At 40.7% G+C, this 57671-nt stretch carries 59 protein-coding genes, 1 other RNA gene and 2 other annotated features (1 of these 62 running past the window's edge); of the genes, 7 read left to right on the top strand and 53 right to left on the bottom strand.

The annotated features are described in order from the left end of the window. The coding region (locus AC1DSK_RS09875) for an integrase core domain-containing protein (protein WP_477598204.1) at nucleotides 1–228 on the top strand (228 nt) is incomplete at its 5' end. Nucleotides 229–682: 454 nt separating this feature from the next. Here the strand turns inward: AC1DSK_RS09875 and AC1DSK_RS09880 are convergent. From AC1DSK_RS09880 to gpr, 18 genes are all read right to left on the bottom strand, one after another. After that, entirely contained in the window at nucleotides 683–1645 is a 963-nt protein-coding gene (locus tag AC1DSK_RS09880; RefSeq protein ID WP_016426890.1) for a PhoH family protein, read from the bottom strand. A gap of 2 nt (nucleotides 1646–1647) precedes the next feature. After that, nucleotides 1648–2772: a sporulation protein YqfD gene (locus tag AC1DSK_RS09885; RefSeq protein ID WP_477546908.1), complete on the bottom strand. Its 1125-nt coding sequence runs from the start codon at nucleotides 2770–2772 to the stop codon at nucleotides 1648–1650. Further along, complete coding sequence (locus AC1DSK_RS09890) at nucleotides 2772–3014, bottom strand: hypothetical protein (RefSeq protein ID WP_477532471.1); 243 nt, start codon at nucleotides 3012–3014, stop codon at nucleotides 2772–2774. The genes AC1DSK_RS09885 and AC1DSK_RS09890 overlap by 1 nt, the downstream gene beginning before the upstream one ends. 50 nt (nucleotides 3015–3064) lie before the next feature. Next, entirely contained in the window at nucleotides 3065–3511 is a 447-nt protein-coding gene (locus AC1DSK_RS09895) for a hypothetical protein (protein ID WP_477546909.1), read from the bottom strand. A 35-nt stretch (nucleotides 3512–3546) separates the two neighbouring features. After that, nucleotides 3547–4557: a flotillin-like protein FloA gene (floA, locus tag AC1DSK_RS09900; protein ID WP_477546910.1), complete on the bottom strand. Its 1011-nt coding sequence runs from the start codon at nucleotides 4555–4557 to the stop codon at nucleotides 3547–3549. Then, nucleotides 4554–5882: an NfeD family protein gene (locus AC1DSK_RS09905; protein WP_477546911.1), complete on the bottom strand. Its 1329-nt coding sequence runs from the start codon at nucleotides 5880–5882 to the stop codon at nucleotides 4554–4556. Before AC1DSK_RS09905 ends, floA begins: the two co-directional genes overlap by 4 nt. Before the next feature lie 494 nt (nucleotides 5883–6376). After that, nucleotides 6377–6550: a 30S ribosomal protein S21 gene (rpsU, locus tag AC1DSK_RS09910; RefSeq protein WP_016426884.1), complete on the bottom strand. Its 174-nt coding sequence runs from the start codon at nucleotides 6548–6550 to the stop codon at nucleotides 6377–6379. A 102-nt stretch (nucleotides 6551–6652) separates the two neighbouring features. Next, the gene (gene deoC / locus AC1DSK_RS09915) at nucleotides 6653–7324 is read right to left on the bottom strand and encodes a deoxyribose-phosphate aldolase (RefSeq protein ID WP_196930489.1); all 672 of its coding nucleotides are present in this window, start codon (nucleotides 7322–7324) and stop codon (nucleotides 6653–6655) included. A 416-nt stretch (nucleotides 7325–7740) separates the two neighbouring features. Continuing rightward, the gene (locus AC1DSK_RS09920; protein ID WP_477546912.1) at nucleotides 7741–8478 is read right to left on the bottom strand and encodes a 16S rRNA (uracil(1498)-N(3))-methyltransferase; all 738 of its coding nucleotides are present in this window, start codon (nucleotides 8476–8478) and stop codon (nucleotides 7741–7743) included. A gap of 7 nt (nucleotides 8479–8485) precedes the next feature. Further along, a complete protein-coding gene (gene prmA / locus AC1DSK_RS09925; protein ID WP_477532030.1) occupies nucleotides 8486–9433 on the bottom strand; it encodes a 50S ribosomal protein L11 methyltransferase in 948 nt (315 codons plus the stop codon). Nucleotides 9434–9446: 13 nt separating this feature from the next. Then, entirely contained in the window at nucleotides 9447–10568 is a 1122-nt protein-coding gene (gene dnaJ, locus AC1DSK_RS09930) for a molecular chaperone DnaJ (protein WP_477546913.1), read from the bottom strand. Between the two features lie 128 nt (nucleotides 10569–10696). After that, nucleotides 10697–12526 (bottom strand): molecular chaperone DnaK, encoded by a 1830-nt coding sequence (gene dnaK, locus AC1DSK_RS09935; protein WP_477546914.1) that lies wholly within the window; start codon nucleotides 12524–12526, stop codon nucleotides 10697–10699. Nucleotides 12527–12559: 33 nt separating this feature from the next. Next, the gene (gene grpE, locus AC1DSK_RS09940; RefSeq protein WP_477546915.1) at nucleotides 12560–13132 is read right to left on the bottom strand and encodes a nucleotide exchange factor GrpE; all 573 of its coding nucleotides are present in this window, start codon (nucleotides 13130–13132) and stop codon (nucleotides 12560–12562) included. Nucleotides 13133–13149: 17 nt separating this feature from the next. Then, nucleotides 13150–14184: a heat-inducible transcriptional repressor HrcA gene (gene hrcA / locus AC1DSK_RS09945; protein ID WP_477546916.1), complete on the bottom strand. Its 1035-nt coding sequence runs from the start codon at nucleotides 14182–14184 to the stop codon at nucleotides 13150–13152. 94 nt (nucleotides 14185–14278) lie between these two features. Beyond that, nucleotides 14279–15418: a radical SAM family heme chaperone HemW gene (gene hemW, locus AC1DSK_RS09950; protein ID WP_477547087.1), complete on the bottom strand. Its 1140-nt coding sequence runs from the start codon at nucleotides 15416–15418 to the stop codon at nucleotides 14279–14281. Nucleotides 15419–15484: 66 nt separating this feature from the next. After that, complete coding sequence (lepA, locus tag AC1DSK_RS09955) at nucleotides 15485–17308, bottom strand: translation elongation factor 4 (RefSeq protein ID WP_016426875.1); 1824 nt, start codon at nucleotides 17306–17308, stop codon at nucleotides 15485–15487. Between the two features lie 62 nt (nucleotides 17309–17370). Further along, nucleotides 17371–18195: a stage II sporulation protein P gene (gene spoIIP, locus AC1DSK_RS09960; protein WP_477546917.1), complete on the bottom strand. Its 825-nt coding sequence runs from the start codon at nucleotides 18193–18195 to the stop codon at nucleotides 17371–17373. 32 nt (nucleotides 18196–18227) lie between these two features. Then, nucleotides 18228–19277, bottom strand: coding sequence for a GPR endopeptidase (gpr, locus tag AC1DSK_RS09965; protein ID WP_477546918.1), 1050 nt, complete (start codon nucleotides 19275–19277; stop codon nucleotides 18228–18230). 212 nt (nucleotides 19278–19489) lie between these two features. On the opposite strand from gpr, the gene rpsT reads away from it, so the two are divergent. Continuing rightward, nucleotides 19490–19738 carry a 30S ribosomal protein S20 gene (rpsT, locus tag AC1DSK_RS09970; RefSeq protein WP_477546919.1) on the top strand — a complete coding sequence of 83 codons (249 nt, stop codon included), beginning with the start codon at nucleotides 19490–19492 and terminating at the stop codon, nucleotides 19736–19738. A gap of 264 nt (nucleotides 19739–20002) precedes the next feature. On the opposite strand, the gene holA is transcribed toward rpsT, so the two are convergent. Next, nucleotides 20003–21013: a DNA polymerase III subunit delta gene (gene holA / locus AC1DSK_RS09975; protein WP_477546920.1), complete on the bottom strand. Its 1011-nt coding sequence runs from the start codon at nucleotides 21011–21013 to the stop codon at nucleotides 20003–20005. Between the two features lie 166 nt (nucleotides 21014–21179). Here holA and AC1DSK_RS09980 point away from each other — a divergent pair, with 166 nt between their 5' ends. Continuing rightward, the gene (locus tag AC1DSK_RS09980) at nucleotides 21180–21314 is read left to right on the top strand and encodes a YqzM family protein (protein ID WP_477546921.1); all 135 of its coding nucleotides are present in this window, start codon (nucleotides 21180–21182) and stop codon (nucleotides 21312–21314) included. Between the two features lie 17 nt (nucleotides 21315–21331). Here the strand turns inward: AC1DSK_RS09980 and AC1DSK_RS09985 are convergent, their stop codons facing one another. From AC1DSK_RS09985 to AC1DSK_RS10040, 12 genes are all read right to left on the bottom strand, one after another. After that, complete coding sequence (locus AC1DSK_RS09985) at nucleotides 21332–23605, bottom strand: DNA internalization-related competence protein ComEC/Rec2 (RefSeq protein ID WP_477546922.1); 2274 nt, start codon at nucleotides 23603–23605, stop codon at nucleotides 21332–21334. Between the two features lie 23 nt (nucleotides 23606–23628). Next, the gene (locus AC1DSK_RS09990) at nucleotides 23629–24210 is read right to left on the bottom strand and encodes a ComE operon protein 2 (protein WP_016426868.1); all 582 of its coding nucleotides are present in this window, start codon (nucleotides 24208–24210) and stop codon (nucleotides 23629–23631) included. A gap of 73 nt (nucleotides 24211–24283) precedes the next feature. After that, the gene (locus AC1DSK_RS09995; protein ID WP_477598206.1) at nucleotides 24284–24892 is read right to left on the bottom strand and encodes a helix-hairpin-helix domain-containing protein; all 609 of its coding nucleotides are present in this window, start codon (nucleotides 24890–24892) and stop codon (nucleotides 24284–24286) included. Nucleotides 24893–25021: 129 nt separating this feature from the next. Beyond that, the gene (locus AC1DSK_RS10000; RefSeq protein ID WP_477546924.1) at nucleotides 25022–25759 is read right to left on the bottom strand and encodes a class I SAM-dependent DNA methyltransferase; all 738 of its coding nucleotides are present in this window, start codon (nucleotides 25757–25759) and stop codon (nucleotides 25022–25024) included. After that, nucleotides 25759–26109: a ribosome silencing factor gene (gene rsfS / locus AC1DSK_RS10005; protein ID WP_477546925.1), complete on the bottom strand. Its 351-nt coding sequence runs from the start codon at nucleotides 26107–26109 to the stop codon at nucleotides 25759–25761. The genes AC1DSK_RS10000 and rsfS overlap by 1 nt, the downstream gene beginning before the upstream one ends. After that, on the bottom strand, nucleotides 26110–26679 hold the full coding sequence (gene yqeK / locus AC1DSK_RS10010; RefSeq protein WP_477546926.1) for a bis(5'-nucleosyl)-tetraphosphatase (symmetrical) YqeK: 570 nt from the start codon (nucleotides 26677–26679) through the stop codon (nucleotides 26110–26112). Beyond that, nucleotides 26672–27238 carry a nicotinate-nucleotide adenylyltransferase gene (locus AC1DSK_RS10015; RefSeq protein WP_477546927.1) on the bottom strand — a complete coding sequence of 189 codons (567 nt, stop codon included), beginning with the start codon at nucleotides 27236–27238 and terminating at the stop codon, nucleotides 26672–26674. The genes yqeK and AC1DSK_RS10015 overlap by 8 nt, the downstream gene beginning before the upstream one ends. 2 nt (nucleotides 27239–27240) lie before the next feature. After that, nucleotides 27241–27540 (bottom strand): ribosome assembly RNA-binding protein YhbY, encoded by a 300-nt coding sequence (gene yhbY / locus AC1DSK_RS10020; RefSeq protein ID WP_269925208.1) that lies wholly within the window; start codon nucleotides 27538–27540, stop codon nucleotides 27241–27243. Further along, nucleotides 27527–28369 (bottom strand): shikimate dehydrogenase, encoded by an 843-nt coding sequence (gene aroE, locus AC1DSK_RS10025; protein ID WP_477546928.1) that lies wholly within the window; start codon nucleotides 28367–28369, stop codon nucleotides 27527–27529. Before aroE ends, yhbY begins: the two co-directional genes overlap by 14 nt. Before the next feature lie 12 nt (nucleotides 28370–28381). After that, on the bottom strand, nucleotides 28382–29485 hold the full coding sequence (yqeH, locus tag AC1DSK_RS10030) for a ribosome biogenesis GTPase YqeH (RefSeq protein ID WP_477546929.1): 1104 nt from the start codon (nucleotides 29483–29485) through the stop codon (nucleotides 28382–28384). After that, entirely contained in the window at nucleotides 29482–30003 is a 522-nt protein-coding gene (locus AC1DSK_RS10035) for a YqeG family HAD IIIA-type phosphatase (RefSeq protein WP_477546930.1), read from the bottom strand. The genes yqeH and AC1DSK_RS10035 overlap by 4 nt, the downstream gene beginning before the upstream one ends. Nucleotides 30004–30040: 37 nt before the next feature. Next, nucleotides 30041–30823, bottom strand: a complete 783-nt coding sequence (locus tag AC1DSK_RS10040; RefSeq protein WP_477546931.1) for a phosphatidylserine decarboxylase — start codon at nucleotides 30821–30823, stop codon at nucleotides 30041–30043. A gap of 91 nt (nucleotides 30824–30914) precedes the next feature. Between AC1DSK_RS10040 and pssA the strand changes: the two genes are divergently transcribed. Beyond that, the gene (gene pssA, locus AC1DSK_RS10045) at nucleotides 30915–31454 is read left to right on the top strand and encodes a CDP-diacylglycerol--serine O-phosphatidyltransferase (RefSeq protein WP_016426857.1); all 540 of its coding nucleotides are present in this window, start codon (nucleotides 30915–30917) and stop codon (nucleotides 31452–31454) included. Nucleotides 31455–31539: 85 nt separating this feature from the next. After that, nucleotides 31540–32289 (top strand): RNA polymerase sporulation sigma factor SigK, encoded by a 750-nt coding sequence (sigK, locus tag AC1DSK_RS10050; RefSeq protein WP_016426856.1) that lies wholly within the window; start codon nucleotides 31540–31542, stop codon nucleotides 32287–32289. Between the two features lie 13 nt (nucleotides 32290–32302). Here sigK and mtnN read toward each other — a convergent pair whose 3' ends face one another. From mtnN to cymR, 18 genes are all read right to left on the bottom strand, one after another. Continuing rightward, nucleotides 32303–32995 carry a 5'-methylthioadenosine/S-adenosylhomocysteine nucleosidase gene (gene mtnN / locus AC1DSK_RS10055; protein WP_477546932.1) on the bottom strand — a complete coding sequence of 231 codons (693 nt, stop codon included), beginning with the start codon at nucleotides 32993–32995 and terminating at the stop codon, nucleotides 32303–32305. A gap of 118 nt (nucleotides 32996–33113) precedes the next feature. After that, entirely contained in the window at nucleotides 33114–33809 is a 696-nt protein-coding gene (locus AC1DSK_RS10060) for a YrrS family protein (RefSeq protein ID WP_477546933.1), read from the bottom strand. Between the two features lie 272 nt (nucleotides 33810–34081). After that, nucleotides 34082–34558: a transcription elongation factor GreA gene (gene greA / locus AC1DSK_RS10065; protein ID WP_016426853.1), complete on the bottom strand. Its 477-nt coding sequence runs from the start codon at nucleotides 34556–34558 to the stop codon at nucleotides 34082–34084. 109 nt (nucleotides 34559–34667) lie between these two features. After that, nucleotides 34668–35306 (bottom strand): uridine kinase, encoded by a 639-nt coding sequence (gene udk / locus AC1DSK_RS10070; RefSeq protein ID WP_016426852.1) that lies wholly within the window; start codon nucleotides 35304–35306, stop codon nucleotides 34668–34670. Then, nucleotides 35303–36580, bottom strand: coding sequence for a peptidase U32 family protein (locus AC1DSK_RS10075; protein WP_477546934.1), 1278 nt, complete (start codon nucleotides 36578–36580; stop codon nucleotides 35303–35305). The genes udk and AC1DSK_RS10075 overlap by 4 nt, the downstream gene beginning before the upstream one ends. 17 nt (nucleotides 36581–36597) lie before the next feature. After that, nucleotides 36598–37527 carry a peptidase U32 family protein gene (locus AC1DSK_RS10080; RefSeq protein ID WP_477546935.1) on the bottom strand — a complete coding sequence of 310 codons (930 nt, stop codon included), beginning with the start codon at nucleotides 37525–37527 and terminating at the stop codon, nucleotides 36598–36600. Between the two features lie 5 nt (nucleotides 37528–37532). Next, complete coding sequence (locus tag AC1DSK_RS10085) at nucleotides 37533–38168, bottom strand: O-methyltransferase (protein ID WP_477546936.1); 636 nt, start codon at nucleotides 38166–38168, stop codon at nucleotides 37533–37535. A 113-nt stretch (nucleotides 38169–38281) separates the two neighbouring features. Then, a complete protein-coding gene (gene mltG, locus AC1DSK_RS10090) occupies nucleotides 38282–39400 on the bottom strand; it encodes an endolytic transglycosylase MltG (RefSeq protein WP_477546937.1) in 1119 nt (372 codons plus the stop codon). 504 nt (nucleotides 39401–39904) lie between these two features. Then, nucleotides 39905–40198, bottom strand: a complete 294-nt coding sequence (locus tag AC1DSK_RS10095; protein ID WP_016426847.1) for a DUF1292 domain-containing protein — start codon at nucleotides 40196–40198, stop codon at nucleotides 39905–39907. Nucleotides 40199–40204: 6 nt separating this feature from the next. Next, nucleotides 40205–40630 carry a Holliday junction resolvase RuvX gene (gene ruvX, locus AC1DSK_RS10100; RefSeq protein WP_477546938.1) on the bottom strand — a complete coding sequence of 142 codons (426 nt, stop codon included), beginning with the start codon at nucleotides 40628–40630 and terminating at the stop codon, nucleotides 40205–40207. Nucleotides 40631–40633: 3 nt separating this feature from the next. Next, nucleotides 40634–40900 carry an IreB family regulatory phosphoprotein gene (locus tag AC1DSK_RS10105; RefSeq protein ID WP_016426845.1) on the bottom strand — a complete coding sequence of 89 codons (267 nt, stop codon included), beginning with the start codon at nucleotides 40898–40900 and terminating at the stop codon, nucleotides 40634–40636. 90 nt (nucleotides 40901–40990) lie between these two features. Next, nucleotides 40991–43618 (bottom strand): alanine--tRNA ligase, encoded by a 2628-nt coding sequence (gene alaS / locus AC1DSK_RS10110; RefSeq protein ID WP_477546939.1) that lies wholly within the window; start codon nucleotides 43616–43618, stop codon nucleotides 40991–40993. A gap of 146 nt (nucleotides 43619–43764) precedes the next feature. Next, nucleotides 43765–43973 (bottom strand) — a binding site (T-box leader). Between the two features lie 116 nt (nucleotides 43974–44089). After that, nucleotides 44090–44740, bottom strand: a complete 651-nt coding sequence (locus AC1DSK_RS10115) for an HAD family hydrolase (protein WP_477546940.1) — start codon at nucleotides 44738–44740, stop codon at nucleotides 44090–44092. Between the two features lie 537 nt (nucleotides 44741–45277). Continuing rightward, nucleotides 45278–47722: an SF1B family DNA helicase RecD2 gene (gene recD2 / locus AC1DSK_RS10120; protein ID WP_477546941.1), complete on the bottom strand. Its 2445-nt coding sequence runs from the start codon at nucleotides 47720–47722 to the stop codon at nucleotides 45278–45280. Nucleotides 47723–47743: 21 nt separating this feature from the next. Further along, nucleotides 47744–48400 (bottom strand): tetratricopeptide repeat protein, encoded by a 657-nt coding sequence (locus AC1DSK_RS10125; protein WP_477546942.1) that lies wholly within the window; start codon nucleotides 48398–48400, stop codon nucleotides 47744–47746. Between the two features lie 18 nt (nucleotides 48401–48418). After that, nucleotides 48419–49540, bottom strand: coding sequence for a tRNA 2-thiouridine(34) synthase MnmA (gene mnmA, locus AC1DSK_RS10130; protein ID WP_477546943.1), 1122 nt, complete (start codon nucleotides 49538–49540; stop codon nucleotides 48419–48421). Nucleotides 49541–49560: 20 nt separating this feature from the next. Further along, nucleotides 49561–50703 carry a cysteine desulfurase family protein gene (locus AC1DSK_RS10135; RefSeq protein WP_477546944.1) on the bottom strand — a complete coding sequence of 381 codons (1143 nt, stop codon included), beginning with the start codon at nucleotides 50701–50703 and terminating at the stop codon, nucleotides 49561–49563. Between the two features lie 50 nt (nucleotides 50704–50753). Continuing rightward, complete coding sequence (gene cymR / locus AC1DSK_RS10140) at nucleotides 50754–51173, bottom strand: cysteine metabolism transcriptional regulator CymR (RefSeq protein ID WP_342543429.1); 420 nt, start codon at nucleotides 51171–51173, stop codon at nucleotides 50754–50756. Nucleotides 51174–51307: 134 nt separating this feature from the next. Here cymR and AC1DSK_RS10145 point away from each other — a divergent pair, with 134 nt between their 5' ends. After that, on the top strand, nucleotides 51308–52597 hold the full coding sequence (locus AC1DSK_RS10145) for a replication-associated recombination protein A (RefSeq protein ID WP_477546945.1): 1290 nt from the start codon (nucleotides 51308–51310) through the stop codon (nucleotides 52595–52597). 221 nt (nucleotides 52598–52818) lie between these two features. On the opposite strand, the gene AC1DSK_RS10150 is transcribed toward AC1DSK_RS10145, so the two are convergent. The 4 genes from AC1DSK_RS10150 to hisS all read right to left on the bottom strand — a co-directional run bounded on the left by AC1DSK_RS10150 (nucleotide 52819) and on the right by hisS (nucleotide 56984). Continuing rightward, nucleotides 52819–53583, bottom strand: a complete 765-nt coding sequence (locus tag AC1DSK_RS10150; RefSeq protein WP_477546946.1) for a tRNA threonylcarbamoyladenosine dehydratase — start codon at nucleotides 53581–53583, stop codon at nucleotides 52819–52821. 96 nt (nucleotides 53584–53679) lie between these two features. After that, a non-coding RNA gene (gene ssrS / locus AC1DSK_RS10155) (6S RNA) lies at nucleotides 53680–53863 on the bottom strand. 44 nt (nucleotides 53864–53907) lie between these two features. After that, nucleotides 53908–55695 (bottom strand): aspartate--tRNA ligase, encoded by a 1788-nt coding sequence (gene aspS, locus AC1DSK_RS10160; RefSeq protein WP_477546947.1) that lies wholly within the window; start codon nucleotides 55693–55695, stop codon nucleotides 53908–53910. After that, nucleotides 55692–56984: a histidine--tRNA ligase gene (gene hisS, locus AC1DSK_RS10165; RefSeq protein WP_477546948.1), complete on the bottom strand. Its 1293-nt coding sequence runs from the start codon at nucleotides 56982–56984 to the stop codon at nucleotides 55692–55694. Before hisS ends, aspS begins: the two co-directional genes overlap by 4 nt. A gap of 55 nt (nucleotides 56985–57039) precedes the next feature. Next, nucleotides 57040–57279 (bottom strand) — a binding site (T-box leader). A 116-nt stretch (nucleotides 57280–57395) separates the two neighbouring features. Here hisS and AC1DSK_RS10170 point away from each other — a divergent pair. Next, on the top strand, nucleotides 57396–57671 hold the start of the coding sequence (locus tag AC1DSK_RS10170; RefSeq protein WP_477546949.1) for an SH3 domain-containing protein. The gene runs 1293 nt beyond the window's last position; 276 of the gene's 1569 nt are visible here — the first part of the coding sequence; it begins with the start codon at nucleotides 57396–57398; the stop codon falls past the right edge of the window.

Here is a 57671-nt window from a genome sequence, read left to right on the forward strand (position 1 = left end):
AAAGGTGATCCTTATGACAATGCTTGTATTGAGTCTTTTCATGCCACAATCAAGAAAGAATTGATTTATCGTACAAAATTTAAAACCCGGGCTGAAGCACGTAAAGCTATAACAAATTACATTATTAGCTTTTATAATGAGCGTCGAAGACACTCCACCATAGGATACTTATCTCCTAGTTCCTACGAGAGAATGTACCGTTTATTAAGTGCGTCAAAAATCTCCTAAATTAACCATAGAGCTCTAAAAGAGAAAGTGATGGTCTTTCACTTTCTCTTTTAGAACTCTTCACCAAACGTAGTGCGGTAGGCACTTTGTTTTGCGAGAATTTTAATAAAAAAGTGTACACTTTCTTGACAGAAGTCCAGTAATCTGTCGTGACTGGTCAATAACCTCTTGCGAGTGGACAAAAAGAAGCCACCATTCATCCAAGCTTTGATTCTAAGAAATTTTCAAGCCCCCCCTGCCAATCCTCAATAGCTGAAGTGGTAGTCCTACAAGTATCTGGTTTTCATACATTCGGACTCATGCGGAGCATGCTGCTAGCGCAAGTGTACGTTACAAAAAACGGAATGTGATTTTCATTCTTGATGGCTAGCTAATGCAGATTTTGAGTCTAACGAAAGTGTAATGATAAACAATATGAAAAATTAAATCTGCCAAAAGTAAAAAAACAGCAGCCCTATTCCGGCTGCTGTTCTTCGTATGCATGAATAATTTTTGCTACTAGTGGATGACGGACAACGTCTCCTTGCTCGAGCATCTGGAAGTGGATGCCACTGACATTGTGCAAAATTTTCTCAGCAACTTTCAAGCCGGACTCTGCACCACGCGGTAAATCGATTTGCGTTTTGTCTCCAGTGATCACCATTTTCGAGCCAAAGCCCAGTCGTGTTAAAAACATTTTCATTTGAGCTTTCGTCGTATTTTGAGCCTCATCTAAAATGACGAATGCATCATCAAGTGTACGTCCACGCATATAAGCTAGAGGTGCAATTTCTATCGTTCCTCTTTCTAAAAAGCGCGTCGTTTGCTCCGTTCCCAGTACATCATGAAGTGCATCATACAAAGGACGTAAATAAGGATCTACTTTCTCTTTCAAGTCGCCTGGCAAGAACCCTAAGCTCTCCCCTGCTTCAACAGCAGGACGAGTCAAAATGATACGTTTTACATGACCGTTTTTTAACGCTTGTGTTGCAAGAACAACAGCCAGATAAGTTTTTCCCGTACCAGCGGGTCCAATACAGAACACCAAATCTTTGTGTCGAATCGCATGAATATATTCACGCTGACCTATTGTTTTGGCACGTATCGCTTTCCCTTTGACATTACGGGCAATTTCTTCATCGTACAACTCCGCGTAATACTCTAAAGTCCCAGCTGTACTCATTTCTATAGCTGTACTTACGTCACGTTGATTAATATTTATTCCTTTTTTAATAACTTTTAATAGTTGTTCAATTAGTTGTTTAGCAATTGCACGTTTTTCGACATCCCCTACTAGACGAATGGCTTCGCCTCGGGTAATGACTTGTACTCCAAGTTCTTGTTCAATCAATTTCATATTGCCATCAGAAATTCCTAGCAGTAAGATGGCTTCATTTGGATCTTGAACGTGTAATTCCGTATAATGTTCTTCCTGCATTCTCAGTCTCCTTGATGTATAGGACTTTTACCTGCAATATTATCATTCATGTAATACAATACTTTCCCTTTTACTGTATCATTTGACCACGTCATGTGTAAAATTTTTTCATCCTTAATCTTTCCATTTGGAGATAATGTTGATGCTGTTCTCATTCTTAACATGGGTATAAACGCTTCTTTAATCCATTGTTCATTCACAGTTACTGACGATTTTTCTACGATGGTGTTTCGCTCAACCCTGAAAGCACTTTTGAACAATTCGATCAGTCGCTCTACGTTCTGCTCTTTTTTAAACGATTTCCATGCCGGAGATACTTGTAGTATTTTTACTTCTTCAGACACGAACTTATCATAAACAATTTTTGTTGGTAATTGAAAAGACATTTCAAGCCAATAGTCTGCAAACACTTGCCCTTCTGCACCAACAACCAAATTTTTATTCCCTTGTTTCAGAAGCCCTGTTACCAGCCTGTCTCCTTTTTTCACCGTTGCATTGATCGGTACCAAACGTTCTCCGGAGCGGAGGTCATAGTGGGTAATTACTCCTTTTCGCAAAGCCACTAGATCCGAAGGTCCCGTTTTATCCACTTGATCTCGGATAATGACAGGTGCAGGTACAGAAGTAAGATGCATTTTTGCTCCTGTTCGCTTGATATGAATCCAGGAAAGGTCGTGATTGTTCGCTAAAATAACTTGTCGAATCTCAGAATCAGGTACCAGTGATTTTAGGCTTTTTCTTTCGATTACATTTAATTTATGCAGCTCCTGCTCCAACTTTACTTGTCGTTCGTCGGACACATCTTCTATAGATATTTCCCATAAAAATAAAGAACAGATATATGGAACTAAAATAAATCCTAGTAATCCCGCGAGCACTGACCAATGAAAGTTAATTACCTGTGTATTATCAGGTCGCGAAAAGTGTATAGGTATCCTAAATTGCTTTCTGATTTTCCGTACCTTTGGAATGTCTTTTTCGTAAATCGTAAATGTCGTTCCCGATTTATTTGTAGATAATTTTATTATGTAAACTTTATTTACTTTTAAAGCTTGAAGAAAAGAATATGTTTGATCATGGGGCTTTATTTGACAAGTGATTTTTCGACTACTTTCTATAGATCCCATTAGACCATATCCATTTTTCGAAGTTCCAGTTTTGTTAAATCTCGAACACTGATCGTGACTTCATCTACATTCATGGTGGAAATAATCGTTTCACCAGATTCTATAGTCAAAGCAAATCCTTGTCCCCTTAACTGACATGAATGAGGACTGAGTGACAGTAATTCAAAGGGTCCATTCACACGGATAGATTGAAAGTCGTCAATATGGATAAATGGGGTCAATTGCAAATGATTGTTTAACAATAAAAGACCTCCTTTCCATCAGCATATGCTGACAGACAGGAGGTCATGAGTTAACGTTTCGATTTTGGAGGAGCTAAAATCTCCGAAAAAACAATCGCTTGGAGCAATTCCTTTTCTGAAGACGGAACCAGTGAAATTGAATCAGAAGATGTAGTCCTGATGACTTCTTTTGACTGGTGCAAGGAAAGTCTTCCTGGACGAGCAGCGGATGTTGGTGCTGTCTTCGCTTTTTCCCTAACAGGCAATGCAGTTTCTTTCACATGTTTCATTTGCAGGATCACTTCAGGTTTTGGTGCTGCTTGTGTTTGTCTTTCAGAGATTTGTTTTTGCACATCTCCGTATATTTCTTTTGCATAATCTTCAAGCTTTTTCATGGATTGTTGATTTGACGATTGAGGCAGAAATGGTTTTGTTTTCCCACCATCATCTCTTGCATTTTTCCGTTTGAAAATCGCACTAATAACAAATGCAATAATCGCAAAAATGATTGGTTCCACTGTCGAATCCCTCCTTAAAGGGCTACTGATCCAGATTATTCTTTAGTTAGATCAGTTTTAGATTTATCGCCACCCATTTTACTGATTGAATCGCGCATGCTTGTATCAGCTTGTAGATTTTTATAATTCATATAATCCATAACTCCGATATTTCCTTCACGTAAAGCTTCTGCCATAGCTAGAGGGATCTCTGCTTCTGCTCCTACTACTTTTGCACGCATTTCCTGAACTTTGGCAATCATCTCTTGTTCAGTAGCTACTGCCATTGCGCGACGTTCTTCAGCCTTAGCTTGCGCAATTTTCTTATCAGCTTCCGCTTGCTCTGTTTGTAGTTCGGCACCAATATTTTTACCGATATCAACGTCCGCGATATCAATGGATAAGATCTCAAAAGCCGTACCAGAATCAAGACCTTTTGATAATACAGTTTGAGAAATCATATCAGGATTTTCTAGAACTCTTTTATGATTTTCACTAGAACCAATAGTTGAGATAATCCCTTCACCAACACGGGCTACAATTGTTTCTTCACCCGCACCACCAACTAGACGATCGATGTTAGCACGAACAGTAATACGTGCTTTCGCTTTCACTTCGATACCATTCATCGCAACACCGGCAATAAACGGCGTTTCAATCACTTTCGGGTTAACAGACATTTGAACGGCTTCCAGTACATCACGGCCTGCAAGGTCGATTGCTGCTGCACGTTCGAATGGCAAATCAATATTTGCTCTATGAGCGGCGATCAATGCATTTACTACTCGGTCAACATTACCACCCGCCAAATAATGACTTTCTAGTTGATTAATTGCTACAGAAAGTCCTGCTTTATGAGCTTTAATTAACGGATTGACGATACGTGATGGAATTACTCGACGTAATCTCATCCCCACTAATGTAAATATGCTGATGCGTACACCTGCTGCTAATGCAGAGATCCATAACGCGATTGGTACAAACGTCATGAAAATAGCCAAAAGAATAAACGCGGCAATAATTGCTACAATAATGCCGATTGTGCTTCCAGTAATTCCTTCAATCATGCTTCTTTCTCCCCTTCTTTGACTTCCCGGACAACTGTACGGGAGCCTTCAACTTTAATAATTTTTACAACTTTATTTGCATCCACGTAGCCACCTTCAGTGACTGCATCGATTCTTTCACCATCCAGCATAATTGTTCCAGAAGGACGAAGTGGTGTCATGCTTACAGCCATTCTGCCTAATAATTCATACCGGTTGACGTTAGAAACATAGCCATGTTCTGTATCCGTGGCATCTTTCAAAATAATTTTGTTGAACACCTTGAGGTTCTTTCCAAAGAATTTCATGAGTATCACCATTCCTAAGATTGCGACAATCAATGCAATCAACACGGCAATTCCCATGTGAACCACATTGCCCCCCGCAAGAAGTATACTACCGATAATTAACGCTGCTCCTATAATACCTGCAATCGCACCAGGGAGGAACAGTTCGGCTATTATAAACCCGACTCCAATGACAAAGAGAATAATGGATTCATAACCTGCCAACCCTGCAACCATATGACCGAAAAAGAATAAACCTATCGCGGTTAAGCCCATCGTTCCAGCCACTCCGAATCCAGGTGAATATAATTCAACAACCAATCCAAGGCTTGCGATAGACAACAGAATGGGTACAATAATTGGATTAGTAACAAATCGCGCTACTTTCTCTGCAAATGTTTCATTTACCGAAGTAACAGTAGCCTCTTTAAGTTCCAATTTCTGCAGCAATTCATCGACTGAAGCAACGGTCCCCTCTGAATAGCCTACTTCCTCAGCTTCAGTAGCTGACAGCGTAAGAAGTTTACCTTCTCCTGCTCGGTATTCTGGTAAGTCTATAGATTCATCCGCCATCGCCAAAGCGTATAATGGATCACGGCCTGAAGATTCTGCTGCCGTTTTCATCGATGCCAACCAAGCACTATTGGCTTTCTCTTCCGCAGCATTCCCTGCTCCATCAATGACTTTAGCAGCTCCAATACGGCCACTTGGCACCATGTAAATTTGATCTGCATGCAATGCAATAAAGGCACCGGCAGATAACGCATTGTGATTAATAAACGCGACCGTCTTCAATGGTGTCTCATCCATTAACTTTGCAATGTTTTCAGCAGAATCCACAAATCCACCAGGTGTATTGATGTCTAAAATCACAACATCAGCACCGGCTTCCTCAGCTTCTTCAAAAGCACGTTCCAAAAAGGCATATAGCCCTTTTTCCACTTCATCCTTTATAGGTATTCGATAAATTTCCGATGCGTTGACGGGCAAGCTAGGCAAGATTAATAGAATGGAAATGAAGAGTAGTAAATACCCACTTACGACCCGCGTCCATCTCATAACGCCCCTCCTTATCTATGTAACAATTCGGCTTTCTATAGTATGTACGGATGAACAGGATAAAAGATTCATAATGAAGAAAAAAACTTGGAAGAAGATGCTGATTGAGTAGCGGGATGAAAGTTAATGACACAATTGAATTTCGATAAGATATATAGTTAGGCTTTTGTCTATTTTTGTTGAATCTTAGGCGTTCTGTCCAGTGACCAAAGAGAAATTTCTGTCAACTCACCCTGGCTTTAAGTCCATTCAACGAAAAGAAGGTGTAACTCACTACTACATTCAACTCCTTAGAAAAATAAAATAAGCCGAGAAATCCGGTGATTTCTCGGCTTACATATGAAATTTCTTTAGTCATCAAGTAGTACGTGTTAAGAACGTAGGGATTATGGGAATTGACCACTTACGTTTACGCGCAGCTTCTGATTTCTTTTTACGCTTTACGCTTGGTTTTTCATGAAAATCGCGATTTCAAACCTAAAGTAACTTCTAAATTAGAATTTACGTTTACGCGCAGCTTCTGATTTCTTTTTACGCTTTACACTCGGTTTTTCATAAAACTCGCGTTTTCTAACCTCTTGTATTGTTCCACTTTTAGAAACAGTACGTTTGAAGCGGCGAAGAGCATCTTCAAGCGATTCGTTTTTGCGAACGACAGTTTTTGACATCTCTCTTTCCCTCCCTCCGAACACACGTCAATACATAACCTAGTGTTATGTACTCCAAAATTATATCGTATCATATCATTTTGGTCAATACGTTCTAGATAATTAATAGTCTGAGTTAGAAGTTAATCCTTGAACAATCTGTACGCCTGAGCTGGCACCGATTCGTGTAGCCCCTGCTTCGATCATTTTTTGAACATCTTCCAAGCTGCGAACGCCACCAGATGCTTTCACACCAAGGTCTGGGCCTACTACTTCACGCATTAAAGCAACGTCTTCAAATGTTGCTCCACCTGTTGAGAAACCAGTAGATGTTTTAACAAAATCCGCTCCAGCATCTTTAGAAAGTTGGCTTGCTACTTTAATTTCTTCTTTAGTTAGCAAACAAGTTTCTAAAATTACTTTCACAATTGCTTTCCCTTTAGCAGCATTTACTACTGCTTCTACGTCTCGTTTTACTAAATCCATGTCTTGAGATTTCATAGCGCCGACATTTAATACCATGTCAATTTCACCAGCACCGTTATTGATTGCATCCGTAGTTTCAAATGCTTTCGTTTCAGGTGTAGATGCACCAAGTGGGAAACCGATTACTGTACAAACTTTTACAGGAGTTCCTGTTAAAAGTTCAGCAGATGTTTTTACCCAAGTAGGATTTACACATACAGAAGCAAATGTGTATTCTTTTGCTTCAGCACAAAGTTTCTCAATTTGTTCTTTTGTAGCTTCAGGTTTTAATAATGTATGATCGATCATTGACGCAATATTTGTAGTCAAAATGATTTCACCCTTTCGGAAGTTGTCCGTACCTCTTAATTTTACCATGATAGTCGTTACTTTTCACTACAAATCACTTAAAGTTGACACCAGTGCGCTTTTTTCACTTCAAAGCAAATCGTCAGTCGAATTGACTATTCTCGGTTTTGGGTCTTCTATTCGCGATACTCCGTGTTTTATTCGCGCTTTAAGCGTTTCTATTCGCGCAACCCAGTCGTCTATTCTCGTATTAAACAGTTCTATTCGCGAGTTCTTCCCTTAACCAACAAAAACAACACTTTGAATACTAAAATTCCCAGCTACATTAAAATATCCAGTACATCGAAATGTACTGGATTGTTTTGCGTACGAAGTCTTATAACTGTTCGATAAATCACGCTAATCCTCGGATTTAGTATCGCCAAGACTTGAACATCTCATTCAAATTCGTAGGAAATTGCAGACAGTACATATAAAGGAGCTGTTTCCGCTCTAAGAATACGTGGTCCTAAGGAAATCGATTGAAATCCTCGATCCATAAGTGCGTGTATTTCTGTTCGAGACAAACCGCCTTCAGGTCCAAACACAACACAAATGGATTGTTGCTCATTTGTTTTTGACAAAATTTCAGCAAAGCGTGTTCTTTTTTCCAGCTTGGCATCTTCTTCATCAGCAACAAAACAAACATCATACTTCTCGGTCATCTGCAGTAACTGCTTGAAAGTCATAATATCTTGGATGGTCGGAATCACATTACGATGAGATTGTTCTGCAGCTTCTTTTGCGATTTTTTGCAAACGTTGCTGTTTTTTACTGCCTTTTTGGGCATCCCATTTTACAATGGAACGTTCAGCCTCAAAGAGAATAAGTTCTTGCATGCCAAGTTCTGTTGCTTTTTGAGTGATCAAATCCAATTTCTCACCTTTAGGTAATCCGCAACAAATCGTTACTTTTTTCGGCAGTTCGTTGGAGCGTAACGATTCAGATGATTTTTTCACGCGGACATCCTGACCTTCAAAACCATCAATTGTTGCTTCATAAGCATGGCCATCCGAAACGACAATAATAGATTGACCTTCTTGCATACGCATTACTTTTTGAATATGTTTGGCATCATCACCTGAAATAATCGCTATTCCATCTTCGAATTGTTGAGGGATAAAGTATCTTTGCATTTTTGCTTTATTCCTTCACTGGTTTTTTCGAAATGATTGTAACCCAATCTTCCATCATCATTACTTCTTCAATCTCAAATCCAGCGGCTTCAAGTGATTGTTTAACATCGTCTTTTTTAGCCCCAATGATTCCTGAAGTAATGTACATGCCGCCTTCTTTCACGACCTTGAATGCATCTTGTGTGAAGGACATAATGATTTCAGCTAAAATATTCGCAACCACAACGTCAGATGGTTCTTTGACCGTATCCAGTAAGTTACCATGAACTACATCTGTCGTGTTTTGAACTTTGTTCAGCTTGACATTAATTTTGGCAGAACGCACTGCGACTTCATCCAAATCAAGTGCATGAACATGTTTTGCTCCAAGTAATGCAGCCCCGATTGCCAGGACACCCGAACCGGTGCCGATGTCTGTTACATAATCACCAGGTTTAACGGTTTTCTCAAGTGCTTGCAGACACATTACTGTTGTAGGATGTGTTCCCGTACCGAACGCCATTCCCGGATCCAGTTCGATAATCAATTCATCTGTCGCAACTGGCTCGTATGTTTCCCACGTTGGAACAATCGTAAAGCGTTCCGAAATTTTCACTGGGTGATAGTATTTTTTCCATGCTGTCGCCCATTCTTCTTCATTGACTTCACTTATTTTCACGATGTTGTCGCCGATGTTGATATCATAATTAATCAGGTTATTGATCGCGAGCTTCACTTCTTCGACTGTTTCCCCTAAAAAACTTGTAACAGGTAAATACGCTTTCAGAATAACTCCTTCTGTCGGGAAATCATTTGGATTCAAGGCATAAATTTCACCGAATCTGTCTTCACGTTCACGCGCGAACTCCTCTGAATCCTCAATGACTACACCACTTGCCCCTGCTTCGTGCAAAATATTCGAAACTGCTTCTACCGCTTCATGCGTCGTATGAATGGATAGCTCTGACCACTTCACCTGCGTCAACTCCTTATTCACCTTTTATCGTGCGCTTGATTTTATCAAATAATGAACTGCCTTGTTCTTCCGGGATATCGCCACTAATTTCAGCAAAATCTCTCAGCAGTTGTTTTTGTTTCTCAGTCAGTTTAGATGGCGTCATCACTTTCACTACTACGTGTTGATCACCAATTCCATAACCATGTACATTCTTTACACCTTTACCTTTAAGGCGGAAAGTCGTACCAGATTGCGTACCGGCTGGAATTTTCAGCTTCACTTTGCCGTTTACAGTAGGCACTTCAATTTCATCGCCTAAAGCTGCTTGAGGGAACGTTAATTTCAATTCGAAATAAATGTCATCCCCGTCACGTTCAAATCGATCATGAGGTCTAACGCGGAATACTACATATAAATCACCAGCTGGGCCGCCATTTTTACCTGGCTCGCCTTGTCCGGAAACACGTAGTTGTTGACCATCATCAACACCCGCAGGAATCGTCACTTTAATTTTCTTGCGTTTTTTCATTGTGCCTTGTCCATGACATGTTGCACATTTATCTTTGATTAACTTGCCTGTACCTTGACAGTGATGACATGCACGGCGATTTACCATACGTCCGAAAGGCGTATCCTGCGTCACGTTTAACTGGCCCGTACCTTGACAGTGATGACAAGTTTCAGGTGCTGTACCTGGTTTCGCACCATTTCCGTGGCAAGTATCACATGTTTCTTCTTTTGGAATTTCAATTTCAGTCTCTTTGCCGAAAACAGCTTCTTCAAAATCGATCGTCATTGAATACTGTAAATCATCACCTTTACGCGGTGCATTTGGGTCACGACGACGTGATCCTCCACCACCAAAGAATGAACTGAAGATGTCATCGAATCCGAATCCGTCTGCTCCTCCACCGAATCCACCAAATCCTTGATTCGGTCCAGCATGCCCGAACTGGTCATATTGAGCTTTTTTCTGGTCATCGCTCAACACTTCGTATGCTTCTGTTATTTCTTTGAATTTATCGACAGCATCCGCAGCTTTGTTGATATCGGGATGGAATTGTTTCGACAATTTTCTATATGCTTTTTTTATCTCTTCTTTTGAAGCACTTTTTGTTAATCCAAGAACCTCATAGTAATCTCGTTTATTCATTTGTCACACTCCTGATCAAACTTTCACATAGCATCTATTGTAACACGCGAATATCCGCAATGCCAAAGACATTGAAAAAGCCAAAGTCGGTATTCCAGACTTTGACTTTTTCGGTTGTCTATCTTGTCTTACTTGTTGTTATCGTCGTTTACTTCTTCGAATTCAGCGTCTACGACACCGTCATCTTTTTTAGAGCCTTCTGCACCTTCTGCTCCTTGAGCTTCAGCTGTAGCTTGTTCGTACAGTTTCATCGTCAATGCTTGCACGATTTCATTCAGCTTGTCTTTTTTCGTGCGGATATCTTCCAAGTTACCAGCTTCTAGAGCAGCTTTTAACTCGTCCTTCGCGTCTTCAGCTTGTTTCTTTTCTTCTTCAGAAACTTTGCCTTCAAGATCTTTTAATGTTTTTTCAGTCATGAAGACCATTTGATCCGCTTCATTTTTCAATTCAGCTTCTTCTTTACGCGCTTTATCCGCTTCAGCATTTGCTTCCGCTTCTTTCACCATACGATCGATTTCTTCGTCAGTTAAAGCTGTATTTGATTGGATTGTAATATTTTGTTCTTTTTGAGTTCCTAAATCTTTCGCTTTAACTGTTACGATACCATTTTTATCAATATCGAAAGTTACTTCGATTTGAGGTACGCCACGTGGTGCTGGTGGAATATCAGCCAATTGGAAGCGACCTAACGTTTTGTTATCGGTAGCCATTGGACGTTCACCTTGTAAAACATGAATGTCTACAGCTGGTTGATTATCAGCAGCCGTTGAGAATGTTTGTGATTTAGATGTTGGAATCGTCGTGTTGCGTTCGATTAATTTCGTGAACACGCTACCCATTGTTTCAATACCAAGAGATAGTGGAGTTACGTCAAGAAGTACTACGTCTTTAACGTCTCCTGTTAATACGCCACCTTGCACGGCTGCACCCATTGCTACTACTTCATCCGGGTTAACACCACGATGTGGTTCCTTGCCTGTTTCTTTCTTAATTGCTTCTTGTACCGCTGGGATACGCGTAGATCCACCAACTAAAATAACTTTGTCGATTTGTGATGGTGAAAGGTCAGCATCTTTTAATGCTTGACGTGTTGGCACCATCGTACGTTCTACTAATGAAGCTGTTAATTCGTCAAATTTCGTGCGGCTTAAAGTCATTTCCAAATGTAATGGACCTGCTTCGCCTGCAGTGATGAATGGTAATGAAACTTGAGTAGATGTTACTCCAGAAAGATCTTTTTTCGCTTTTTCAGCTGCATCTTTCAAACGTTGAGTAGCCATTTTGTCTTTAGATAAATCGATACCGTTTTCTTTTTTGAACTCAGCAACGAAATAATCCATTAACAATTGGTCGAAATCATCCCCACCAAGACGGTTGTCACCGGCAGTTGAACGCACTTCGAATACGCCATCGCCAAGTTCAAGGATTGATACGTCAAACGTACCGCCACCAAGGTCATATACTAAAATTGTTTGGTCTTGATCCATTTTGTCTAAACCGTATGCAAGAGCAGCTGCAGTTGGTTCGTTAATAATACGTTCTACTTCTAGACCAGCGATACGGCCAGCATCTTTAGTTGCTTGACGCTCAGCATCGTTGAAATAAGCAGGAACTGTAATTACTGCTTTTGTTACTTTTTCACCCAAGTAATCTTCTGCGTACCCTTTAAGGTATTGAAGAATCATAGCTGAAACTTCTTGTGGAGTGTATTCTTTGTCTTCAACTTCTACTTTATAATCAGTACCCATATGGCGTTTAACTGATTGAATTGTGTTCGGGTTCGTGATTGATTGACGTTTCGCTACTTCACCAACTTGGCGTTCGCCGTTTTTGAATGCGACAACAGATGGTGTTGTGCGGTTACCTTCTGGATTTGGGATAACTTTTGGTTCTCCACCTTCAAGAACTGATACACATGAATTTGTTGTTCCTAAGTCAATACCGATAATTTTGCTCATTCTATAATTCCTCCTAGAAGTATGAAAGTTAAGTTATTCGTTTACTTTTACCATTGTTGGTCGAAGCACGCGGTCTTTGTACTTGTACCCTTTTTGCAACTCTTGTAACACGATACCTGATGCTTTTGAGTCGTCCGATTCGGTCATAACTGCTTGATGTAAATTCGGGTCAAACTCAACACCTTCGGCTTCGATTACTTGTAAACCTTCTTTTTCGGTTGCTTCAACCAATGTCTTGTAGACCATTTCTAGGCCTTTACGTAAAGATTGTGATTCTTCCGAAGCCGCCTCTACTTGCATGGCACGCTCGAAATTATCAAGCACTGGTAATAAGTTTGAAAGCAAGTTCTGTGCCTTATATTTATCCGCAGCTTCACGGTCCAAATGCGCTCGACGCTTAAAGTTTTCATAGTCTGCACGCAGACGCAAATGACGGTTTGTTTCTTCGTCTAATTGTTTTTGTAGCAATTCGAGCTCAGATGGCTCTTCATTGTTTGTTTCTTGACCTGTCAGCTGTTCTTCAGTACCCGTAGGTTGTTCAGAAACTTCCACAGATTCTTTTTCTTCCGTGTTTGACACAACTTCTTTTTCTTCAGATTGCGACACGTTTAGTTCCTCCTTCTTTATCGTGAACCACGCAAAATGCGAGTGAGTTCACGAGACAAATCGCCACTCATAACATCCAGTAAAGTGACTACTCGTCGATAATCCATTCTAGTTGGGCCAATAATAGCTATGGAGCCCATTTGTTCTTCCCCAATGGTATAGGATGCTGTAATGACACTACATTCTTCCATTTCCAAAAGGTTATTCTCAGAACCGATGCGAATGTGAATACCCGCTTGGTTCGGTGAAAACAAAGTTGAAATTTGATTAGCTTGATCCATCATCGTAATTAAGCCGCGAGCCTTCTGGAGGTCACTGAACTCTGGATGATGAAGCAGTTTGGATTTGCCGCCATAGAATACTTTTTCTTCATGTGGGCTCGAGATAGCTGCTCCAAATGAAGCCATGAGTTCACCGTAACGGCCAATATGCTGTTTTAACAAAGCGGCCGTTTCTTTTTCAAGCACACGTTGAAGTTCATGCAAGTGAACACCGGTCAGCTGTTCATTTAAGATGTTTACCATCTTTTCAATATCGGATGCTGTCAGCCCTTGCGGCAATTGGAACAATCGATTTTCAACATGACCAGAATCCGTTATGATGATTGCGACTGCCGAATCATTGGTTAAAGGAACAATCGAAAATCTTTTAATTCGGTGTTTACGCACATCAGGTCCGAGCAATATCGATGTATAACTCGTTAATTCGGACAATATCATGGCCGTTTTTTGAATTACTTGTTCCGTCTCAGTAATTCTTTCCTGGAAGACAGATTGAATTTGCTGCATGTCATCTGATGAAGCAAGTTGAGGCGTAAGTAAATGATCAACATAAAATCGATATCCTTTTTCAGAAGGAATGCGACCCGACGACGTATGCGTTTTTTCCAAATAACCTAAATCTTCTAAATCAGCCATATCATTTCGAATCGTCGCAGGACTGAACGGCACTTCCTCTTTTTTGGAAAGCTGCCTTGATCCCACTGGTTGGGCGGTCTCAATGAAGTCATCAACTGTTACTTGCAATATGAGCAATTGTCGGTTCGTTAACATTATTATCACCTCTGTTAGCACTCATCTCTTGCGAGTGCTAATACTCATACATAAATTATCAAATCCGTTGACTAAAGTCAACGGATACGATTATTTATTCCATTAAAAATGATTGGAAAATTTCATTTCCGATAAATCTTCCTTTTCGAGTTAAAGCGACGTTATCTTCGTTGCTAATCATGGAGCCATTTGCAACATGCTTGGATAGTACTTGTCCATACATTTCTTCCAGTGATTTGCCGAACTTTTCTTCAAAGCTGTTTTTATTGATTCCTGCAACTTTTCGTAAGCCCAAAAACATTTCTTCTTCCATTCTTTCAACAGCTGTCACTTCATGCATGGAATTCACCGGAAACTCTTTACTTACTAGTGCGTCCATATATTTTTTAATCGGACCAATATTTGCATAGCGATTTCCTAAGGCGTATCCATGTGCCCCAGCACCAAATCCTGCGTATTCTACATTGTCCCAATACAGATTGTTATGTTTCGAATGGAAACCTGGTTTTGCAAAATTACTGATTTCGTATTGGTGAATGCCTTTTGATTTCATTGCAGTCATTAACACGTCATACATATCCGCTTCCAAGTCTTCGCCCGGCAAAATCAATTTGCCTTTTGTCATCAAATTATAAAAAACCGTCTTTGGTTCGACGATTAATGAATATGCGGAGTAGTGCGGTAAATCCAGTTCAAGCGCTTTGTCCAATGTGTATTTCCACTGGTCCATTGTTTGACCCGGTAGACCGTACATCAAATCAATGCTGATATTAGTGAAGCCGATATCTTTAGCCATTTGAATGGTTTTGTATACATGTTCGTTTGAATGAGTGCGACCTAAGCGACTTAGTATATCCGCATCGAAACTTTGTACACCTAAGCTCAAACGGTTAATCCCATTGTTTTTCATGACAACTAATTTGTCGTGTGTCAGTTCATCTGGATTTGCTTCAGATGTAAATTCCTGCACATGTTGCATCGGGATATGTTGTTTGATGAGTTCGAACAATCTTTCCAATTGATCCGCACTCAGCGCTGTAGGTGTTCCTCCACCCAGAAAAATCGTTTCCATATGTAAATGATCTTTGTACTTTTCAACAAACATCTTTATTTCCATGCCGAGTGTTTCGATATACTCGTCTACCGGTTGATTCTTAAAGAATACTTTGTTGAAATCACAGTAGTGACAAATTTGATGACAAAAAGGAATATGAATATAAGCTCCTTTAATCATGGCATTTCCTTCTTTCTTATAGAAAAAGGAGGCCAACTAGTAGCCTCCATTAACAAACCTATTTGATCAATCTTCGTCCATCTTCAATACGGCCATGAACGCTTCTTGTGGTACTTCGACTGAACCTACTTGTTTCATACGCTTCTTACCTTCTTTTTGTTTATCAAGAAGTTTACGTTTACGTGAAATATCTCCACCATAACATTTTGCAAGAACGTTTTTACGGATTGCACTGATTGTCGAACGAGCGACAATTTTTTGTCCAATTGCTGCTTGTATCGGCACTTCAAATTGTTGTCTTGGAATCAATTTCTTTAATTTCTCAACAATAATTTTTCCGCGTTCGTAAGCAAAGTCATTATGAACGATAAAGCTTAAAGCATCCACTTGTTCTGCATTCAACAGGATATCCATCTTCACAAGTTTCGAAGGTTTGTATCCGATCAATTCATAGTCAAATGACGCATAGCCTTTCGTCCCTGATTTCAATTGGTCAAAGAAATCGTACACGACTTCAGAAAGTGGTACTTCATAAATTATGCTTACACGCGTTTTGTCGATGTAATCCATCGTCATGAAATTACCACGTTTCTTTTGACAAAGTTCCATCACCACACCTACGAAATCATTCGGTACCATGATGGTAGCTTTAACATATGGCTCTTCGATGCGGTCGATTTTTTGTGGGTCCGGCATCATCGATGGGTTGTCCACTTTTTTAATCTGACCATCTGTCATATGAACATCGTAAATTACACTTGGAGCAGTCGTAATTAAATCAATGTTGAATTCACGTTCCAAACGTTCTTGAATGATTTCCATATGAAGAAGTCCAAGGAATCCACAACGATATCCAAAACCAAGTGCCTGAGAAGACTCTGGCTCAAATTGCAATGCCGCGTCATTCAGCTCAAGTTTTTCAAGAGCATCACGTAAGTCATTGTATTTAGAAGTGTCAATTGGGTACAAACCACAATACACCATCGGGTTCAATCGACGGTAACCAGGTAAGGATTCAGTTGCCGGATTTGCAACATGTGTGATTGTATCCCCTACACGTGTATCTCCAACATTTTTGATTGCTGCAGTTAGGAAACCTACGTCACCTACAGTCAATTCGTCACGAAGTGTTGCCTTCGGCGTAAACACACCCGCTTCAATCACTTCAAATTCTTTGCCGGTTGCCATCATGCGGATTTTGTCCCCAGGGCGGACCGTCCCCTCCATGACACGTATGTACGCTACTACTCCGCGGTACGGGTCGTAAAGAGAATCAAAGATAAGCGCTTTTAAAGGCGCTTCAGGATCACCAGTAGGTGCAGGCACTTTAGCAACGATTTGTTCTAAGATGTCTTCAATACCAATCCCAGCTTTTGCGGAAGCAAGTACAGCTTCAGAAGCATCAAGACCAATGACTTCTTCAATTTCTCCGCGAACGCGTTCTGGATCAGCTGCCGGTAAATCAATTTTATTGATGACCGGTAAAATTTCAAGTTCATTATCTAACGCCAAATAAACGTTAGCCAATGTTTGTGCTTCGATTCCTTGTGCTGCATCTACAACAAGAATAGCCCCTTCGCATGCAGCTAAACTTCTGGATACTTCATATGTGAAATCGACGTGTCCTGGTGTGTCGATTAAATGGAACGTGTAATCTTCGCCGTCTTTAGCGCGATAGTTCAGTTGTACAGCATTCAATTTAATCGTAATTCCACGTTCACGCTCTAAATCCATTGAATCGAGAAGTTGAGCTTTCATTTCTCTTGAAGTCAATGCTTTGGTTTGCTCTAAAATTCGATCGGCTAATGTTGATTTACCGTGATCGATATGGGCGATAATTGAAAAGTTTCGGATATTCTGTTGGCGTTTGTTACGTTCTTCTCGATTCATGCAATGTCCACTCCTAATTAAACTATCTAGAATTATAGCAGTGAACATGTCTTTCATCAATGTTAGGTTTCAGGCGTCTCCTCAAAGAAGTTGGAAATTGCCTTTGTCAGGATGGCAATGGTCCGATTGATTTCTTCTTCCGTGTTCTCGATTCCACCCAGTTCAACTAGAAGAGAGTGGCTTGATAGGTCTTGGTTATATATCCCATTCCCGGTATCCCGGGTTTTAGCCAACACCCCTTTCGAGATGTCAGGAACCATCGCATTTACCTCATCGGAAATTGCTTTGGCAAAGGCTTCATTCAATTTATAGTTTGCATGTTCGGCCCCTACAACAAAAGACATTCTCGCATATGACGTGCCGTTGGACTGTATTGTTGTCTTTTCGCGTTTGATGGAATCACGGTGAATATCCAGTAGAACATCATAGTGATTTCCTGCTAACTGCTTTTGCAGAAATGGTCGGATTTTTGTATATGCACCGCTAATCTGCATATTATTCATTTTGTCAAACTGCAGCACGTCGACTGAATCCCCATTTAAACTAAAATGCTGGACAACAAGGTCACTTACGTTAGATATGTTGGCAGTAGGGTGATAATTAACTGCTTTCAGGCCTAGTTTTTTTTCGACAATCGGTTGGTACGATTCCTGAATATGTGTGAAATACAGCAAGACATTAATTGGGTGAGCTGTGGAATTCACTGTGATTTCTTTTGTGGAATCATTTGTGATTTCTTTCGTGTTTGCAGCATATGCAACCGGTCGAGTTTCAACTTTTTCTGAGGCCGTTGTTCCAAACGCCAGCATGGGGAGCTTAATCATTAATATTGGCATTAAAAATAAAAAAAGATAGAAACTCATGACTTTCTGCAATGTTTTGCGCATTGTACACCCCTCCTCCTACAACTTACGTAGGATCAGGGTTGGTTAGAACTAAAAACATCCTCTTGAAGCCATTTTGTTACACTCGCTTGAATCATTTCTGCGTGCCTCACAACCCACGTATCTGTTTCTTTTGGCGTAACAAATAATTGTTGGTGATGCGGGGGCAAAACTTCCTGCAATAGTCCTCGGATTTCGTCGCTTGACCACCCTGCCCATTCACCGAAAATCGGCTTGATGGCTTCAACATTTACGGGTTCATCTGAGCTTCTAAGCCATGATCCTACTGATAGGGCTGAAGATGGTTTCGTCGTCTCCCCGATTTGGGATGAAATCACTTTGAATACTGTTTCAATCGCATCCACAACTAGCACTGGCGCATCCACAACCATTGGCACACCGATAGCAGTTACAGGAACTCCTAATGATTCAAATGAAATTTCACTTCGCGCATTGCCTACACCCGAACCTGGGTGGATACCGGTATTTGTCAGCTGGATGGTTTTACATAGGCGATCTTGATTACGTGCTGCTAATGCATCAATAATCAAAATCAAATCTGGTTTGACATGCTCAGAGATCGCTTTAACAAACTCACCTGTTTCCAAACCGGTTTGACCTGTTACACCCGGTGCATAAAATAAAACTTGTCCTGTTTCAAATGGAAAATGGAACATTTCTTCATGAAAACGGTCGATTGCCATTGGACCGATTGCATCCGGTGTAATCGTCCGATTTCCTAATCCGATTACCAGTACTTTAGATTGTGCCGTCAAATTAATTTGCTTATGAATATCTTCTAATGATTGAATAAATTGTTGCTCTAGTTCCTTGAATCCTTCGTCATCTTCAGCAGTTAAAGTTGGAACGGATAAAGTAATATATGTTCCAGCTTTTTTGCCTATCGACTCTGCCCCATTTGCATCCGTTTCAATATGGGTTATATGAACTCGACCTTTACGCTCTTCATTCATTTGAATCCCAGGCGTTTCATATAATGTATCTTTCTCTTTTTCCGTTCGATGCTGAACCACTTCGGTTGCTTCATCGATTAAATCAGTCCGCATTAGATTACGTATATTCATCCATATCACCTCAAGAAAAAGTTTGCCCAAGGTGTCAAGTAAATATTCTTTGCGTGAATCTATTGCAATTTAACTTTTGGTTTGCTAAAATAATGCTTGTTGTATTGATAATACTGATCTAATACTTAAAGCAAACAGCGCCTAATAAACGCGCATTAACGCTTAAACTCGAGAATCTCTTGATCTCGGACCTTTTATAGGAGGTGAAAGATATGCCAAACATCAAATCTGCAATCAAACGTGTAAAAACGAATGCTTCTGCTAACGCACAAAACTCTCACACGAAGTCTACAATGCGTACAGCAGTTAAGAAAGCTGAAAATGCTTCTCTTAACAACGAAGAAAACGCAAAAGAACTTTTACAAACTGCTATCAAGCAAGTAGATAAAGCAGCTTCTAAAGGATTAATTCATAAAAACACTGCGGCTCGTAAAAAAGCTCAATTAATGAAAAAAGCGTAATAATATGAAAGATCGGATTCGATTGACGAATCCGGTCTTTTTTTGTCTATTTGAAAGGCTCTGTTAAATTTTTATGTTGATAATTGAATTGTCTCTCTGCGCATCAGTAACAAGTATTAACATTTACCTTTAACACAGCCATTTGAAAAGAAAACTTTTGTTTTCAGCCGTCAGCACGATATTATCAGCAGTGAAATTCTCTCCATCCTTTTCCCATAAAAAAATGGACTTGATTCGCTTTAATCACGATTCAAGTCCATTGTCTTATAACCGATTCATTAAAAATAATTCCAGAATCCGTTCACGTCGGCCGCTACTTGTTTTTAATTGGTAATCGGCACCAGCGAGACGGTGTAACACTTCGAGCAAACGTTCTTCTCCTACTTGCTGTCTGCTTTCTACAATTAATTTGACGCGGTACGGATTGACTTTTAATTGTTTCGCTATTGCCTGTGCATGATAGCCTTTCTTTTGCAGGTACCGAACATTCGACATCAAGCGAATTTGGGAAGCCAGTAATGCGGTCAGCATGATCGGTTCTTCTTTTTGCCTTAATAAGTCATGGTATACCGTCAATGCGGTGGTCGTATCTCCTCGCAAGTATGCATTCAGTAACTGGAACGCATCCTGTTCTAATGTGCGGGTCATCAGCAACTCCACGACATCTTTCGTAATTTCGGATTCTTCTCCTACATACGTCGCCATTTTATGTATTTCGGATTGCAACTGAACAAGGTCCTGACCTACTGTCTCAATCAATCGGGCAATGGCATCATCCGTCATGCTTTTGTTTTCCTGGGAGACTGTTGATTGCACCCAGACTGATAAGTCGTTTCCTTCGAGAGGTTTCGCTTCCAGCAACAAAGCCTTATCCTTCATCAACTTTGTCACTTTTTTTCGCTCGTCCAATTTTTCATAAGGAGCAATGAAAACTGTGATGGCCGTTTCAGATGGGTGCTGAACCCAACTTTCAAATGACTTCAAATCATGATCTATTTTTTCTTTTCCTTTTTCTGTCGCTTTTAAAAAAGAGGCATTCTTGGCAATAATTAATTTACGCTCTGTAAAAAACGGAATAGTGTCCGCTTCTTCAATAACATGTTGAACGGGAACTTCATCTAAATCAAACATCAATATATCCGTTTCTCCGGCTTTATTCAGTGATTCTTTCAGACGACGGATAGTTTCGTCAAAAAAGTAATGCTCTGTGCCGACTAGCAAATAAATCGGACTGAATTCGCCTTTTTGAATCTTTTTCCAAATACTTGAGAACATGAAGAACCTCCTCTTACACACCTTCATTTCCATTATACATTAAATCGAAATTCACTGGTGTTTGAACAAAATGTGTCATTCAGCTGAAATCACGGAAAAAAACTTGTTGTTTATAGATTTTTCCGAAGCAATCACTTATAATTAATTTGAATTAGGAGGGGTAGCAATGAACGAATTTGAAAAGAATGTCCAAACCAGACGTAACGATGTGGGTGACTCGGGTATTGGTTTCGTTGTATCTTTTGTTTTCTTTGCAGCGATTTTCACCATTGCGACTGTAATTGACTTCATTACAAAATAAGCAAAAAAAGAGACTTCTCATTGTGAAGGGTCTCTTTTTTTTATATTTTTTTTGAATGACGTCCGTACGGTCACTGCTTCCTTTTCATAACGGACATGAATAGTGCCAACTTCCGCTGTTGTCATTGTCGGTAATTGTAATTCCGTGAACCTTTTGACCACTTCATGATTTGGATGCCCGTAACGGTTGTTTTGACCTGCTGAAAAAATGGTGAGACGTGGCTGTAGCTTTTGTAAAAACGCTTCAGAACTGGAAGTATTACTACCATGATGTCCTGCTTTTAATAGGTTGATATTTTGTATTCCTCCATACACCTTCAGTAAATCCTCTTCCCCATCCTGTTCTAAATCTCCTGTAAACAACGCTGTAAACAAATCATGTTTCAAGTATAGTACGAGCGAATCATCATTTCCTTCATACGTAGTATCCTGTGGCGATACATACGTAAACTGTGTATTCCTTATTCGGAATCCACTTCCCGTCATTTGTTCTTTAATCGGTATTTTCATAGCCAACGCAGTTTGTACCGCGTGTTGCAATGTATGTTCAGCAATAGCGCCAGGTGTCACATGGATTTCTTTTACGTTCACTTCCTCCAATATTTCTTCGGCGCCTTCAATGTGATCACTATCCGCATGTGTCCAAATAAACGTATCAATTGTTTGAATGCCTCTTCCTTTCAAGAAAGGTACAATTACTTCCCTTCCTATTTCAAAAGGTGTGCCTGATAGTTTCCAAGCGGCTTGATCAAACCTCAATAATCCTCCCGAATCAATCAGAATGACCCCTTGTCGATGCGGAAGTTCAATAAGGGTTGCATCCCCTTGCCCGACGTTAAGGAATGACACTTCAATCGCTGAATCGAAATAAGAAGAACCTTGAATGATGGCAATCGGCAAACCTAATGTCAAAATGAGTCTTTTCTTAGCGTGTTGAAGCTCCAGAACAAAAAATGTAGCGACCACACCAATAAAGGCCACAACCATCTGCCAGTTCGATAGTTTGCCTGGATTCCACAGTTGATGTGGAATGGAGGCTAGTTTTAGAATGAAACTCGTCAAAGCCATTCTTAACGGTTCATACAAAATGAACAGGAAATCGGTTAAAGAAAGGAAGAAATACGATAAACTAAACAGCACTAAATTGATTGGTAAAATAATGACGGAAAAGAGTGGTACAAACAAAAGATTGACTACAAAAGAGGAAAGTGAAATTTCGTAAAAGTGATATAGAAGGATTGGTGCAACCCCAATTTGACAGAGAAAAGTAATCCAAAAAGATTGCTTGAAAACATTTGTTTGTGCTTGTAGAAATGGGGAAGAAAAAAGCAATACCGTGGCGGCTCCATAAGACAATTGAAATCCTACCTGGAGTAATACCCCCGGTTGCAGGTAAATAAAAATAAGCAAACTGATTGCGAAAGCATCAACGGCTGCCAGTCTTTTGTGGAGTTGCTTTGAAAGTAATAGAATTTCCACGACACCGACCGCACGCCACACTGAAGGAGCCCCACCAACTAAACATGCATAGACTGGCAAACAGACGATTAAACACCATACGGCGACTTCTTTACGAATGGACAATCTAAGAAGGGATTGATAAAAGATAAAGGTAAGAAACGCTACATGAAGACCCGAAATGGCAAACAAATGCGTGATGCCAAGTATTTGATAGGCGCGATTCTCCTGTGGGTCAACGTCATCTCTTAAGCCAAGTAAAAGTGCTTTGGCTTCTGCTTGAAGTGAAAGTGGAAAATACTTGTCTATATGCTTTTCCATGAGAAATCGCTGATTTGCAATCCAGCCGATTATTCCATCTGGATGAGAAACCTGTACCATTGTGCTTGCCGACAACATCCCTGTTGCCCCATGGCTTGTTAAGTAGGTTTGCATATCAAACGCATACTCATGGGCTGGCATTGGGACAGGTGTTATTTGTCCCGTTATCTTGAATACTGCATCTGTCAACGACTGATTCAAGAATTTGATTTTCTCTTCTTCTGAAACAAAAGTATACACAATATACCATTTTTGTTTTCCCTCAGATATTGCGAATCCTCTTAATTTGGAGCCTTTTATTGTATGAATCGAAGTCCAGGTATAAACATCTTCTTGAACGACTTCATGTGAATCAGGCGACAATTTGTCTTGTGCATGCAAAAAGAAAAAAATAGCCGCTGCTACATAACTTAATAAAAAGAATATCTTAAATCGATTACGTACAAATAATAGAATAAGTGGGGCATGTAAAAAAAGAAGTTGGATGGAGCCGATTGCCGCGCTGGTTGACACAATGGCCGCGACGGCAATATAGATTAGGCGTTGGTTCCAATGGTTTTGCCAAATAACTCATTCACCTGCGCTTCATATGAAGCCAGTTCTTCTGCAGGAACACCCTTCTCTCTTAACTTATGAAGCATGTCCAAATACAAAGTGATTTTCTGATCGCTTAAGAAATCAATTTTCCGTTCATCGAAAGATACATGCACGACTTCAATATTTGACTGGGCAAGTAATTGAATGGCATATTCACTGTTTTTATAATCTTTCGCGTAATATAAACGTCGGATTCCTGACTGAATAATTGATTTTGTACAAGGAAGGCAAGGAAAATGAGTCACGTACAAATCCGCTTCATTAGTTGATATGCCATATTTTGAACATTGCAACAAGGCATTCATTTCTGCATGAATTGTACGGACACAATGATGATCCACAACGTAGCATCCTTGATCGATGCAATGATCGCCACCGGAAATGGATCCGTTATATCCACCTGCCATGATTCGCTTATCCCGTACAATGGTTGCACCTACCGCTAATCTTGTACATGTGCTTCTAAGCGCCAGTAAATGACTTTGTGCCATAAAGAATTGGTCCCATGTTATTCGCTCCATAAAAACGCCCCCTGATTGTAAACTCTTATCTAGTTTAGTAGGAACATGTTTGAATCGTCAATTGAATATGGTTTTATTTAACCGAAATGAAATCTTTCAGTTGCTCAAAAGTTTGATCTCCGATTCCAGAAACTTCTTTTAAGTCTTCAATCGATTGAAAAAGTCCTTTTTCTTCTCGGTATGCAAGAATTGCCTTCGCCTTGGAAGGACCGATACCTGAAAGTGTCATTAAGGTCATTTCATCGGCAGTATTGATATTAATGATAGTAGATTTTTCTTTAGTTGAATCTGGTGTTGTCGAAATAGTTGTCGCTACGTCCTTTTCGCCAATAAATGGTACATAGATCACCATTTCATCGGTCAGTTTCGCAGCCAAGTTCAATGCTTTTTCTTCAGCGGATGGCAATATGCCTCCTGCAAGCTGGATGGCATCCAATACACGACTTCCATAAGCTAATGTATAAACGCCAGGTGTCAGGACTTGTCCTTTTACATCAACGACAACCACTTCATTTATTTCGATGTCAGGTTCGTTCAGTTCTTCAGTTGGAATTGTATTTGGGATGGGGGTTTGAATGGTTTCGAGCGTATCGGCAAGTGGGGGCGCCTGCTCGTTTGAAAAAGGTTTAAACAGTACTACAAATAAAATAATACCTGCACTTACAAGCACTGCTTTATTCATATGTTTTTTCATCCATGCAAGAATCAGATTGGGTCATCCTTTCCTACAGGGAGCAATTCTTATGGAGTTATCCATACTATAAACGAATTGCTCATTATTGGAAAGTCTTATATGAAAAGGTAATGGAAACTATTTAATGGCGTGGAAAAAGATTCGTTCACTGTTTTCTTCAGGTGACTCATTTGCCCAGTCTGCAGTTACCTTAATTTCCGAAAATCCTGCTTGCTGCAAGAATGATAGATATTCTTTCACACCATAAGAACGTTGAAAATGACTTTCTTCAAAACGGTCGTATGAACCGCTCTTATTTTTCATAAAGAAAGTTAAATCATGATAAACAGAGTGTGGATACTCGCCTGGTTCCGTGTGCCAGATATAAGCAACGTCCTCATCTTCATATGTAAATGGACCGTCTAAAAATAATACATCCATTTTATAAACAGAGTGAACATCAAAGAACAGTTGTCCACCTGCGGCGAGCGATTCATGAATCCCATGCAACGTCTGAAGAACTTGCGCTTCCTCTTCCAGATAATTTAACGAATCTATCGATAGAACAGCTACATCAATTTCTTCGAATCCGTCCAAATCAGTCATAGAGACATGAAACAACGGAATGGATATCCCCTGCTTTAGAAAGCGGTCAGCTGCAATTGCCAGCATTTCCTCAGACAAATCGACGGCTTGAACAAGAAAACCCTGTTCTGCAAATTTCGCAGACAGGACTCCGGTTCCACACCCAATATCTAATAAAGATTTACCTTTCACATTTTCAACATTTGAAATAACCTTTTCGACATATTTGTCGTAAGGAATATCCGTCATTAATGCATCATAAATGTGTGCAAACTCTTTATAGCTAGTCATTACGCTTCTGAGTCTACAGAGATGATTGGTGCATCTCCCCATAAACGTTCCAAGTTATAAAATGCACGTTCATCTTTATGGAATACATGCGCAACTACGTCGCCCATGTCCACTAATACCCAACGAGCTGCGTCAAAGCCTTCTAAACGTTTTACATCAAAACCGGATTTGCCTGCCTGTTCTGCCATTTCTTTTGCAATTGCCTGCACTTGACGGTCAGAATTTGCGTGACAAATAATAAAGTAATCGGCAAGCAAAGATACACCTTTCATATTCAATACGACGATATCTTCTGCACGTTTGTCATCTGCTGCTTTATAAGCAACCTCTAGTAAAGTTGGAACTGTCATTCAGTCATTTTCCTTTCGTGTAACCAAATCATTATAACAATGAATGGAATCCGGATATACCGGTTGATTTTTTTGCAATAAAAATTGAATCGAACGTTGGACACAAGCTTTCATTAACGCGTTCAGTCCCAGTTCATCCTGTTTTCTTAAATCATCAACTCCCGGGAATTGACGATTCGGTTCTATCATATCGGCACAATAAATTATTTTTTCAAGATCAGTCATGTTTGCGCGGCCAGTAGTATGGTAGCAAATCGCGTTCAATACATCCTGATTTGACACTCCAAATTCCTGCTGAGCGACAAATGCACCGACTGGGGCATGCCACAATTCATGATGAAATTTTAAGAGGGTTGGATCCATCTGTTGATCGATAATGATTTGTTTCATCCATTCCCTATCCGCAAATTTCACGACATCATGTAAAATTGCCGCAAGCTCTGCATCTTTTCCAGATACGCCATACACATTCGCTAATCGAATAGCTGTATCCATTACTCCTAAAGTATGCACAATTCGTTTCTCAGGCATCCGCGTACGTATAGCATTTATCAAATCATCTCTATTCATACAATTTCTCCTGACGAATATAAGTTTGTACATTTTCTGGAATTAACAATGATACATTTTTTCCTTCTTTGAACCGGTTGCGCAGCGCCGTGGAGGATAAATCAATCAACGGTGCATCGATTAACGTCACTGGATAATCAGAGCGTTCATCATAACCTGGACGCCGTACACCGATTAATCGGACCTTTTCGACCAGTTCATCAATTTTATACCACTTGTCCAAAGAAGAAATCATATCAGCACCAATCAGAAAACTGAAATGTGTTTGAGGTTCACGGGATGTCAATTCTGTCATCGTATCAAACGTATAGGATAAGCCGCCTCTTTCAATCTCAAGAGGCTCCACTTGAAAATAAGAAAATGGCTTGGTGGCAAGCTGCAGCATTTGCAGTCTTTGTTCACCAGTTGCCAGATGCGATGCTTCTTTATGTGGAGGCTTAGCGTTCGGCATGAATCGAAGTTCATCGAAATCCAGTGCATGAAACACTTCATTTGCCATGATTAAATGTCCAATATGTGGAGGATTGAATGTTCCACCAAAAATGCACACTTTTTTCATCGTTAGCCTCTTGTCGGCAATTCGATTTTTTTGTTGTTTTTAGAAGCTTTGTATAATACGACAGTCAAGCCGATTAACTGAACAAGTTCTGCTTTTGTTCCCTTTGCTAATTGCTCAGCTACTTCTTGCTTATCGTCTTCACAATTTTGCAGAATACTAATTTTAATCAGTTCACGAACTTCTAAAGCTTCTTGAATTTGTTTCAGCATATGTTCATTCACTCCGCCTTTTCCAACTTGGAAAATAGGGCTTAAATGATGTGCTTGACTACGTAAAAAACGTTTTTGTTTACCTGTTAACATGTGGACCTCCTAGTGTTTGCTCGACTTGCTCTATCGTTTGTTTCGTATCAGGTTTGCGATTTGTCCACTTTTGAAATGAGAATGCTCCTTGATGTACAAACATCCCAACGCCATTTAAACAACGTGCTCCTCGATCTTTTGCTTCCGCCAAAAAAGGCGTCAATAATGGATTATACACAATATCCGCAACAATTGCTGAAGATGTTACATTTTCAAGTGACATTGGCTTGTCCACTTTAGATGTTTTCATGCCTGCAGGCGTTGTCTGGATAATGATTTGAAACAGTGCAAGTTGTGATTCAGCTTGTGAAAGTGACATCGCACGATCACCATCTATATCTTTAATTAATCGTTCCGCAGATTCGATTGTACGGTTTGCACAGGAAATATGGACATATCCTTGAGCTTTCAGTGCGAATGCTATCCCTCTTGCAGCGCCACCAGCACCAATAATTAAGATGGGCAAATCTTTAAGATTTGCCCCCATCGCTTCTTCAAGCGAATTGACAAAGCCGATGCCATCCGTGTTATATCCTGTCAATGAACCATCCTCTTCCACCACTACCGTATTGACTGCGCCCATTAAGGCCGCTGTCGTATCAATATGATCCAGCAGTGGGACGATGGCTTCTTTATGTGGAATGGTTACGTTCCAACCACTCACTCCTAAACATTTAAGTGACTCGACAGCATTAACCAGCTTGTCTTTCCTTACATGCACAGGAATATAAGTGGCATCGATGGATAAATCGGCAAACCACTTGCTGTGCATGCTTGGCGACATCGAATGAGAAATGGGATCCCCAATGACTGCGTACCATTTTTTCATGTCAGTCGCCCCCTAAATCAATGATGGACGAACTTGAATTTCTACTCCTTTAGGAGCATATGCTGCAATGACCACGTTCGGTTGGTTAACAGTAATCCAACCCAATCCGGAGAACACGATATCCGTCTTTCCTGCTTTAACAGAAAACTCGTGTCGGACAAGTGGCGGGAAATTCTCTTTAAATTCGGCAGAAGGCGGTGCAAGCATTCCACCTACATGTTCCGCATACAAAGCATCAGCATTCTCAAGTTTCGTACGGTGAATATTTAAATCATTCGATATATGAACCGTAAACGACGAACGTTCTCCTTGTATGAAGTCAAATCTTGCAAGGCCACCAAGGAATAAGGTTTGCCCTGAATTTAACTGGAAAATTTTCGGTTTGATTTCTTTTTTAGGTGTTATCCATTTAAGTTCAGATGAGTCAAGGAAATGCGCCATTTGATGATGATTGATAATACCTGGCGTATCATAAAGTGATTGATTGTCATCCAATGGAATTTCAATTAAATCAAGTGTTGTTCCAGGGAAATGTGAAGTTGTAATCACTTCTTTTTCACCTGTCACCTGCTTGATGATACGGTTGATGAAAGTTGATTTTCCAACATTCGTACAACCAACTACATACGCATTTTTGCCTTCACGAAGACGATCGATTGCTTCCATCGCTTCCACCATTCCAGTTCCTTTATGGGCACTGACTAACATGACATCGACAGGCTTCAATCCCAATTTCTTCGCTTCCTGCTGCAACCACTGGATAACGCGATGTTTTTTCACTGATTTCGGCAACAGATCCACTTTATTCGCAACCAGTAAGATTGGATTGTTTCCTACAAAACGGTGTAAACCTGGTAACCAGCTTCCGTTGAAATCGAAAATATCGACGATTTTCACGATCAGACCTTGTTCATTGCCAAGACTGTTCAATATACGAAGGAAATCATCATCCGTTAATGACACAGGCTGCAATTCATTGTAATTTTTCAAGCGGAAACAACGCTGGCAAATGATTACTTCTTTTTCCAGTGATGATTGTGGTGCAAATCCAGGTTCCTTTGGATCTAGTGTTTGTATTTGAGTACCGCATCCGATACAAGTTGGTATAGTTGTCAAACTTCTTCCTCCCAAGTTACATAGCCTCTTCTTTTTAATGCCTTGAAAATTCGTCTTTCAACCAATCGATTGAAACGCGTGAAAAATCCGTCCGATTTTGCGACAGGCAATACTAAAATCGTATGTAAATGGATGCGATTTCCTCCGACAACATCCGTCAGGAGCTGATCGCCGATTACTACCACTTCTTCACGTTTCACATCCATTTGTTGAAGTGCTTTACGAAATGCTTTGCCCATCGGTTTACGTGCTTTATAAATGAAAGGAATACCAAGTGGATCTGCAAATGATTTCACTCGCATCTCGTTATTGTTCGAAACAATCGTCACTTGAATTCCTGCATCTTTCATACTCTTCAGCCAGCTCACAAGTTTGGGTGTCGCATCAGGACGGTCCCATTCAACTAACGTGTTATCCAGATCCGTAATGATTCCACGAATTCCTTTATCAAGCAATCGTTGTGGCGAAATGTCGAAAACACTTTTCACAAATTCGCTCGGTAAAAATTTTTTATACAACGTGACACACTCCGTTCAACCTATTTTTCTCTAATGATTATAACATACTCCCGATTTTCTCACCCACTCGCACCCGACTGCCGGGTGTGAATGACGAATCCTTTTGAAAAGCATCTTTTTCAAATAGTAATACAACTGTGGAACCAAACGTGAAATACCCAATTTCCTCACCTTTTATCCAATCCCGTGATGTATTGGTCATTTCAATTGAGTTTACAAACATGGCACCCACACTGATAACTGCACAGTTTTTTTGATTTGGACAAACCAAATGCGTGACTTGTCGATAGTTTCCGCTAATTGGGGTTTTTCCATAAGACAATCCGGCCTGATTCACAGGGTATGATTTTTTCCCAAGTGTCATTTGTTTTTTAACATGTCCATTAACTGGACTATGAATTCGATGATAATCAGCAGGGCTTAAATACAATACCATATAAGTCCCGCCAACATAGTGTGAGGCAAGGTCAACATTTCCAAGCAGGTCCGTTAAGGTATACGACTTTTCCTTCACTAAAAATGTTCCAGTCGATGATATTTGCCCAATGGATTCAACTTTTGCATCAACAGGACTTCCCACTTCCATTTCTCCTTCTGCAATGGGACGGTGCTGTGCATCAATTTTTCGGATGAAAAAGTCATGCAATGTCGGAAATGATTCGATAGTTTGTGAAACTTCCTGCATCTGTATTCCGTATGTACGTATATAAGATGGAATCACTTTGCGACTCCAAGAAGATTTGGCGAATTTCTGGATTGCCACGGAAGACCATTTGCCATTCGTCAATTCAATAAGCGTTTGGTAAACTTTCTGTTTCACGTTATCCCACCTCTTCTAAATATGTTCTACCTTTTTTTAGTTGAAAGAAGTATAATGAACTAATACTTTACACAAGAAGGAGTGTCGTCCATTGTTTTTAATGCATCGAGTGGATCACACAATCAAAAAAATGAAAGCACATGCAGCAAATATGATCACCATCGGGAATTTATCTTTTGGTGGTGCTTCCATAATGACCACATTAAACGAATCATATAGCTATAGTGTTCTGTTTATATTTATCGCAGCATTACTAGATCGTTTCGACGGAATGGTTGCTCGTAAATTAGGTCAAGAATCGGAACTCGGAAAACAACTCGATTCCATGAGCGATATCATCTCATTCGGTGTTGCCCCAGCGATTCTCATATACATGGTTGATTTATTTGAATTTGGAACAGCCGGAATGGTCATCACCATCATTTATATTGCCAGCGGAGCTTTTCGTTTGGCACGTTTCAATATAATGGATTCGAATGGCTATTTTACAGGTCTTCCAATTACAGCTGCCGGTACTATACTGACGCTTTCTTATTTTGGATTGTCCCTATTTTCACCAGTTTTTTATATGTTCCTCGTGCTCATTTTGGCTGTATTGATGATTAGTACTTTTACTTTGAAAAAAGTGTAACGACCGCAAATTGTGGTCGTTTTTTTCATGCTTTTTATGTCGTTAACATATAGTGACAAAAGACGACATGGAGGTGCTCATCAGCATGAGTGGTTTATTGTCTGCCGTCCTGCAATTATGGATTGAAATTCCGGCAGTCCTAGGTTACCTGAAAGGTCAGGCATTTAGAAAGCCCCTATCCCAAGAAGAAGAAGCCATATATGTAGAGCGTTGCTTAGCCGGTGATGAAGAAGCAAAACACGAATTAATTGAACGGAATATGCGACTCGTTGCACACATCGTCAAAAAATTCCATCCAAAACATGAACAACTCGATGACTACATTTCGATCGGTACAATCGGTTTAATGAAAGCCGTTGCAAGTTACACACCAGATAAAAAGACCCGCCTCGCGACATACGCCGCCCGCTGCATAGAAAATGAAATTCTCATGCATTTACGTTCCCAGAAAAAAGTCCAAAAAGATGTCTCTCTCTACGAACCGATTGGCACGGATAAAGATGGCCATTCACTCCAAATTACAGATCTCCTGCAAACTGACGAAGACACTGCACAACAAACACTGGAACAAAAAGAACAGATGGCAAGACTTTACCGGCACTTGGACAAATTGGAGAAACGCGAAATTGAAATTATTGAGCGTAGATATGGGTTACATCAATTTGAACCTATGACTCAAAAACAAATCGCCAAGCAATTGAATATTTCAAGAAGTTACGTTTCCCGCATCGAAAAGCGAGCACTCGTAAAGTTGTATCAATTGTTTAAACATGAAAAAAACTCTCTCGATTCACTGGATATCGAAAGAGCCTCCAACAATCAATCTCTATTTTAACACGGAAACGTGCTTATAATTTACTAATTACATGTAAAACGATTTGTGTCGAATGTTTTGCAGCTGTCGGCAAGAATTCATCAAAACTGATGGATGATTCTTTCCCTGCAATATCAGACAGTGCACGAATCACAACAAATGGTACGTCGAATTGGTGGCATACTTGCGCAACAGCAGCCGCTTCCATTTCCGCAGCCTTCATGTGAGGGAAATGATTACGCACGCTTTCAACACGCACAGGATCGCTCATGAATGAATCTCCTGTAGCAATTAGGCCAGTTGCATATTGATGTTGGCCTAATTCTTCCACTGCCTCTTCCGCAAGCTTACGAAGCTTAGCGTCTGTGGTGAAAGCCGCAGGAAGCTGTGGTACTTGTCCCATTTCATAGCCGAAAGCCGTTACATCCACATCGTGGTGACGTACTTCATCCGAAATAACGACTGCTCCTACTTCCAGTTCTGCATCAAAGCCACCAGCTGAACCAGTATTAATTACAGCATCCGGTTTGAAATGTTGAAGTAAAATGGTCGTTGACATGGCTGCGTTTACTTTACCGATACCGCTTCGCAGCAGCACAACGTCATGCCCTGCATATGTACCTTCAGTAAATTCACTATTTGCGATAACCGTTGTTTGTGGATTTTCAATTGCCAAACGTAACGCTTCAACTTCTTGTTCCATTGCGCCAATTACTGCTAATTTCATATAGTTTCCGCCTCTTTTCTGTTTGTTAAATCATTGGATACATGTACTTTCGAACAAGCTTCGTATTTAGTCTCGAGCAAAAACACTTCCCTTAAAATAATAAAAGCGGCGCCGAAAGTCAATAGGCGCCGTCCAATGTTTTCAAAGTCTCCATTTTTTCAGGTTTCCAGCCTTCGCCGTCAACCCACTCTAAATACACACGATATTTTTCTTCTTTATCTTTTGAAGATACAACCCCAATGGATTTCTGAGGACTTCCACCGTTTTCAATACGCCATACAATCATATTGTCCGCAGATAAGCCTGTTGTATATGCCATAGCTTTTAGTTTCTCATCCCAGTCCACATGTCCCTCGGTATATACAGATGTATGTTCGCCAGTTTGTGATGTGCCGACCGGCTTCCAGCCAGTGTTAACGATTCGTTCAGAAACGAGTGGATCATTAGACGGTGTAGTAGTTACGGTGCCACCAGTTGTTGAATCTTCAGTTGTTGTAGATTCTTCCCCAGTAGCTTCTCCATCAGATGATTCGCTGTCTTCTGTTTCCTCTTCTTCTGCAATTTGTTCGGAACCGATTTGGTCTTCAGGATCAACTTCTTCTTCAGCTTCTGATCCATCTGCCGTTTCTGCAGACTCGGTATCTTTCGTACTGTCAGCTTTTTCAGGCTCATCGTCATTTCCGAGGAAAATGAATCCCGCAGTAATGATAATAAGGACAATGACGATACCTATAAGTGCATTTAATATTGTGTTCGTGCTTGGTTTTTTTGGTCGATTACTTCTCGAGGTATATCGACGCTGTGTATTTGCCAATGCGTACTCCCCCTTATATACAGCATGATAACATAATTGTTGATTACAAATTAGACGAATGTGTTAAGGAAATGTTTCATTTGGATAAGGTTTCGGTTGATTTTTTGGGCGTAGAGATGTATTGGAACAATTTTGGTGATTTGGGAGCAGTTTTAATAGTTTTTGGATCAACTTCCTCAGTTTCGGAGCAACTAACCAATTAACTCCTAATTCTACTATTCCCCGCAAAAACAAAAAATCCACTCCCAAGATGCAGGAGTGGATTTTGATTATTAATTGATTGATACAATCTTGACGTCCATTTCGCCACCAGGAGTCAATACTTTTACTTGATCTCCAACCGAACGGCCAATCAAGCTTTTCGCGATTGGAGAATCATTTGAAATCAGACCTTCCATCGGATCTGCTTCAGCTGAACCAACGATAGTGTAAGTTTCTTCTTCTCCGTCTGGAACTTCAATAAAGGACACAGTTTTCCCAAGGGATACGATGTCGTTATTTTGCTCGTCTTCTGCAATAATGACCGCATTGCGAATCATTGATTCTAAAGTTGAGATACGTCCTTCAACGAATGCTTGGTCTTCTTTAGCAGAATCATACTCAGAGTTCTCGGATAAGTCACCGAAACTACGTGCAATTTTAATACGTTCAACAACCTCTTTACGTTTAACCGTTTTCAAAAATTCTAGTTCGTCCGCTAATTTCTGCTTTCCAGCAGCAGTCATAGGGTATTGTTTTTCTGTTGACAATGTATTTCACTCCTTCAACTACTTGCTAACTAATAAAAATACTATGACTCGCATCTTATGAATATGCGGTTAAGTAATTAGATAATTTTGTCAGTCTTTCACAATCATATTACACAATGATATCAGATTCAAGAATTGTTTTAATTTTTGTAACCATTAAATCAATGGCAACCTGGTTTTGGCCACCTTCAGGAATAATGATATCTGCATATCTTTTCGTTGGTTCGATAAATTGGTTATGCATCGGACGTACGACAGATAAATACTGTTCCACAACCGATTCGATGGAACGGCCCCGTTCATTGATGTCGCGCATTATACGACGAATGATGCGTAAATCCGAGTCCGTATCGACAAACAATTTGATGTCCATCAAATCTCGTAAGCGCTCATCTTCGAGAACCAAAATACCTTCTAATATAATAACATCCTGTGGCTCAATGACAATCGTTTCGTCTGCACGAGTGTGAACTGCATAATCATACACAGGTTTTTCGATTGCTTTACGATTCAAAAGTTGATGAATATGTTCAATTAACAAATCTGTATCGAAAGCCAAAGGATGGTCATAGTTTGTAGCAAGTCGCTCTTCAAATTTTAGATGGCTTTGATCTTTATAATAATAATCTTGTTCGATTACGACTACGGATTTTTCTTTGTAAACGTCATAAATTGCCTTGGTAACACTTGTTTTCCCTGAACCAGAGCCACCAGCAATACCAATAACAAGCGGGCGCTTAAATGTCATCGTACAAGCTCCTTTCTCATCATGTTATTTGGTCTTAAAGGGATGTCGGATTTGAAACGAATGATTTGCAACGGATGGCGTGCAACATCCAATTCCATTCCTTTTTCATCCCATAATTCTGTAATGGTCATCCGGAAATTTTCAATATCCGGGCCGAAGAATTCCACTTCCTGCCCTTTTGTAAAGTAATTCCGTTGTTGCAATGTGACCATTTTTGTTTCTTCATTATAATCCAGAACAAGACCTATAAAATCTGTCGTTGTCTTTCTGCCATGGACACCATACATTTGCTCTTCATAAGTTGGTTCACCTTCAAAGAAAGCAGTTGCCGTATCACGGTTCGCGCATTTTTCGAGTTCTTCAAGCCATTCGCGTTTTATCACAAAGTTCTCGGGATCTGCGCAATACGCATCGATTACTTTACGGTAGACACTGACAACGGTAGCTACGTAATGAATCGATTTCATGCGACCTTCAATTTTCAGTGAATCAATGCCAAGTTCAATCATACGTGGGATGGATTCGACTAGTTTCAAGTCTTTTGGACTCATGGCAAATGGCGAGTCACCCTCACTGAATAAAGGTTGCTGTTCGCCTTCGTTTACTTCGTACAAATCGTAATCCCATCGACAGGACTGGCAACATCCACCACGGTTTGAGTCACGTGCTGTCATATGATTCGACAACGTACAGCGACCACTATAAGCGATACACATAGCTCCGTGAATGAAAGCTTCGATTTCTATATCGACTTTTTCTTTCATTTCCTGAATTTCGTCGCCACTCGTTTCACGGGCAAGTACAACGCGGTGCAAACCTTCATCTTTCCAGTATTGGACTGCTTTCCAGTTTGATAAAGATTGTTGTGTACTTAAATGAATTTCGAGCTTCGGCGCTTCTTGACGACATGTTTCGATAATTAATGGATCTGCAACGATAATGCCTGTCACACCTGCTGATTCAATATCTTTTAAGTATGTTGCCAAACCGAACATATTTTCGTTATGAGCAAAAATGTTTGTCGTGACATAAATTTTCGCACCATAGCCGTTCGCAAACTCAACTGCTTGTCGCATTTCATCTATTGAAAAGTTACCTGCATTTGAACGAAGACCAAATTCACGGCCACCAATAAACACAGCGTCCGCACCGTAATGAACAGCGATTTTCAGCTTTTCAAGATCTCCTGCAGGAGCAAGGAGTTCTGGCTTTTTAACAATGACGCGTTTGCCATCAATGATTTCACTAATTCGGTCATGTTGAAGCAATGCCATGCTAATTCTCCCCTTCCTTAATACACGGTTTCTTTGAAGAAGAAGCCGGTATCGAGTGGTCGAAGTGACGGTTGCATTTCTTCAATTTCCGTTAATAATTCATCTTTAATTTGATCGTACGTTTCTGGTGAGACCATATACGCATCAATCGCTTGACTATAAAGACTGGTCACTTTCGTTACATAGTCTGCCTCTTGCAATACACCATCAATTTTAAACGAATCAATACCAGCGTCAATGAGCTCGTTCAACTCATCAATGATACACATGTCGTTTGGACTAAAAATGTGCGTCCCGTTAGCATCCTCATAAATCGGATATTTATTGTGGCGTTCTTTATCATGCAAAAACATGTTTTTGTTGTTCGCACGATTTTCAATTTCCATCGCTTTGTCTTGATACAAGAAATAGTTTCCAAGCAATGAACGCTTCGATTGGAACATACAAGTCATACCATGAACTTGCACTTCTACAGCAACTTCTGCGTTTTCTTTAATTTCAATGACTTCTTCCATGCTTAACTCTCTCGCCAGCACAGCTCGATTGGCACCGCGGTTCCCCCAATAGTTAGCGGTGAACCAGTTTGTTGCAGTCGTTTCTGTATTCCAGTGAAGTGGAATTTCGATACCTGTTTCACGTTTCGCCATGACAACAGCCGGATCACCGAACGTAATGCCATCCACTCCGAATGAAGCCAGTTGTTCCATGTATGGACCTAATGCTTCGACACGCTCATTATGATAGAGCGCGTTCATTGCCACATATACTTTTTTGTTCGCAGCGTGAGCGAGTGTAACTGATTTTTCAATATCACCAATTGTAAACTCACCTGCTAATCGCAAACCAAATCGTTGTTCCCCAATTAAGAATGCGTCTGCTCCAGCGTCTATCAATTGTTGTAAATGTTCTACAGACTGCGGAGTTACAAGTAATTCTGGTTTTTTCAAGCGAGTCACCTCTTTATACTAATCGTAATGCCATCACCAATAGGCAGGAATGATGTTTCATATTCTTCGTGATTCATCAGCCAGGTCGTAAACTGTTGCAAATTACGGACCATCGTTCGTTTTCTTCTAGGCACATCTTGAATATCAATTTCCGTAAAACCGTGCATCAGCATGTTATCACAATAAATAACACCACCGCTAGGAACGAGTGGTGAATACTTGTCAAAAAATCGTTGATATTGACCTTTTGCAGCATCAATGAATAGCGCATCATACTGACCAAGCTTAAAATGGTTTATATCGATTTCCAGTGCATCGCCGTGTAAAAGTTGAATTCGTTCGGTCAATTCAGCCTGTTTTATGTAGGTAGAAGCCAATTGAAAACGACCCTCATCTTTTTCAATTGTCGTCATGACTGTTTCAGGTAGAGCCATAGCCATGCGAATGGCTGAATACCCAATGGCCGAACCGATTTCCAAAATGGATGTCGGCTGTTGCAGTCGAAGAAATTGAAGAAGTGATTCAATCGCCACAATTTCCATGATTGGAATATGTTGTTCTTTAGCGAATTGTTCCATATTCGACAGTAAAACAGGGCGTTGCTTAATATGTGAAGTAATGTAGGATTGTGAAGTTTTCATTTCCAGTTTAACTCCTTTAACGCACAAAAATTACACCCCATCTTATCATAAAAAAAGAAGGAAAGCGATAGCCTTCCCTTCTTTCAGTGATAATGGTGACAAACTTGTCACGATTAACGTAAATATTGTTCAATTTTTGCTAAATGCTCGTCATACGTTTTCGAGAAATGATTGACTCCTTTTTTATCAGCAAGGAAATAAAAGTTCTCGGATTCCGGTGCATTCAGTACGGCTTCAATGGATTGGGTTCCAGGATTAGAAATCGGACCTGGAGGCAATCCTTGAATTTTATACGTATTGTATGGATGATCAATTTCTAAATCATCATATAATACACGGTCCTTATGTTCACCAAGTGCATATAGAACCGTAGGATCTGTTTGCAAAGGCATTTTCTCTTTCATACGGTTATTGAAAACACTTGCAATCATTTCACGGTCAGTATCAGCTGTCGCTTCTTCTTCAAGCAATGAGGCAAATGTCATCAACCAGTGTACAGACTTTTTCTGCTCTGCAAGGACTTCTGTGTACGGTGTTAAGACGTTTGCTGTCTTTTTCAACATCTGATCCACGATGGATTCCAATGAAGGTTTTTCTTCATAATACGCATAGGTCGCTGGGAATAAATAGCCTTCCAATGCGTGGCGTATATCTGGCCCTTTAATTTCATCTGATAAAATGGTTGGGTATTTGCCAATCATTTGATCAATGAAATCCGGGTTTGTCACCAGGTCCATGAACTCCTTCGACGTATACGATGTTTTTTCTTCAACTCTCGCAGCTATTTCTTCCAGGGTGCGTCCTTCTGGAATCGTCATAGAGAAGACTGGTTCCCTGTATACTTTACCAGTTTTCAAACTCTCGATTAATTCGTCTAATGTCATAGATTTGCTTAGGCCATAATCACCCGCTTGGAAATCTGATTCATTATTGAACTTCGCATAATATTTGAAGATCCGCGCATCTTTAATGATTCCTTTTTTTTCGAGTAGCGCTGCAATCGAATCGAGGTTCGAACCAATTTCGACTTTGACTGGAATGACTTCTTCCGATTTTTCATCAACTGGCTGCAATGCGCTTTTTACATATTTGTATCCACTGTAAGCAGTTATTCCTCCACCAATCAATACAATAAGAACAATTGCAAGCACGATACGTCTGACAATTTTCACTTCTTTTTTCTTTTCTTTCATGCGATTAAACATTATATCTTTTTTTGTTTCGTTTTCCACGGGTTACCCCCCTCTATCTGACATTTATTATACAAGATATTTAGACAAAAGAAAAAGGCAGAATGTATATTCATCATTCTGTCTAATAGGAACGCTTTCTCTACTAATATGTTTCGTGCTTTCATTTCCAACTCTTACGTGGGGTGACAATCATTCTCTGATTTCTATGAACCATATAAAACCTATATTTACACGTCATTCAAATAAAAGGTCATGTTAAAAGAAAGGGAATCAGCTCCCTTCCGCGGACGAACCGGCAAGCCTCCTCAGGCCAACAGGAAGTTGGTCACGAAGGCGTAAAACTAAAGAGAGTATTTGCGCATAGCATGCATGCTGCAAGAGAGTAAAGAACGAGCCAACAAGAATGTGGTTTTCATGCTTGTTGGCTAATGTGGAACGTGCTGATAGCGCAAATGTATGGTAATCAACAATATTATTTTACAGAACCAATAAAAAAACACAGCCTGTCCCATATGGGAAACATGCTGTGTTTTGAAATAATTTCTATTCTTCGTCTTCTTCTTCCTCTTCCAAGAAAGTGTTTAACATTTCTTCGATCATTGCCCACTCTTCGTCTGACTCGATCGGCATTAATTCGCCGTCTTTACCGTCTTCAGATGGTGTGAAAGCAGAAGCATGAATTTCGATTTCTTCGTTCTCGTCTTCTTCAGCACCCAATGGGTAGTAAAGAACGTAAGATTTGCTGAATTCTTCTGATTCAAATGTAAATAGTACTTCACATAGTTGTTCGTTACCGTTGTCATCTACAACTGTAATATTTTGTTGTCCGTGGTCCATGCGTAATCACCTCTTAATAGATTGACTATCGAGATAGCCTTGTAAAATCATAACTGCAGCCATTTTATCAATGACTTCTTTACGTTTTTTCCGACTGACGTCAGCACTGATAAGCATTTTTTCCGCAGCGGATGTCGTTAAGCGTTCATCCCAAAGAAAAACGGGTTTTTCAAACGTTTGACGTAATAATTCCGCGTAGCGTTCAGACGCTTCGGCACGTGGTCCAATCGAATTGTTCATGTTTTTCGGATATCCTACCACAAACGATGATACTTCGTGCAACTTCATCAACTCGGCAATACGTTCCAAACCGAATTTTTCATTTGCTTCATCAATTTTGATGGTTTCGATCCCTTGGGCGGTCCAACCGAAAGCGTCACTGATTGCAACACCTACTGTTTTCGTCCCAACGTCCAAGCCCATTACTCTCATAACTTATGCCTCGTTATTCTTCTTGATGTAGAACTTTACAAGTTCTTCTAAGATTTCATCACGTTCAAGCTTACGGATTAAATTTCGTGCATCCTGGTGGCGAGGAATATATGCCGGATCACCCGAAAGTAAGTAGCCGACAATTTGATTGATTGGGTTATACCCTTTCTCTTCAAGCGCCGAATGGACATGAAGCATAACTTGCTTCACTTCTTGTTCCATGGACTCTTCCGGAAAATTAAACTTCATTGTCTTGTCAAATGAACTCATGATCAGCACCTCGCTTTCGGAGTAAAATCTGATTGTCTTGTACAAGCATATTTTCGTTACTTGTTAAGTATAACCGATTTCAACTTTTTATTAAACGGATTTGACATAATCATACACAGATTGTAATGCTCCATCAAGTTTCGACGAATCTTTCGCCCCAGCCATTGCCATATCGGGACGACCGCCACCTTTGCCGTCACACTGTTCGGCAACAACTCTCACGATATTTCCAGCATGATATTTTCCACCTGATAAATCACTTGTGACACCAGCAATCAACATCACCTTGTCGCCTTCTGAAGCTCCAAGGACGATAACCGCTTCATTCATCTTCGTTTTTAGATCATCCATCATTTGACGCAGTTGGTTGTTGTCTTTTGCTTGAACACGTGCAGACAATACCGTTACACCATCAATTTGCTGAGCCTTCTCCAAAATGGAAGATGCTTGGCTATTTGCAATTTTTGCTGATAATGATTCATTTTCACGTTGAACTTGGCGAAGTTCCTGTTGTAAGCCTTGAACGCGAGCCACTACATCTTTTGTATTTGCTTTCAAAGCTGCAGCTGCTTCTTCCAGGATACTCTCTTCTTCTTTAACAAGCTGGTATGCGGCTTTGCCTGTAACTGCTTCGATACGACGTGTACCTGCGCCAATTCCGCTTTCACTTACTAACTTGAAGAAGCCGATTTGTGACGTATTGCTTACGTGACATCCACCACAAAGTTCCAGTGAGTATTGATCAATTGAAACGACTCTTACGATATCGCCATATTTTTCACCGAACAGTGCCATCGCACCCATTTGTTTCGCTTCATCGATTCCATGATAGCCTGTAACTACTTGAATGTCTTCCCAAATTTTCTCGTTCACTTGTTGTTCAATGGTTAACAATTCTTCTTTTGTTACTTGACCGAAATGAGAGAAGTCAAAACGTAAGCGATCAGGACCAACGTAAGAACCAGCTTGATTGACATGGGTTCCAAGCACATCCTTTAGCGCTTGGTGCAATAAATGTGTCGCTGTATGGTTTTTGACAGTTGATTTGCGCATTGTCTGATCGACTGTTGCTGTTACGTCAGCTTCAACTGAAAGTTCTCCTGATTCAATCACTACGGTATGAAGATTTTGTCCATTTGGTGCTTTTTGGACATCTTTCACAAATCCTTTGAATAAATCATTTTCAATTGTTCCGTGATCGGCAATCTGTCCGCCACTTTCTGCATAGAAAGGCGTTTGGTCAAGTACGACTTTTACTTCATCGCCTTCTTGTGCAAGCTTGACAAGCTCTCCGTCTTTTACAATAACCAGAACTTTTGAAGAAACTGCCATTGTATCGTAACCAATAAATTGACTTTCTTCTTTAATATTCCCTAATACTTCTGACTGCACCTGCATGGAATCAACATCTTTACGAGCTGAACGAGCACGTGTACGCTGAGCTTCCAGTGAAGCTTTGAATCCTTCATGGTCAACGGTCATGCCTACTTCTTCTGCATATTCTTCCGTCAACTCGACAGGGAAACCGTACGTGTCGTACAAACGGAAAGCATCGCTTCCTGGAATGATTGACAGTCCAGCTGCTTGCTGCGTTGAAATAACATTAGACAAGATGCCAAGGCCGTCTTGTAATGTCTCGTGGAAGCGCTCTTCTTCATTTTTAATAACGCGCATAATGAACTCTTGTTTCGCTTCGACTTCTGGATAGAAATCTTTCATGATTTCGCCAATAATCGGTACTAGGTTGAACATGAATGGACGGTCAATTCCTAGATTTTTACCAAAACGTACTGCACGGCGTAATAATCGACGCAATACATAGCCGCGGCCTTCATTTGAAGGAAGTGCTCCGTCACCAATTGCAAAAGCAACCGTACGTGTATGGTCTGCAATGACTTTAAACGCTAAATCATCTGCACCACCATTGCCATACGTTTTACCAGATACTTCTTCGGTTTTGCGAATAATCGGCATGAATAGATCTGTATCGAAGTTCGTTGGTACATTTTGCACGACACATGCCATACGTTCAAGACCCATACCCGTATCGATGTTTTGTTTTGGAAGCGGCGTATACGTGTGATCTGGGTTATGGTTGAATTCAGAGAACACCAAGTTCCAGATTTCCAAGTAACGGTCGTTTTCTCCGCCCGGATACATTTCCGGATCCGTTATGTCGTTGCCATAGTTCTCGCCACGATCATAGAAAATTTCCGAGTTTGGACCACTTGGACCTTCTCCGATATCCCAGAAGTTCCCTTCTAAGCGGATGATGCGAGCTTCTGGAATTCCGATTTCGTCGCGCCAGATTGCGTATGCCTCTTCATCTTCTGGATGAACTGTGATCGATAACAATTCCGGGTCAAATCCGATCCATTTCTTATCCGTTAGAAATTCCCAAGCCCAGTGAATCGCTTCTTTTTTAAAGTATTCACCGATCGAGAAGTTTCCTAACATTTCAAAGAATGTGTGATGACGAGCTGTTTTACCGACATTTTCAATGTCATTCGTACGAATTGATTTTTGTGCATTCGTGATGCGTGGATTGTCAGGAATTACACGTCCATCAAAATATTTCTTCAACGTTGCCACACCACTATTGATCCAAAGTAGTGAGTTATCGTTAATTGGTACAAGTGGTGCACTTGGTTCTAGTGCATGACCTTTTTCAATGAAAAAGTCTAAATACATGCGACGGATTTCTGCTGCAGTTTTCATCAAGTATTCCTCCTTCAATTTTAAAAGCATAAAGCGCTGATTCAGCTCGACACCGACTTTTGAGTCGTGAGTCAAGAAGCCTGCTGGCGCTTCGGGGAAGAGCTGGTCCTTAAAGCTCAGACAATAGAAAAAGCCCTCATCCCTAAAAAAGGGACGAAGGCTTCAATTCGCGGTACCACCCTAGTTACAGCAAACGAATTTGCTGTCTCTCGATTATGCCTTAACGCGGCTTACGGCAGTGATTAGCTGCACTCAGGAGTAGCTTTCCATAACATCCACTTGAAGGTTCTTTCAGCCAAGGAACCTCTTTCTTTTGCAAGCTTCTCAAATGTACTTTCTCCATCAACGTTTTCATTCATTTGTTAGAATTATAAAAAACAATTACGCATGTGTCAATTGACTTTTATTAAGTGCGTGCAAATTACTCAATTTTAATATTTTCATCTTGACGAGAGTTAAAGGCTGTTATTTCTATAGTAACTCTTTCAGAAGGAGATCCAAAGATTGATCTGCCATCGAGGACAACCTAAGATTATAATCTTCAAACACTAAATTGGTTGTTACCGGGTTTGGGAAAATCACACATTTCAAACCTGCCCCACGTGCTGCCTTCAAACCGTTCAATGAATCCTCAAAAGCAACAGCTTCCTCTGGTTTCACACCCAATGATTCAATGGCTTGCAGGTAAAGTTCTGGATCTGGTTTAACAGTTGAAACATCATCACTCGTCTTGATTACTTCAAAATAATGAATAATACCAAGCTGAGTTAAATAATTTTCTACCCAACTTCTTTTTGAACTGGAAGCCAATCCTATTTTAATGCCCGATTCTTTAGCTGCAATTAAATAATCTTCTACACCGTCTCTTAAAATTGGCTGACCAATCTTTTCGTGAAATCGTTGGGATGCCAATTCTCTGACCTCAGAAATAGTGGACGACTCTTTTATATTGTCCACAATATATTTATCCAATACGGTATCATCCGTACCAATCACCAACGCAAACTGTTCAATGGTCAAATTCACCTCGAATTGATACAACGCCTCCTTATACGCTTCAAACCATACCGTCTCTGTATCAATAATCAGACCATCAAAATCGAAAATAACTGCTTTTATCATCACGGACACCTTCTTTTAAGATTTTATTTTCTCGCAATTGATGTTTATCTAAATTGACTTAAAAAATAAAAAGGTTTAGTTATGTAAACTTTCCAAGTGATGCAATGCACTTCATGTTTCGAAGCTAGCGTAGCGATGCAGAAACAGAAACAGTAGCAAATGTTTTTAGCGCAGATTCCTTACCAAATAAAATATGTTTAACAACTGTAGAAAACCTAAATACGAAAAGTTCATATGCAGCTAGCATACCGCAAGAAAGAATATGGTCAAAGGAGTTTGACCATATTCTTCGCGACGAATAACCTCAGGAGCAATCTTTTAGGCGACGAGTAACCGCAGGAGCAGCCTTATTCTTTGCGACGAGTAACCGCAGAAGCAGCACTTTCAGAGAATGAGACCCACAAGCATGTGGTTTTCATACTTGCTGGCTCATGCGAAACGTGCGGCCAGCGCAATGTACGATAATCAATCATACGGTGTTAAAGAGCCAAAAAAAACACACGTTTTTCATGTGTGTTTTTTCTAGGTTCTTTTTTATCATTCAGCAATTTTTTCTAAAAAGTCATAAGGCGTGGTACCGTTCATGCCAACCAAAGGATGAATCGTCAAATGGTTGGAGGCCGTCAATGAAATTTCCTGCTCGTTTTCCTCTATAAGTTCATCAGCAACTTCATCGTCTTCGTTCTCGACAGTTGGTTCAGTCACAGGCAATGCCTCTTCACTCAATCTTTCCTTCAGTGAAGTCAGTCGTGCCAAATCATCATTGCGCTCAATGCCAAATTTAAAGACTTCAGCGTCTCCACACAAAATGAGGAAGTTTTTTGCACGTGTTATTCCTGTGTACAGTAAATTGCGTCGCAGCATTTTCATGTAACTGCGAACGACTGGCATGATGACAATCGGGAACTCACTGCCCTGCGATTTATGAATTGAGCAACAATAAGCAAGCGTCAACTGCCCTAAATCATTACGCTGATAGGTCACTTCTATCCCTTCGAATGAAACGATCAACATGTCCTGCTTTTCGACATTTTCACTGGCTTTAGAAATGCTGATCACTTCGCCCATATCCCCGTTGTACACTTGGCTTTCCGGCTGATTGACGAGTTGCAGCACTTTATCACCTATGCGATAGATCGTTTCACCGAACACAATTTCCTTACGTTTCTTCGTGTCATTCGGATTGACCATTTCCTGAATCATTTTATTGAGTGCATCAATCCCAGCAGGACCTTTATACATCGGTGCGAGCACTTGCAATTCTTTTATCGTATGACCTTTTGCCAAGGCACTTTTGATGACTTGTTCAACCACTTTTGCGATTTGTTCCGGCCCAGCTTTAATGAAAGAACGATCGCTCGTTTTGTCGATTAAATTGGTCGGTAACTGCCCTTTTTTCATTTGATGGGCAAGTTCAATTATGGACGATCCGGCAGATTGACGATAAATGTCCGTCAGTTCCACTGTCGGAATTCTCTTAGACGCAAGCAAGTCTTTCAGAACTTGACCTGGTCCCACAGGAGGCAATTGATCCTGGTCACCTACGAATATGACTTGTGCCCCTTCAGGAATTGCCTTTAATAATTGATGGGCAAGCCACGTGTCAACCATCGACATTTCATCGATAATAATCAGGTTGCCTTTGATGTCCCGTTCTGTTTCTTCCTCTTTTTCCTGGCCAGTGAATCCAAGTAAACGATGGATTGTCATGGATGGGAGACCCGTTGATTCATTCAAACGTTTTGCAGCCCGACCAGTTGGTGCCGCTAAAATAATCGGAAATGGTTCCTGTTTTTTCGCGTATTCTTTTGGATCGAGCGTCAGACCATGCAATTCAGCGTAAACTTCCACGAGTCCTCTGACGACGGTTGTCTTCCCTGTACCTGGCCCACCTGTCAGTAGCATGACGGATGCATTCATCCCGAGTTCAATGGCAGCTATTTGCGTCTCTGCATATGAAACACCTAGTCTTTCTTCAGCTTCGCCGAGCGCTTTTCGAATTTCAGAAGTCGGGAAACCTGTTCGTTCTTGTTGTTCCTGAATCAACGTTTCCAGTTTGGAAGCGATGCCCACTTCGGAAAAATATAGCGAAGGCAAATAGAACCGCGACATTTCCCCAGCCAATTTTCCTTCCTCGACAAGTTCCATGCATGCTGTTGAAATAGCATCGTATGGGACTTCTTCAAATTGGCTGGACTCCAGCAATTGCTTAACGCTCGGTAAAATATGCTCCGCATGCAAGTAAACATGTCCTTCACTGAGCGAAGCAGCGTTCAATAAATGGAAAACGGCCGCTTTGATTCGGTCTGGGTGTTTACCGGTCATACCAAGTTTGGAACCCAATTCATCCGCACGGTGAAAACCGATGCCTTCCACGTCTTCAATCAGTCGAAACGGATTTTTCATCAACACATCGATCGTTTCCTCACGGTAGGTCTGGTAAATCCTCATCGCCAGTTGTGGACCAAATCCCCATTCATTTAATTGAATCATGACACGTTCCAAGCCGAGGTTTTGCTCAAGCGTCATACGAATGGTTTCTTTTTTCTCTTTGGCAAGTCGTGGAACGGCGTCAAGTGCTTCAGGGTCATCCAAAATGATTCGGATTGCATCTTTCCCAAGTTTCTTGACGATCGTTTCAGCCGTTTTACGTCCAATTCCATGAAACAAGTCACTCGACAAATAATGAATAATGCCTTGTTCGGTCTCCGGTACATCTTTTGAGAAAGTTTCCACTTGAAACTGCGTTCCGTATTTCGGATGCTGTTTGATCTGACCGGTAAAACGATACGCTTCTTCATTCATCAAAGGTGGGAAGTAGCCGGTTACAATGATTTCTTTATCTTCATATGTAGAATTTGTTTCGTTGATTTTGAGTTTGACGATGGAGAATAAGTTAGTGGCATTATGAAAAATGGTGACGACAGGTTTGCCTGTAATATACATCGCTTCTTGTTGAAATAAATCGATTTGATTTGGCAAAGCTGTCGCCTCCTAGAATGGTTATTGACTTAATGCAATCATGTCGTACACATAACGTGCCTGTTCGAAATTCGGTTGCAGTGTATACGCCTGTTTCAAATGATACAAAGCATCATTCGTGCGGTCTGTGGATACAGCGTACAAAACGCCCAAATTGTAGTGGGCATCTGCATTGTTCAAGTCTTCATGAATGACATACATAAATTCTGGTTCAGCTTCCTTGAACATTTCAAGAGCTGCCAATCCGATGCCGTAGGACAAGCGGATTTGTACATCTGTTGGCTCAAGTTCAGCTGCACGCTGTAAATAAGGCAGTGCAAGTTTAGGGTTCCCCAAACGTTCGAAGCATTTCCCTAACATGAAGTAAACGTCAGCACCTTGAATGCCAAACTGCATCGATTTCTCATAAAGCTTCGCCGCTTCTTCGTAACGTTCCTGCTCGTAATATAAATTAGCCAATCCATAAAACGCTGTCGCTGCTTTTTCATCAAGTGTAATAGCCTTTTGGAAGAAGCGTTCAGCACGTTCTGTTTCATTCATGCGTGCCAATAAGTTTCCAAAGTTAATATATCCAAGTGGGTTATTCGGCTCTTCTTCAATCGCATTATTGAAATGAACAACAGCTTGTTCATAATCTTTGTTTTGAATGGCTGCAATGCCAAGTTCCAATTCTTTCATCTTCTCACTCCTCGTTCATTAGCCGACGTATGTTAATTTTTTTCCGTTCTTTATGACTTCGTCAATTGTTCCGCCACCAAGACATACATCACCGTCATATAAAACGACTGCTTGTCCAGGGGTAATTGCACGGACAGGCTCTGCAAAAGTAATAACCGCGCCGTTGTTTTCCGTCAATTCCACATCAACTCTTACGTCTTCCTGACGGTATCTGAATTTTGCTGTACAAGAGAACTTATTGTCTTTTTTCTCATTCGTTGTAAAACTCATATTAACAGCTGTTAATTGATCAGAAAATAGCGCTTCGTGATGTATGTTTTGTCCGACCAGCAATTCGTTATTCTCAAGATTTTTCCCTAGAACAAACCACGGGTCTCCAGCTCCACCAATCCCTAATCCATGACGTTGGCCGATTGTGTAATACATCAGACCATCATGACGTCCCATAACTTCCCCGTCCATTGTCACCATATTCCCCGGCTGTGCAGGCAAGTATTGGCTCAGGAATTCCTTGAAATTGCGTTCGCCAATAAAACAAATGCCTGTTGAATCTTTTTTAGTTGCTGTTGCCAATCCGGCTTCTGCAGCGATTTGACGAACCAATTTCTTTTCAAGATGACCAATTGGGAACATCACTTTCGATAATTGTTCCTGATTCAATTGATTCAAGAAATACGTTTGGTCTTTATTGTTATCCAAACCGCGAAGAAGTTGGGTTTCTCCGTCCACTTCCTTAACTTGAGCGTAATGTCCGGTAGCCAAATAATCAGCACCCAAACTGATTGCATGCTCAAGGAATGCCTTGAATTTAATTTCTTTATTACACATCACATCTGGATTTGGGGTTCTGCCTGCTTTATATTCTTCCAAAAAGTAAGTGAACACTTTATCCCAATATTGTTTCTCAAAATTCACTGCATAGTACGGAATGCCGATTTGGTTGCAGACCTTGATGACGTCGTCATAATCTTCCGTTGCTGTACACACGCCGTTTTCATCAGTATCATCCCAGTTTTTCATGAAGATTCCGATGACATCGTACCCTTGTTCTTTCAATAAATAAGCTGCAACGGACGAATCAACGCCACCCGACATGCCGACAACGACACGTGTTTCTGCAGGACTTTTTAGTTGTTGCATCTCTTTCACCTTTTCTACATTTATTTCACAAGTCTATTTAATACGGAGGCAGTTTTCGTTGCTGCTTCCGTTACATCGTCAAGTGTTATTCCATAACCAAAGCTGAAGCGGATAGAATTACGAAGTTCATCCGCACTTTCTCCGAACATCGCGACAAGCACATGGGATGGATCGATGGATCCTGCTGTACAAGCTGAACCGCTCGATACAGAAAGTCCAGCCATATCCAAATTCACCAATAGTGCTTCCACGTCCGTCCCTTTGAAGCTGACGTTTAAAATATGCGGAAGAGTCGATTGTACATTCCCGTTAACTTGAAATGCAATTCCTTTGTCTTCCCAAGTGGAAATCATTATTTCCTTAAATTGTTGGTACAGTTTTCGTTTTTCATCCATTGACTGCTGTGCAATCGATACGGCCTCTGCGAAAGCAAGTACACTAGGTACATTTTCAGTACCCGCGCGACGTTTGCGTTCCTGTTGTCCACCAAAAAGCTGTGGTGATAATTTTGTGCCTTTTCGCTGATAAAGGAAGCCAATTCCTTTAGGACCATTGATTTTATGTGAGGAAACAGACAATAAATCCACATGAAGATCATCCACTGATATTGGCATCAATCCGTATGCTTGAACAGCATCTGTATGGAAAGTAGCCAGGTGGTGTTTCAACAATTCGCCAATTTCTGCAATCGGTTGAATGGCCCCCATTTCATTGTTTCCAAGCATGATGGTCACTAAAATGGTATCTTCACGAAGTGCTTGTTTAAAGTCTTCCACTGACACAAGTCCTCGTTCATTGACAGGTAAATAAGTCACGTCAAATCCTTCTTTTTCTAGCTTTTCACATGCATGCAAAACGGCATGATGTTCAATTTGAGACGTGATAATATGTGAGCCAAGAGATTTACGTGCATATGCTGTTCCGAAAATCGCCAAGTTATCCGCTTCCGTCCCGCCACTGGTCAAAATGATATCCTGATCTTTCGCACCAATGCTATTTGCCAAAAGCTCACGGGCTTGATCCAACTGTTTTCGGGCTTCTCGGCCAGTCGCATGGATACTTGATGGATTGCCATACGACTGTTCCATCGTGTGGACTAATTTCTCAATGACTTGCGGATGTACGGGAGAAGTAGCTGCATGGTCTAAGTAAATTCTATTCATGTCGAACTCCTTTTTAAAGGTTGTTCAAAAATCGTTTTTTGAACGCACACTTAAATGTAATACATGTATCCGTCATCTGATGACGTGTCACTAAATTTAGCTAAATCTTCAATCGTTGTAGTATCCAGAACGGTTTTTACGGCATCACGAATGCGAAGCCACAATTCTCGTTGAGGAGGAGCTTCATTTTCAATGCCTTCCACCGGTTGAATTGGTCCTTCAAGAACTCGGATGACATCCCCGGCAGAAATTAAATGAGGTGGCTTGGAAAGCATATATCCACCGTGTGCTCCGCGGACACTTTTAACTAAGCCCGAATTACGAAGCGGTGAAACCAATTGTTCTAAATAAGCTTCCGATAAATCATTGTCTGATGCTATTTGACGAAGAGGTACTGGACCTTCTCCAAATTGTTTGGCTAGCTCTATCATAATCGTTAATCCGTATCGACCTTTTGTCGAAATTCTCACGTTATTCACCCCGTATAATCCTTAAAATCATCTACATAGTATATCACATTTCCGACCAATCGCCTGTGAAATGACTTTTCTTCCGGCAACACGTATACTAGAGAACAAATGTACGAATTTAGGAGGTACTCATGATGCAAAACGAACCACTTGCTTATCGAATGAGACCGCAAAAATTGGATGAAATCGCTGGTCAGCAAGACATAATCGGAAAACATACACCTTTATATAAAATGATTGCGAACGGCCATGTCCCTTCAATGTTGTTATACGGTGAGCCGGGAATCGGCAAGACGTCCCTAGCTTATGCCATTGCCGGTACTAGCAATCTTCCATTCATCGCACTTAATGCGACACGCTCAGGCAAGAAAGATATAGAAGAAGTGGTGGCTGAGTCACGCGTGACAGGAAAAGTTCTGTTATTCCTTGATGAGATCCATCGTTTCAATAAATTGCAGCAAGACACATTGCTCCCCCATGTTGAAAGCGGCGCAATCGTATTGATTGGTGCCACAACGGAAAATCCATTTCATGATGTAAACCCGGCTATCCGTTCCCGTTGCGGAGAAATCAAACAACTGAAACGTTTGACGGCTGAAGACCTATTGGTATTGATACAACGCGCATTACATGACGACAAACGCGGCTTAGGCCGACAAAAGATTAATATCTCTGAAGAACAGCAAATGAAAATCGCAGAAGCGGCAAATGGTGATGCCCGAAAAGCTTTGACTCTGCTTGAATCTGTCGTTTCCGCGTCTGACGATGAAGATGGCGTGGTTGTAGTAGACGCCGCTTTGCTTCAAAATCTCGTCGATCGCATCGGCGTTTTCGGAGATAAAAAAGGATCGCATTTTTATAATTTGTTATCTGCATTGCAAAAATCCGTGCGCGGAAGTGATGTCAATGCGGCCATGTATTACTTGGCCCATTTACTTGAAAATGGTGATTTGGTAGCAGTCTCGAGACGCCTTCTTGTCATGGCATACGAAGATATCGGCGTTGCAAATCCAGCAGTTGGCGCGCACGTTCTTGCGAGCATCCAGGCAGCTGAACGGTTGGGGTTGCCGGAAGCTCGCATTCCGTTGGCAAATGCTGTCGTGGAAATGTGTTTATCGGAGAAATCCAATTCAGCTTATAAAGCAATTGATGCTGCCATTGCTTCCATTCATGCCGGAAAAGTTGGCGATATCCCGAGCCATCTGAAAGATACACATTATGCAGGAGCAGCTGCACTTGGACACGAAGGATATTTATATCCGCACAACACACCGATTGGATCATTTGGCGGTTGGGTCAATCAAACCTATCTGCCTGACAATTTGATTGGTTCGAAGTATTACAATCCGGTGCTCGCGGGCGAAGAAAAGAAACTTGCGGGTATTTATCAGAAGTTGGAATCATTTAAAGGAAAGAAGACCTGAATCGCCAGCGAGCGTTTCAGGTCTTTTTATGTGTTGTGGTGAAGAATTAGGAGGAAATTGGTTAGTTGCCCCTATAAACGTGAAAGTTGCCCCTTTGCGCTCGAAAGTTACCCCTATCCGCACAAAAGTTGCCCCTATCGAACGAATAGTTGCCCCTATCATCAAATTCAGCACAAGAAAAAAGGCCACCCCAGTTAAACTTGAAGGGTCGCCTTCGTAAATTAATTAGAACGTACGCGTTTTACCGGAATTTCTTTTGTAATATCGTTAATAACCCAGCTTGCTGCAACTAATCCGGCAACAGACGGTACGAATGCGTTCGACGATGGTGGCATTTTTGCCTTACGAATTTTCGCATCTGGCTTACCAACTGTTTCCACCACATCTTCTCGAACGACAATCGGGCTTTCGTCAGAAAAAACAACAGGAATTCCTTTATAGATTCCTTCTTTACGAAGTTTCGTACGAATCACTTTTGCCAAAGGATCCGTATGTGTTTTAGAAATATCAGCAATTTTGAAGCGTGTAGGGTCTGTCTTATTTGCTGCCCCCATACTTGAAATGACTTTGACGCCTCGAGCCAGACATTCTTTCATTAAATGGATTTTGTAAATGATAGTGTCAGAAGCATCGATGACGTAATCCAAGTTATGGCTGAAGAATTCTTCGTATGTTTCTTCTGTATAGAACATGTGTAAATCATGTACTTCACATGCAGGATTGATGTCCAAAATTCGTTCCTTCATTACTTCGGACTTCGAGCGTCCTACTGTTGATGTATAAGCAACCAATTGGCGATTGATATTTGTAATATCTACATTGTCTTTATCAACGAGGATGATTTTCCCGATGCCGCTTCTGGCACATGCTTCCGCAGCAAAAGAACCTACGCCTCCAACACCCAAAATAGCGACTGTCGTGTTTTTTAGCAGGTCGACACCTTCAGTACCTATGGCTAATTCATTTCGTGAAAATTGGTGTAACATATGATGTCCTCACAATCTATATCGTTTTAGTCGGGATTGTAATCATTAAAAACCCTCTAGCTTGAAGCAAGCTAGAGGGATTATTCATAATGTAGGACGAATCCCAATCGTGCCGTCATTATGAAGCGTATCGTTTTGAACCCGCACACAGCAGGTGGGTATCCACTTTACAACTTATAACGTCCCCTGGGGGCATGTTAGCCATTATAAAAGGAGGATTCCCGACGATATTATTGTTCGGTCAAAAGCGATTGGCAATTAACGAACACATCAGGATTCGTGTTACAAGTATCCTATCATATCTATTTTAGAAATTCAAGCCTCTTATTCACCTGATTTTAGATTTTTCTGAATACTGATTGCCAATGATAAATCTTTCAATTGTTCTTCCGAGACTGGGCTTGGTGCTTTTGTTAAAATATCGCTCGCACTCGCAGTTTTAGGGAAAGCAATTGTGTCACGTAAGTTTGTGCGGCCAGCTAATAACATAACTAATCGGTCCAACCCTAACGCAATACCACCGTGAGGAGGTGTTCCATACTCAAACGCTTCAAGCAAAAAGCCGAACTGAGCTGTCGCTTCTTCCTGAGAGAAACCAAGAATACTGAACATTTTTTCTTGCACATCACGTTCATAAATACGCAGTGATCCGCCACCTAGCTCATAGCCATTTAACACTAAGTCATAGGCTTGTGCGCGGACGCTTGCTGGGTCCGTATCCATTAATTCGATGTCTTCGACGAAAGGCATCGTGAACGGATGGTGAGCTGCATAATAACGGCCTTCCTGATCGTCATATTCAAATAACGGCCAATCAATAATCCATAAGAAAGCAAATTTGCTTTCGTCGATTAATTGGAGTTCTTTTCCTAACTTCATGCGAAGTGCACCTAAAGCATCGGCAACAACCGATTTTTTGTCAGCAACAAACAACAATAAATCTCCTGCTTCAGCGTTTAGTGTTTGAGCTAATTTCTCGCCTGCTTCTCCTTCAAAGAATTTAGCGATTGGTCCTTTCAATCCTTCTGCGTCGACTTTTAACCAAGCAAGACCTTTCGCACCATAGCGACCGGCAAACTCACCTAACGCATCGATATCTTTACGTGAATAGTTGTCAGCTGACCCTTTGACATTGATTGCCTTCACTTGGCCACCATTTTCAACGGCACCAGCAAATACTTTGAATGAAGAATCCGCAACCAATGCTGATACGTCCTGAAGTTCAAGACCAAAACGGACATCAGGTTTATCAGAACCAAAGCGATCCATTGCCTCTGTGTACTTCATGCGTCGGAAAGGCGTTTCAATTTCAATGCCTTTGACGTCTTTCATCATTTTCTTCATCATGCGTTCGTTCATTTCAAGAATTTCTTCCATTGACATGAAGCTCATTTCCATGTCGATTTGAGTAAATTCAGGTTGACGGTCTGCACGTAAATCTTCATCGCGGAAACAACGAGCAATCTGGTAGTATTTTTCAAAGCCTGACACCATCAGCATTTGTTTGAACAATTGAGGTGATTGTGGCAATGCGTAAAATTCCCCGTCATGCACACGGCTTGGTACTAAATAGTCACGTGCTCCTTCTGGTGTTGATTTCGTAAGGATTGGTGTTTCCACTTCAAGGAATGTTTCTTCATCCAGGAATCGTCGAATCGATTTCGTTACTTCTGAACGCATTTTAAATGTTTCATACATTACCGGACGGCGAAGGTCTAAATAACGATATTTCAATCGTAAGTCTTCACTGACATCTGTTTGGTTTTCAATCGCAAATGGTGGATTTTTCGCTTCATTAACAATGGTCACTAGATTTGCCTGAACTTCGATACGTCCCGTCACCATGTTAGGATTCACTTGTGATTCTTGACGGGCAACTACTTCCCCGCTCACTTCAACGACAAATTCATTTCGTAATTTGTCTGCGATAGCCAACGCTTCCTGGGAAATGTCCGGGTTGAAAACAATTTGTACGATGCCCGAACGGTCGCGAAGATCCAAGAAAATCAATCCGCCCAAATCACGTCTTTTTTGAACCCATCCTTTTAATACGACTTGTTGCCCAATTGCCTGTTCTGCTACTTCTCCACATGGATGTGTACGTTTTGTCATGCTAATTCCTCCATTGCTCTAGTTGCGATTTCTTCAAATTGTTCAACAATTTCATCTAATGCCAATTCCTGCTGCGTACCATTTGCTAAATATTTCAGTGAAACTTTGCCCGTTGCCAGTTCATTATCTCCGATAACTACTGAGAATTTTGCGTTCAGACGATCGGCCGATTTCATTTGCGCTTTCACTTTACGGTCTAAGTAATCCATTTCCGCTGAAATATTGTTTTGACGAAGTTGGGAAACGAATGAAACGGCTTTATCTTTCGCAGCTTCACCCATTGCTACCACATAAACGTCGAGTGAATCGTTATTTGTGTACGATTCACCTTCTGCTTCCAATGCCAATAATAATCGTTCGATACTCATACCAAAGCCGATCCCAGGAGAATCTGGTCCACCTAGGTCTTCGACTAACCCATTATATCGACCGCCTCCACAAAGAGTCGTTATGGCGCCAAAGCCTTCACCTTCACTCATGATTTCAAAAGCTGTGTGATTGTAATAATCAAGACCACGTACTAAATTCGGATCGAGTTCATATTTAATCGATAAAATATCAAGGTAGTGTTTTACTTTTTCAAAATAAGTCAGAGATTCTTCATTTAAGTAGTCCGGTAATTGAGGAGCTGTACCCATTAATGGATTCTCACGGTCTACTTTGCAATCAAGAATACGTAGCGGATTTTTTTTCAGACGGTTTTGACAGTCCGAACAAAACTCTTCGATGTGAGGAGCAAAGTGAGCAATTAATGCATCACGGTGAAATTGTCGGCTTTCTGTATCTCCTAAAGAGTTGAGAACCAATTTGATTTTCTTCAATCCTGCTTTTTTATAGACATTCATAGCAAGTGCCATGACTTCAGCATCAATTGCTGGATCTTTACTTCCGATTGCTTCAACGCCGAATTGTACGAATTGACGGTAGCGACCCGCTTGTTGACGCTCATATCGGAACATCGGACCCATGTAATATAATTTAACCGGTTGATTTGGCAGTCCGAATAATTTATTTTCTACAAATGAACGTACGACTGATGCTGTTCCCTCAGGGCGTAAAGTTAAGGAGCGATCGCCTCTGTCGGTAAACGTGTACATTTCTTTTTGTACGATATCTGTCGTATCCCCTACACTTCGCGTGAACAGTTCAGTATGTTCAAAAATAGGTGTACGTATTTCTTTATACTGAAACAACCGACACGTATCCCGAATTAATTCTTCAACTGCTTGCCATTTTTCTGTTTCACCTGGCAGTAAATCTTTTGTTCCTCTTGGCACATTAATCGACATATTAATGTCTCCTTTCATTGACAATATAAAAAGCTCCCGCCCCTTGCGCAAAAACGCAAGGGACGAGAGCTAATGTTAGCTTCCGCGGTTCCACCCTAATTGACACAAAAAACTTGTGTCCTCTCTAGTCCGGATAACGACCGGTTCCGTTTCCGCCTACTGCACCGCGAGGGTATTTCGACGAAAAACCTACCAAGTGTTGTTCACTGAGTGCTTCTGTAGGAAAGATTCCAGCCACGTCTTTCCCTCTCTTAACAGCGTATTAAACAGCTACTTTCTTGGTCATTGGCAATTTGTTTGATTCAGATTATACCTTATCTTAATGACTGTCGTTTGAGATGTCAACCTTTTTTCAGAAAGCTATAGTTTTTTCAGTCAACAGTCTTTACAATGTACAAAAGGAGGGATTTTATGACAAAATTTCAACTTCGACAAAATGTGCAAATTTTAGTAGTACTATTTTTATTATTATCTCTTATCCTACCTTCATCTATACAAGCTGAAGGTGAAAATGTCCAGTCGACTGTATCAAATTTACATTTACGTTCAGGACCGGGACTTGCCTATCCGATTATTGCTTCTATGAAAATGGGCGATCAAATGCTAGTTCTTGAACAACAGGGTGATTGGTTAAAGGTTCGTCGTGGTACTTCTGAGGGATGGGTTGCATCTTGGTACACGAAGCAA

It is taken from the genome of Paenisporosarcina sp. P4_B8 (assembly GCF_056402175.1).

Bases quoted from the DNA above. Each gene is read 5' to 3' on its own strand.
- aspS (WP_477546947.1), bottom strand. From the start codon at position 55,695: ATGACAAAACGTACACATCCATGTGGAGAAGTAGCAGAACAGGCAATT.
- spoIIP (WP_477546917.1), bottom strand. From the start codon at position 18,195: ATGCGCAAAACATTGCAGAAAGTCATGAGTTTCTATCTTTTTTTATTT.
- AC1DSK_RS10000 (WP_477546924.1), bottom strand. From the start codon at position 25,759: ATGACTAGCTATAAAGAGTTTGCACACATTTATGATGCATTAATGACG.
- aroE (WP_477546928.1), bottom strand. From the start codon at position 28,369: ATGAAAAAATGGTACGCAGTCATTGGGGATCCCATTTCTCATTCGATG.
- AC1DSK_RS09990 (WP_016426868.1), bottom strand. From the start codon at position 24,210: ATGGAGCGAATAACATGGGACCAATTCTTTATGGCACAAAGTCATTTA.
- AC1DSK_RS10150 (WP_477546946.1), bottom strand. From the start codon at position 53,583: ATGTTACACCAATTTTCACGAAATGAATTAGCCATAGGTACTGAAGGT.
- AC1DSK_RS09885 (WP_477546908.1), bottom strand. From the start codon at position 2,772: ATGGGATCTATAGAAAGTAGTCGAAAAATCACTTGTCAAATAAAGCCC.
- AC1DSK_RS10075 (WP_477546934.1), bottom strand. From the start codon at position 36,580: ATGGCATTGCTTCAACATGACCGAATTAGTGAAATCATTGATGGCAAA.
- AC1DSK_RS10085 (WP_477546936.1), bottom strand. From the start codon at position 38,168: ATGAAAACTTCACAATCCTACATTACTTCACATATTAAGCAACGCCCT.
- AC1DSK_RS09980 (WP_477546921.1), top strand. From the start codon at position 21,180: ATGAACGAATTTGAAAAGAATGTCCAAACCAGACGTAACGATGTGGGT.
- rpsT (WP_477546919.1), top strand. From the start codon at position 19,490: ATGCCAAACATCAAATCTGCAATCAAACGTGTAAAAACGAATGCTTCT.
- AC1DSK_RS10125 (WP_477546942.1), bottom strand. From the start codon at position 48,400: ATGAAAGAATTGGAACTTGGCATTGCAGCCATTCAAAACAAAGATTAT.
- dnaK (WP_477546914.1), bottom strand. From the start codon at position 12,526: ATGAGCAAAATTATCGGTATTGACTTAGGAACAACAAATTCATGTGTA.
- AC1DSK_RS09995 (WP_477598206.1), bottom strand. From the start codon at position 24,892: ATGAATAAAGCAGTGCTTGTAAGTGCAGGTATTATTTTATTTGTAGTA.
- AC1DSK_RS10135 (WP_477546944.1), bottom strand. From the start codon at position 50,703: ATGAATAGAATTTACTTAGACCATGCAGCTACTTCTCCCGTACATCCG.
- mtnN (WP_477546932.1), bottom strand. From the start codon at position 32,995: ATGAAATTAGCAGTAATTGGCGCAATGGAACAAGAAGTTGAAGCGTTA.
- yqeK (WP_477546926.1), bottom strand. From the start codon at position 26,679: ATGAATAGAGATGATTTGATAAATGCTATACGTACGCGGATGCCTGAG.
- AC1DSK_RS10015 (WP_477546927.1), bottom strand. From the start codon at position 27,238: ATGAAAAAAGTGTGCATTTTTGGTGGAACATTCAATCCTCCACATATT.
- AC1DSK_RS10145 (WP_477546945.1), top strand. From the start codon at position 51,308: ATGCAAAACGAACCACTTGCTTATCGAATGAGACCGCAAAAATTGGAT.
- floA (WP_477546910.1), bottom strand. From the start codon at position 4,557: ATGATTGAAGGAATTACTGGAAGCACAATCGGCATTATTGTAGCAATT.
- sigK (WP_016426856.1), top strand. From the start codon at position 31,540: ATGAGTGGTTTATTGTCTGCCGTCCTGCAATTATGGATTGAAATTCCG.
- lepA (WP_016426875.1), bottom strand. From the start codon at position 17,308: ATGAATCGAGAAGAACGTAACAAACGCCAACAGAATATCCGAAACTTT.
- hrcA (WP_477546916.1), bottom strand. From the start codon at position 14,184: ATGTTAACGAACCGACAATTGCTCATATTGCAAGTAACAGTTGATGAC.
- AC1DSK_RS10105 (WP_016426845.1), bottom strand. From the start codon at position 40,900: ATGAGTTCATTTGACAAGACAATGAAGTTTAATTTTCCGGAAGAGTCC.
- AC1DSK_RS10095 (WP_016426847.1), bottom strand. From the start codon at position 40,198: ATGGACCACGGACAACAAAATATTACAGTTGTAGATGACAACGGTAAC.
- ruvX (WP_477546938.1), bottom strand. From the start codon at position 40,630: ATGAGAGTAATGGGCTTGGACGTTGGGACGAAAACAGTAGGTGTTGCA.
- AC1DSK_RS10115 (WP_477546940.1), bottom strand. From the start codon at position 44,740: ATGATAAAAGCAGTTATTTTCGATTTTGATGGTCTGATTATTGATACA.
- mnmA (WP_477546943.1), bottom strand. From the start codon at position 49,540: ATGCAACAACTAAAAAGTCCTGCAGAAACACGTGTCGTTGTCGGCATG.
- hemW (WP_477547087.1), bottom strand. From the start codon at position 15,418: ATGATTAAAGGAGCTTATATTCATATTCCTTTTTGTCATCAAATTTGT.
- dnaJ (WP_477546913.1), bottom strand. From the start codon at position 10,568: ATGAATAAACGAGATTACTATGAGGTTCTTGGATTAACAAAAAGTGCT.
- AC1DSK_RS09920 (WP_477546912.1), bottom strand. From the start codon at position 8,478: ATGCAAAGATACTTTATCCCTCAACAATTCGAAGATGGAATAGCGATT.
- rsfS (WP_477546925.1), bottom strand. From the start codon at position 26,109: ATGACAGTTCCAACTTTACTAGAGGTTGCTTATAAAGCAGCAGATGAC.
- AC1DSK_RS09880 (WP_016426890.1), bottom strand. From the start codon at position 1,645: ATGCAGGAAGAACATTATACGGAATTACACGTTCAAGATCCAAATGAA.
- yhbY (WP_269925208.1), bottom strand. From the start codon at position 27,540: ATGTTAACAGGTAAACAAAAACGTTTTTTACGTAGTCAAGCACATCAT.
- AC1DSK_RS09905 (WP_477546911.1), bottom strand. From the start codon at position 5,882: ATGAGATGGACGCGGGTCGTAAGTGGGTATTTACTACTCTTCATTTCC.
- alaS (WP_477546939.1), bottom strand. From the start codon at position 43,618: ATGAAAACTGCAGCAGAAATCCGTCGCATGTATTTAGACTTTTTCATT.
- hisS (WP_477546948.1), bottom strand. From the start codon at position 56,984: ATGTCGATTAATGTGCCAAGAGGAACAAAAGATTTACTGCCAGGTGAA.
- holA (WP_477546920.1), bottom strand. From the start codon at position 21,013: ATGTTCTCAAGTATTTGGAAAAAGATTCAAAAAGGCGAATTCAGTCCG.
- gpr (WP_477546918.1), bottom strand. From the start codon at position 19,277: ATGAATATACGTAATCTAATGCGGACTGATTTAATCGATGAAGCAACC.
- udk (WP_016426852.1), bottom strand. From the start codon at position 35,306: ATGACATTTAAGCGCCCGCTTGTTATTGGTATTGCTGGTGGCTCTGGT.
- rpsU (WP_016426884.1), bottom strand. From the start codon at position 6,550: ATGTCAAAAACTGTCGTTCGCAAAAACGAATCGCTTGAAGATGCTCTT.